Origin of the sequence: Saccharopolyspora aridisoli (assembly GCF_004348445.1) — a bacterium.
Lineage (GTDB): Bacteria > Actinomycetota > Actinomycetes > Mycobacteriales > Pseudonocardiaceae > Saccharopolyspora > Saccharopolyspora aridisoli.
Genome location: NZ_SMKV01000009.1, coordinates 111124 through 167745, shown reverse-complemented (window position 1 = coordinate 167745; position 56622 = coordinate 111124). Strand labels below are relative to the sequence as shown.

General features: G+C 68.5%; 54 protein-coding genes and 1 tRNA gene (2 of these 55 cut by a window edge). 31 read left to right on the top strand and 24 right to left on the bottom strand.

Going from position 1 to position 56622, the window contains the following annotated elements:
* The 5 genes from E1161_RS10090 to E1161_RS10070 all read right to left on the bottom strand — a co-directional run.
* Positions 1 to 1258, bottom strand: the 5' portion of a protein-coding gene (locus E1161_RS10090) for a phosphoenolpyruvate carboxykinase (GTP) (protein WP_132621932.1). Its footprint begins 557 nt before the window's first position; 1258 of the gene's 1815 nt are visible here — the first part of the coding sequence; it begins with the start codon at positions 1256 to 1258; the stop codon falls past the left edge of the window.
* Between the two features lie 434 nt (positions 1259 to 1692).
* A complete protein-coding gene (locus tag E1161_RS10085; RefSeq protein WP_207920163.1) occupies positions 1693 to 2421 on the bottom strand; it encodes a DUF6802 family protein in 729 nt (242 codons plus the stop codon).
* A 467-nt stretch (positions 2422 to 2888) separates the two neighbouring features.
* A complete protein-coding gene (locus E1161_RS10080; protein ID WP_132621930.1) occupies positions 2889 to 4742 on the bottom strand; it encodes a dynamin family protein in 1854 nt (617 codons plus the stop codon).
* An 82-nt stretch (positions 4743 to 4824) separates the two neighbouring features.
* On the bottom strand, positions 4825 to 5283 hold the full coding sequence (locus E1161_RS10075) for a nucleotide exchange factor GrpE (RefSeq protein ID WP_132621928.1): 459 nt from the start codon (positions 5281 to 5283) through the stop codon (positions 4825 to 4827).
* Positions 5284 to 5288: 5 nt separating this feature from the next.
* Positions 5289 to 6812 carry a dynamin family protein gene (locus E1161_RS10070; RefSeq protein ID WP_132621926.1) on the bottom strand — a complete coding sequence of 508 codons (1524 nt, stop codon included), beginning with the start codon at positions 6810 to 6812 and terminating at the stop codon, positions 5289 to 5291.
* A gap of 12 nt (positions 6813 to 6824) precedes the next feature.
* Here E1161_RS10070 and E1161_RS10065 point away from each other — a divergent pair, with 12 nt between their 5' ends.
* From E1161_RS10065 to E1161_RS10050, 4 genes are all read left to right on the top strand, one after another.
* Positions 6825 to 7022 carry a hypothetical protein gene (locus tag E1161_RS10065; protein WP_132621924.1) on the top strand — a complete coding sequence of 66 codons (198 nt, stop codon included), beginning with the start codon at positions 6825 to 6827 and terminating at the stop codon, positions 7020 to 7022.
* Positions 7019 to 7816, top strand: coding sequence for an HAD hydrolase family protein (locus E1161_RS10060; RefSeq protein WP_132621922.1), 798 nt, complete (start codon positions 7019 to 7021; stop codon positions 7814 to 7816). The genes E1161_RS10065 and E1161_RS10060 overlap by 4 nt, the downstream gene beginning before the upstream one ends.
* Before the next feature lie 183 nt (positions 7817 to 7999).
* Complete coding sequence (locus E1161_RS10055; protein WP_132621920.1) at positions 8000 to 8944, top strand: ABC transporter ATP-binding protein; 945 nt, start codon at positions 8000 to 8002, stop codon at positions 8942 to 8944.
* Positions 8941 to 9666 carry a hypothetical protein gene (locus tag E1161_RS10050; protein ID WP_132621918.1) on the top strand — a complete coding sequence of 242 codons (726 nt, stop codon included), beginning with the start codon at positions 8941 to 8943 and terminating at the stop codon, positions 9664 to 9666. Before E1161_RS10055 ends, E1161_RS10050 begins: the two co-directional genes overlap by 4 nt.
* Before the next feature lie 552 nt (positions 9667 to 10218).
* Here the strand turns inward: E1161_RS10050 and E1161_RS10045 are convergent.
* Positions 10219 to 10662, bottom strand: coding sequence for a universal stress protein (locus tag E1161_RS10045; protein ID WP_132621916.1), 444 nt, complete (start codon positions 10660 to 10662; stop codon positions 10219 to 10221).
* A gap of 256 nt (positions 10663 to 10918) precedes the next feature.
* Here E1161_RS10045 and E1161_RS10040 point away from each other — a divergent pair, with 256 nt between their 5' ends.
* The 4 genes from E1161_RS10040 (at position 10919) to E1161_RS10025 (ending at position 15461) form a co-directional block, all read left to right on the top strand.
* Positions 10919 to 11512 carry a hypothetical protein gene (locus tag E1161_RS10040; protein ID WP_235874911.1) on the top strand — a complete coding sequence of 198 codons (594 nt, stop codon included), beginning with the start codon at positions 10919 to 10921 and terminating at the stop codon, positions 11510 to 11512.
* Between the two features lie 128 nt (positions 11513 to 11640).
* Positions 11641 to 12285, top strand: a complete 645-nt coding sequence (gene trmB, locus E1161_RS10035) for a tRNA (guanosine(46)-N7)-methyltransferase TrmB (RefSeq protein WP_408011973.1) — start codon at positions 11641 to 11643, stop codon at positions 12283 to 12285.
* A 186-nt stretch (positions 12286 to 12471) separates the two neighbouring features.
* Entirely contained in the window at positions 12472 to 13680 is a 1209-nt protein-coding gene (locus E1161_RS10030; RefSeq protein WP_132621912.1) for a nitric oxide synthase oxygenase, read from the top strand.
* Between the two features lie 449 nt (positions 13681 to 14129).
* Positions 14130 to 15461: an amidohydrolase family protein gene (locus tag E1161_RS10025; protein ID WP_132621910.1), complete on the top strand. Its 1332-nt coding sequence runs from the start codon at positions 14130 to 14132 to the stop codon at positions 15459 to 15461.
* A gap of 48 nt (positions 15462 to 15509) precedes the next feature.
* Here E1161_RS10025 and E1161_RS10020 read toward each other — a convergent pair whose 3' ends face one another.
* Positions 15510 to 16202 carry an SDR family oxidoreductase gene (locus E1161_RS10020; protein ID WP_132621908.1) on the bottom strand — a complete coding sequence of 231 codons (693 nt, stop codon included), beginning with the start codon at positions 16200 to 16202 and terminating at the stop codon, positions 15510 to 15512.
* Between the two features lie 131 nt (positions 16203 to 16333).
* Here E1161_RS10020 and E1161_RS10015 point away from each other — a divergent pair, with 131 nt between their 5' ends.
* Positions 16334 to 17635, top strand: a complete 1302-nt coding sequence (locus E1161_RS10015; RefSeq protein WP_207920168.1) for an MFS transporter — start codon at positions 16334 to 16336, stop codon at positions 17633 to 17635.
* A 176-nt stretch (positions 17636 to 17811) separates the two neighbouring features.
* Here the strand turns inward: E1161_RS10015 and E1161_RS10010 are convergent, their stop codons facing one another.
* The gene (locus E1161_RS10010; RefSeq protein WP_207920162.1) at positions 17812 to 19872 is read right to left on the bottom strand and encodes a PhoX family protein; all 2061 of its coding nucleotides are present in this window, start codon (positions 19870 to 19872) and stop codon (positions 17812 to 17814) included.
* 517 nt (positions 19873 to 20389) lie between these two features.
* Here E1161_RS10010 and E1161_RS10005 point away from each other — a divergent pair.
* The gene (locus E1161_RS10005; RefSeq protein WP_132621904.1) at positions 20390 to 21121 is read left to right on the top strand and encodes a ribosomal RNA small subunit methyltransferase A; all 732 of its coding nucleotides are present in this window, start codon (positions 20390 to 20392) and stop codon (positions 21119 to 21121) included.
* A 128-nt stretch (positions 21122 to 21249) separates the two neighbouring features.
* On the opposite strand, the gene E1161_RS10000 is transcribed toward E1161_RS10005, so the two are convergent.
* From E1161_RS10000 to E1161_RS09965, 8 genes are all read right to left on the bottom strand, one after another.
* The gene (locus tag E1161_RS10000) at positions 21250 to 23205 is read right to left on the bottom strand and encodes a PhoX family protein (RefSeq protein ID WP_235874910.1); all 1956 of its coding nucleotides are present in this window, start codon (positions 23203 to 23205) and stop codon (positions 21250 to 21252) included.
* Positions 23206 to 23342: 137 nt separating this feature from the next.
* Positions 23343 to 24566, bottom strand: coding sequence for an MFS transporter (locus E1161_RS09995; protein WP_132621900.1), 1224 nt, complete (start codon positions 24564 to 24566; stop codon positions 23343 to 23345).
* Positions 24567 to 24689: 123 nt separating this feature from the next.
* Positions 24690 to 26441 (bottom strand): hypothetical protein, encoded by a 1752-nt coding sequence (locus E1161_RS09990; RefSeq protein ID WP_132621898.1) that lies wholly within the window; start codon positions 26439 to 26441, stop codon positions 24690 to 24692.
* A gap of 130 nt (positions 26442 to 26571) precedes the next feature.
* Positions 26572 to 26946 (bottom strand): fluoride efflux transporter CrcB, encoded by a 375-nt coding sequence (gene crcB / locus E1161_RS09985; protein WP_132621896.1) that lies wholly within the window; start codon positions 26944 to 26946, stop codon positions 26572 to 26574.
* Positions 26943 to 27389 carry a fluoride efflux transporter FluC gene (locus E1161_RS09980; RefSeq protein ID WP_132621894.1) on the bottom strand — a complete coding sequence of 149 codons (447 nt, stop codon included), beginning with the start codon at positions 27387 to 27389 and terminating at the stop codon, positions 26943 to 26945. The genes crcB and E1161_RS09980 overlap by 4 nt, the downstream gene beginning before the upstream one ends.
* Positions 27390 to 27525: 136 nt before the next feature.
* On the bottom strand, positions 27526 to 28080 hold the full coding sequence (locus E1161_RS09975) for an OmpA family protein (protein ID WP_132621892.1): 555 nt from the start codon (positions 28078 to 28080) through the stop codon (positions 27526 to 27528).
* Between the two features lie 177 nt (positions 28081 to 28257).
* A complete protein-coding gene (locus E1161_RS09970; RefSeq protein WP_132621890.1) occupies positions 28258 to 29058 on the bottom strand; it encodes an ABC transporter permease in 801 nt (266 codons plus the stop codon).
* Positions 29055 to 30005 (bottom strand): ATP-binding cassette domain-containing protein, encoded by a 951-nt coding sequence (locus E1161_RS09965; protein ID WP_132621888.1) that lies wholly within the window; start codon positions 30003 to 30005, stop codon positions 29055 to 29057. Before E1161_RS09965 ends, E1161_RS09970 begins: the two co-directional genes overlap by 4 nt.
* A 239-nt stretch (positions 30006 to 30244) precedes the next feature.
* Between E1161_RS09965 and E1161_RS09960 the strand changes: the two genes are divergently transcribed.
* Positions 30245 to 32086: an acyl-CoA dehydrogenase gene (locus E1161_RS09960; protein WP_132621886.1), complete on the top strand. Its 1842-nt coding sequence runs from the start codon at positions 30245 to 30247 to the stop codon at positions 32084 to 32086.
* Between the two features lie 65 nt (positions 32087 to 32151).
* On the opposite strand, the gene E1161_RS09955 is transcribed toward E1161_RS09960, so the two are convergent.
* Together E1161_RS09955 and E1161_RS09950 are read right to left on the bottom strand one after the other, a co-directional pair.
* A complete protein-coding gene (locus E1161_RS09955; RefSeq protein ID WP_328591238.1) occupies positions 32152 to 33426 on the bottom strand; it encodes a glycosyltransferase family 87 protein in 1275 nt (424 codons plus the stop codon).
* A gap of 100 nt (positions 33427 to 33526) precedes the next feature.
* Entirely contained in the window at positions 33527 to 34294 is a 768-nt protein-coding gene (locus E1161_RS09950; RefSeq protein WP_132621882.1) for a deoxyribonuclease IV, read from the bottom strand.
* A gap of 177 nt (positions 34295 to 34471) precedes the next feature.
* Here E1161_RS09950 and E1161_RS09945 point away from each other — a divergent pair, with 177 nt between their 5' ends.
* From E1161_RS09945 to dnaB, 6 genes are all read left to right on the top strand, one after another.
* Positions 34472 to 35410 carry a hypothetical protein gene (locus tag E1161_RS09945; protein WP_132621880.1) on the top strand — a complete coding sequence of 313 codons (939 nt, stop codon included), beginning with the start codon at positions 34472 to 34474 and terminating at the stop codon, positions 35408 to 35410.
* A gap of 331 nt (positions 35411 to 35741) precedes the next feature.
* The gene (rpsF, locus tag E1161_RS09940) at positions 35742 to 36092 is read left to right on the top strand and encodes a 30S ribosomal protein S6 (RefSeq protein WP_235874909.1); all 351 of its coding nucleotides are present in this window, start codon (positions 35742 to 35744) and stop codon (positions 36090 to 36092) included.
* Between the two features lie 44 nt (positions 36093 to 36136).
* On the top strand, positions 36137 to 36625 hold the full coding sequence (locus E1161_RS09935) for a single-stranded DNA-binding protein (protein WP_132621876.1): 489 nt from the start codon (positions 36137 to 36139) through the stop codon (positions 36623 to 36625).
* A 50-nt stretch (positions 36626 to 36675) separates the two neighbouring features.
* Positions 36676 to 36912 (top strand): 30S ribosomal protein S18, encoded by a 237-nt coding sequence (gene rpsR, locus E1161_RS09930; protein WP_093419808.1) that lies wholly within the window; start codon positions 36676 to 36678, stop codon positions 36910 to 36912.
* 20 nt (positions 36913 to 36932) lie between these two features.
* The gene (gene rplI, locus E1161_RS09925; protein WP_132621874.1) at positions 36933 to 37385 is read left to right on the top strand and encodes a 50S ribosomal protein L9; all 453 of its coding nucleotides are present in this window, start codon (positions 36933 to 36935) and stop codon (positions 37383 to 37385) included.
* Between the two features lie 498 nt (positions 37386 to 37883).
* Positions 37884 to 39284 carry a replicative DNA helicase gene (dnaB, locus tag E1161_RS09920; protein ID WP_132621872.1) on the top strand — a complete coding sequence of 467 codons (1401 nt, stop codon included), beginning with the start codon at positions 37884 to 37886 and terminating at the stop codon, positions 39282 to 39284.
* 207 nt (positions 39285 to 39491) lie between these two features.
* Here the strand turns inward: dnaB and E1161_RS09915 are convergent, their stop codons facing one another.
* Positions 39492 to 40085, bottom strand: a complete 594-nt coding sequence (locus tag E1161_RS09915) for a DinB family protein (RefSeq protein ID WP_132621870.1) — start codon at positions 40083 to 40085, stop codon at positions 39492 to 39494.
* 381 nt (positions 40086 to 40466) lie between these two features.
* Between E1161_RS09915 and E1161_RS09905 the strand changes: the two genes are divergently transcribed.
* Positions 40467 to 41207 carry an SDR family oxidoreductase gene (locus E1161_RS09905; RefSeq protein WP_132621868.1) on the top strand — a complete coding sequence of 247 codons (741 nt, stop codon included), beginning with the start codon at positions 40467 to 40469 and terminating at the stop codon, positions 41205 to 41207.
* A 314-nt stretch (positions 41208 to 41521) separates the two neighbouring features.
* A complete protein-coding gene (locus tag E1161_RS09900) occupies positions 41522 to 41917 on the top strand; it encodes an SSI family serine proteinase inhibitor (protein WP_132621866.1) in 396 nt (131 codons plus the stop codon).
* Between the two features lie 44 nt (positions 41918 to 41961).
* Here the strand turns inward: E1161_RS09900 and E1161_RS09895 are convergent, their stop codons facing one another.
* Positions 41962 to 42618: a class I SAM-dependent methyltransferase gene (locus E1161_RS09895; protein WP_132621864.1), complete on the bottom strand. Its 657-nt coding sequence runs from the start codon at positions 42616 to 42618 to the stop codon at positions 41962 to 41964.
* 100 nt (positions 42619 to 42718) lie between these two features.
* On the opposite strand from E1161_RS09895, the gene E1161_RS09890 reads away from it, so the two are divergent.
* Positions 42719 to 43222 (top strand): nitroreductase family deazaflavin-dependent oxidoreductase, encoded by a 504-nt coding sequence (locus tag E1161_RS09890; RefSeq protein ID WP_132621862.1) that lies wholly within the window; start codon positions 42719 to 42721, stop codon positions 43220 to 43222.
* Positions 43223 to 43362: 140 nt separating this feature from the next.
* The gene (locus E1161_RS09885; RefSeq protein WP_132621860.1) at positions 43363 to 43863 is read left to right on the top strand and encodes an alpha/beta hydrolase; all 501 of its coding nucleotides are present in this window, start codon (positions 43363 to 43365) and stop codon (positions 43861 to 43863) included.
* A gap of 2 nt (positions 43864 to 43865) precedes the next feature.
* Here the strand turns inward: E1161_RS09885 and E1161_RS09880 are convergent, their stop codons facing one another.
* Positions 43866 to 44339: an OsmC family protein gene (locus tag E1161_RS09880; protein ID WP_132621858.1), complete on the bottom strand. Its 474-nt coding sequence runs from the start codon at positions 44337 to 44339 to the stop codon at positions 43866 to 43868.
* A gap of 491 nt (positions 44340 to 44830) precedes the next feature.
* On the opposite strand from E1161_RS09880, the gene E1161_RS09875 reads away from it, so the two are divergent.
* Positions 44831 to 45274 (top strand): hypothetical protein, encoded by a 444-nt coding sequence (locus E1161_RS09875; RefSeq protein ID WP_132621856.1) that lies wholly within the window; start codon positions 44831 to 44833, stop codon positions 45272 to 45274.
* A gap of 449 nt (positions 45275 to 45723) precedes the next feature.
* Here the strand turns inward: E1161_RS09875 and E1161_RS09870 are convergent.
* Positions 45724 to 45797, bottom strand: a tRNA-Gly gene (locus E1161_RS09870).
* A gap of 104 nt (positions 45798 to 45901) precedes the next feature.
* Between E1161_RS09870 and dcd the strand changes: the two genes are divergently transcribed.
* Positions 45902 to 46483, top strand: coding sequence for a dCTP deaminase (dcd, locus tag E1161_RS09865; protein WP_132621854.1), 582 nt, complete (start codon positions 45902 to 45904; stop codon positions 46481 to 46483).
* Between the two features lie 349 nt (positions 46484 to 46832).
* Positions 46833 to 48239, top strand: coding sequence for a sugar porter family MFS transporter (locus E1161_RS09860; protein WP_132621852.1), 1407 nt, complete (start codon positions 46833 to 46835; stop codon positions 48237 to 48239).
* A gap of 66 nt (positions 48240 to 48305) precedes the next feature.
* Here the strand turns inward: E1161_RS09860 and E1161_RS09855 are convergent, their stop codons facing one another.
* Positions 48306 to 48515, bottom strand: coding sequence for a hypothetical protein (locus E1161_RS09855; RefSeq protein WP_132621850.1), 210 nt, complete (start codon positions 48513 to 48515; stop codon positions 48306 to 48308).
* Positions 48516 to 48594: 79 nt separating this feature from the next.
* Between E1161_RS09855 and E1161_RS09850 the strand changes: the two genes are divergently transcribed.
* Together E1161_RS09850 and E1161_RS09845 are read left to right on the top strand one after the other, a co-directional pair.
* Complete coding sequence (locus tag E1161_RS09850) at positions 48595 to 49446, top strand: DUF5753 domain-containing protein (RefSeq protein WP_132621848.1); 852 nt, start codon at positions 48595 to 48597, stop codon at positions 49444 to 49446.
* Positions 49418 to 49606 (top strand): DUF397 domain-containing protein, encoded by a 189-nt coding sequence (locus E1161_RS09845; protein ID WP_132621846.1) that lies wholly within the window; start codon positions 49418 to 49420, stop codon positions 49604 to 49606. Before E1161_RS09850 ends, E1161_RS09845 begins: the two co-directional genes overlap by 29 nt.
* Positions 49607 to 49657: 51 nt before the next feature.
* On the opposite strand, the gene E1161_RS09840 is transcribed toward E1161_RS09845, so the two are convergent.
* On the bottom strand, positions 49658 to 51886 hold the full coding sequence (locus tag E1161_RS09840) for a (Fe-S)-binding protein (RefSeq protein WP_132621844.1): 2229 nt from the start codon (positions 51884 to 51886) through the stop codon (positions 49658 to 49660).
* 376 nt (positions 51887 to 52262) lie between these two features.
* Here E1161_RS09840 and E1161_RS09835 point away from each other — a divergent pair, with 376 nt between their 5' ends.
* The 5 genes from E1161_RS09835 to grpE all read left to right on the top strand — a co-directional run.
* Positions 52263 to 52670: a DUF1707 SHOCT-like domain-containing protein gene (locus E1161_RS09835; RefSeq protein ID WP_132621842.1), complete on the top strand. Its 408-nt coding sequence runs from the start codon at positions 52263 to 52265 to the stop codon at positions 52668 to 52670.
* A 78-nt stretch (positions 52671 to 52748) separates the two neighbouring features.
* Positions 52749 to 53072 (top strand): DMT family transporter, encoded by a 324-nt coding sequence (locus E1161_RS09830; protein WP_132621840.1) that lies wholly within the window; start codon positions 52749 to 52751, stop codon positions 53070 to 53072.
* A gap of 5 nt (positions 53073 to 53077) precedes the next feature.
* Positions 53078 to 53662 carry a TetR/AcrR family transcriptional regulator gene (locus tag E1161_RS09825; RefSeq protein WP_235874921.1) on the top strand — a complete coding sequence of 195 codons (585 nt, stop codon included), beginning with the start codon at positions 53078 to 53080 and terminating at the stop codon, positions 53660 to 53662.
* A 378-nt stretch (positions 53663 to 54040) separates the two neighbouring features.
* Positions 54041 to 55909, top strand: coding sequence for a molecular chaperone DnaK (gene dnaK, locus E1161_RS09820; protein ID WP_132621836.1), 1869 nt, complete (start codon positions 54041 to 54043; stop codon positions 55907 to 55909).
* A gap of 17 nt (positions 55910 to 55926) precedes the next feature.
* Positions 55927 to 56622, top strand: partial view of a nucleotide exchange factor GrpE gene (gene grpE / locus E1161_RS09815; RefSeq protein WP_132621984.1) — the 5' portion only. 9 nt of this gene lie beyond the right edge of the window; only the first 696 of its 705 coding nucleotides appear in the window; it begins with the start codon at positions 55927 to 55929; its stop codon lies beyond the right edge, outside the window.

Here is a 56622-nt window from a genome sequence, read left to right as displayed (position 1 = left end):
TCTTGCGGCGGCCGCCGAACAGGATCGCCGAGATCGGCACGCCGTTCGGGTCGTCCCACTCGGGCGCGAGGATCGGGCACTGCGACATCGGCGTGCAGTAGCGCGAGTTCGGGTGCGCGGCCTTGACCTCCGAGTCCGGGGTCCAGTCGTTGCCGTGCCAGTCGGTGAGGTGCTGGGGGTCCCCCTCCATGTCCTCCCACCAGACGTCGCCGTCGTCGGTCAGCGCGACGTTGGTGAACAGCGAGTTTCCCTGCTCGATGGTGCGCATCGCGTTCGGGTTGGTCTTCCAGTTGGTGCCCGGGGCGACGCCGAAGAAGCCGGCTTCCGGGTTCACCGCGTAGAGGCGGCCGTCCTCGCCGAAGCGCATCCAGGCGATGTCGTCACCCAGGGTCTCGACCTTCCAGCCCGGAATGGTCGGCTCGAGCATCGCCAGGTTGGTCTTGCCGCAGGCCGATGGGAACGCCGCCGCGACGTAGTGGACCTTGTCCTCCGGCGAGATCAGCTTGAGGATCAGCATGTGCTCGGCGAGCCAGCCCTCGTCGCGCGCCATCGCCGAGGCGATGCGCAGCGAGTAGCACTTCTTGCCCAGCAGCGCGTTGCCGCCGTAACCGGAGCCGTAGCTCCAGATCAGCCGCTCCTCCGGGAAGTGGGTGATGTACTTGGTGTCGTTGCAGGGCCACGGGACGTCTTCCTGGCCGGGCTCCAGCGGCGCACCCACCGAGTGCAGCGCGGGTACGAACTCGGCGTCGGTGCCCAGGCGCTCCAACACCTTCGAGCCCATCCGAGTCATGATGTGCATCGAGACCACGACGTACTCGGAGTCGGTGATCTCCACGCCCAGCCGCGGCGGGTCGGCGTCGAGCGGACCCATGCAGAACGGGATGACGTACATCGTGCGACCACGCATGGAGCCCCGGTAGAGCTCGGTCATGGTGGCCTTCATCTTGGCCGGGTCCATCCAGTTGTTGGTGACCCCGGAGTCCTTCTCGTCGACCGAGCAGATGAAGGTCCGCTCCTCGACGCGCGCCACGTCGGACGGGTCGGATGCCGCGTAGAACGAGTTCGGCTTCTTGTCGAGGCGCTTGAAGGTGCCGGCCTCCACGAGGCGGTCGGTCATCCGCGTCCATTCGTCCTGCGAACCGTCACACCACACCACACGATCGGGTGTGGTCAGCTCCGCGACCTCACGCACCCACGACAACAGGCGCTCGTGCTTGGTCGGGGACTGGTCGAGACCGGGGATGGTCACTGCGGTCATCGCGACGTGTCTCCTGACTGGGCGCCACAGCCCGGATTGTTCGCCGACGAGCTCACCCGCCGACGTTTGCAGGGAAAGCTTCGCCCGGCCCGGAGAGCCGGGCGAAGTGGAAAAGGGATGCAACGAGGCTAACGGGGATAACGGCGCGCGATGAAGATCGGGGTTGTCGGTTCTCTCACAGGAACGATAAGGGAATCGATTCAGTTCGCATTTACTTCCGGGCGCTCCCGGAAATCTCATCGCTGGTGTCGCCTTGGGTCCCAGATTTTCCGGCGAAGCGGACATGAGTGCGAACGACCGGTGAACCGGGGATAGCCGCCGAATGGCGGTTGCCGACTGCAGAGTCCGGAGATGAAAACCCGCTCGATGGCCTGAAAATGAGGCCACGGGCGGGTGGTGGAATCACATTCCGTCGCAAATTGTGCGACGCCGCGTCACACCCACGAGTCGTCTTTCGCGGGGCGCGACGGTTCGCCCTCGCACATCGCCGGAAGACCGGGGTCCGCGACCGGGGCTTTCGGCTGGGGCTTGGGCTCGTCGAAGGTCCAGGTCGCGTCGTCGGTCGCGGAGGCGATCTCGTTCGGGGCGTACTGCCCGTTGTCGCCGATCTGGCCCTGCTCGACGACCGTCCACTCACCGTTGCCGGTGTGGTGCGAGATGGTCACGTCGCCGGTCTGGGTGATCTCGACGACCTGGTCGGCGGACCCGTCGCCGTCGACGTCGGTGACCAGCACGGTGTTGCCGTTGTCGGACTGCACGACCGCCGTGTCGGCGATGCCGTCGGAGTTGGTGTCCTCGGTCACCGGCCCGACCTGGACGTCGCCCTGCGGGGTGCCCATGACCATCGGCTTGCCGTCGTCCGGACGTCCGTCACCGGCGCCGCCCGGGTGCTGGTGCGGGGCTTCGGCGGTCCACTCGCCGGTGTCGGCGTGGAACCGTGCCTGGTCGAGGACCTGGCCGTCGTTGCTGAGCGACTGCATCAGGTCCGCTCGGCCGTCGGCGTTCTCGTCGATGTAGGCGACGTGGCCGTCGTCGGTCATCACAGCGACCGTCTCGTCCAAGCCGTCGCCGTCGAGGTCGTAGTTGGCCTCGGCGGTGTACTCCTCACCGTCGACGGTGACCTTGATGTCCCCGTCCCCAGCGCCGGTCTCCTCGATGTACACGTCGGCACCCTCCGCCGCCTTCACCTGCAAGCCGTTGGACGCAGCGTAGAGCCCCGGGGTTCCCCCCAGGAACCACCCGGGTGAGGAAACTGGGGCCCTGGGCGGTGGAACAGGGTTCCAATGGGAGTTCGGCGTCCGGAAATGCCTTGAAATCCGCGCACCGAACTCTTCTTGCATCTCGGAGAACCGGCCGGTGCTGCGATGTCAGGGGAAAGGCCGGGTTTTCGGGCGCGGGACCGGTGGGCTTGCCTCGGGACGATCGGGCGGGGGTGAGATCCGGATCCTGTGGGAGGCCTCGCAGATCTGCGTCAACCCGGGCTTCCGCCACGAGGCGCCGCCGCCCTGACCACCGGAGACCGCACGTCGTGCCCGGGGTGCCGGAACACGTCCGCAAACCGTCGACGGAGAACTCCGCACTCAGGTGGCGGGATGCGGACGTGATCCGCGGCCCGGGTGACCTGGGCGGGTCAGGACACCGCGTCGCGGAGGTTCCTGATGCCGGCGAGGAGGTGTTCGGCCCTCCCCCGGCCGGTGGTGGATTCGGTGAGACGGCGGTCGACGGTCTGCAGGCGGCGGCTGCGCTCGGCCGCGTCCATCTTCAAGGCCTTGTCGACGTCGCGGAGTTCGCCTTCGATCGCCTCGATCCGCCTGGTCAGCGCGTCGTCGAGGGCCAGCGAGAGCTGTTGCTCGGCTTCGATGAGCTGCTCGGCGACGAGCTGGTCGAGGGCCGACCGGGCGTCGGCGATGGCGTCGGTGAGCCACTGCTTGAGGTGCTGCTTGTCGGCCGCGTGCTTGCGGGTGCGGGCCATCCACCAGCCCGCGCCCAGCCCGAGCACGATCGTCACCGGCAGCACCACCGGGTTCAGCGCCGCGACCCCGAGCCCGGCGAGCGGCATCGCCGCCGCGCGGCCCACGCCCAGCCCGCCGGAGACGCCCATGAACACCAGCAACTTGTCCTCGGCGGTGGGCGGGCGCTTGTCCGGCGGGCGCAGCGCGATCGGAGCCTGCGCCCCTCGCGCGAACTGGGAGCGGATCACGTCCAGCTCCTCGGCCGAGAACAGGTCGTTGAGCGCCTGCTCGGCCACGGCCGCGAGCCTGGTCGAGAGCATGGTGGCGATGCGGGTGGAGGCCATCTGCAACGCGATGTCGACTTGTCGAGGCAGGTCGTTGATGTCCTCGCGCCCGGCGTTGTCGATGGACCGGCGGAACCAGTTCTGCACGTCGCGCACCTGGCGGCTGACCTCGTGGCTGGTCTCCAGCCGGGTGCGCTGGATCTCGCCGCGAAGCTTGACCTGCCAGCCCCGGGTCGACGAGCGGCGGGCGGTGCTCAGCTCGTCGCGCCGGGCGCGCAGCGACTCGGCCTCGTCCTCGCCCACGGTCAGCGCGCGCTTCTCGGCCTCCAGGTTCGCGGTGAGCTCGCCCAGCACGCTGGACAGGGCGCGCATCGTGTTGGCCTCGCCGAGCATCGCCGACCGGCCGGCGATGAGCCGTTCGAGCTCGTCGCGCAGTTCGACCACGCCGGACTTCTCGCGCAGCAGCGCCGCGTTGGCGGATTCGGGTGATCGCGCGGCGCGCAGGTGCATGCGGGCCGAGACCGGGAAGATCGGCGCCTCGGCGAACCGGGGCGCGTGCTCGGCCAGCAGCTCGCGGTCCTCGGCCAGCACCTGCCGCCAGCCGCGGTGCTGATCGGTCTTGGCCAGCGCGAACAGAACCGTTTCCACGCGTTCGCCGACCTGCTGCAAGAACTCCAACTCGCCGCGGGTGAACGGGGAGGACGCGTCGACGACGAACAGCAGCGCGGTCGCGGACACGGCCGCCTCGCGAGCGAGCTCGCCGTGCAGCTCCTCCAGCCCGCCGACGCCGGGTGTGTCGACCACGGTCAGCTCGGCGAGCGCGTCCAGGGGCGCGGTGACGCGCACGAAGCGCGGTGGCAGCTGTCCCTCGGGCAGCTCGCGGCCCGCGCTGGTCCAGTTCGGCAGCTCGTCGAGCTCGAAGCGCACGGGATCCTGCTGCCCGGGGTAGCAGGCCTGCGCCGTCCACTGCTCGTCGTGCTCGAACTGCAGGTAGGTGGCAGTGGCGACGTCGGCGTCCACCGGCGAGAGCCCCGGATGCTCCAACAGCGCGTTGACCAGGGAGCTCTTGCCCCGGTTGGTCTCGCCGACGACCACCACGCTGGGCGTGGCGGGGCGACTGCGGCGGACTTGCTCGACCCATTCCCACGCTGCGGGGTCGGCCTCGTGCAGGAACCCCATGAGCTTGTCGCGGGTCTGCTTGACCTGCTGGGGAAGCGCAGCGGCGACCGCAACGCCTGGTGCCGTCATGCGCGTCCTTCCCGTTCTCGCAGGTCGAACCTCCCAGGTGGAGCAGCCGGTCGCGGCACCACGAGCGTCGAAGGTACCCGGATCAGGTGCGGAGTTGGTAGACGGTGACGACCGGGGCTCGCAGGACGCGGTCGTGGTCGGCGAAGCCGAGGAGCTCGGTTTCGGCTATGACGCCGTCGAGAGCGGGGTCATCGGTGGGAACGGTGCCGCCGGCCTCGTGGGAGGCGGGGTCGAAGCGCTGCCCGTCGGGCCGCAGCGGGGCCACGCCGATGCTCGTGAGCCCGTCGGTGAGCCGTTCTGCGACTCCCGCGCTGCGGGCGCGATCGACCGCGTACACGCACAGCTGGATGAGCGCGGCGCGGTCGGTCAGCGCCTGCTCCAGCGGATAGATGACGGTTTCGCTGGTCACGGCGGTCCTGTCTGTCCCCTGATCGGCGTCGGCGTCGGGAACCGGGTCACCGGCTTCTGGGAGAGCAGACGAACCCGGATGGTGCTCGGTTCCGATTACGGATGACTTCTTCGATCGTCGCCAGCTCCGCACGGTGATCACCTGGTTCGCAGCTGCTGCCAGATCAGGAAGTAGGCCCGGTGCACCACGTGCGCGACCCGGCTCTGCGCGGGCGTGGCACCGAAGGAGGAGAAGGACCGCCACCAGTTGGCGCGCTCCAGCGCGAGCTCGGTCAGCTCGGCCTGCGGCAGTTCCGGCCGGCCGAGCTGCTCGCCTGGGTCGGTGCTGCCGCCCACCTGCATGACCTCTTCGGCCAGGTCCGGCGGCATCTCCACCGACCCGGCCGCGACCAGCGTCAACGCCTCCAGCACGCGCAGCTGGTGGGCCTCAGGCCTGGTCAGCAGCCCTTCGATCGCGTCGTGCACCTTCTGGCGCTCGTCGCGGTCACCGGAGGACTGCGCGAGCGCGGTGATCGACGCCAGCGCGGCCGCGGCCTTGATGCCGTCGGCGCGGGCCCGGAACACCGAGTCCAGCCGACCCAGCACCGACGCCAGCCCGGACGCGTCGCGGATCCGCCGCCGCAGCTCACCGGCGGTGATGTCGGGCTGGGCTTCCAGCGCGTCGAGGGCGCAGCGCACGCCGTGCAGGTCCATCCGCTCCAAGAGGTGCGTGCGGGTGCCTGCCGGGACGTCGCACTCCCAGCTGGTGAACAGGTCCGCCGACAGCAGCAGGGTCTCCCGCGTCGACTCGTCGAGCTTGGCCAGCGATCGCAGCGCCTCGGCGTCCGGGGCGGTGAAGCCACCGGTCTCGGAGGTCTCGGCGAGCAGCCCGATCACCGGCAGCACGTCGGCGACCTTGGGTTTGAGCAGTTCCGACTGCTTGGCGGCCAGGATCTCGGCGGCCTTCCACACGTCGTCGTCGGCGCCCTCGACGGTGTCTGCCTCGATCGTGTCAGCCTTGTTGAGCAGCGCGATCGCGTTGACCGGACCGGCTTCGCGGCTCGCGGTCGCGGCGGTGAAGGCGGCCAGCGCCTGCTCGTCGTCGGCGCGAACGCCCTGGGTGACGACGTAGAGCACGGCCTCCGCGCCGATCACGGCGTCGCGGGAGACCGGGTCGAGCTGCTGGGTGCCCAGCGCCTGCTCGGTGCGCGCGACCGAGGCCGAGTCCAACGATCCCAGACCCGGGGTGTCGATCACGGTCAGGTCCCGCAGCACCGCGTTGGTCAGGTACGCCTCCAGGTGGGAGACCTCGTCGAAGTCCACGCCCAGGTCGGCGGGGATGCCGCCGCCGGGGTCGAACGGGATCACTTGCTTGCGGCCGTCGTGGAACACGACCTCGACGCGGTCGACCGTGCCGTACTGGAAGCGGGTCACCAGCCGCGTGCACTCGCCGACGTCGGTGGGTGCGACCCGCCGTCCGATCATGGCGTTGACCAGGGTGGACTTGCCGGACTTGATCCGGCCGGCGACGGCGACCTGCAGCGGGGCGCCGAGCCTGCTCAGCACCTCGCCGAACCCTTCGGCGGTCTTGTCGGACAGCTGCGTTCGCAGCCCCGCGCACAGCCGGGCGACGGCGGCCGACAACGGACCTGCCCAGCTCTGCTGCTCGGGTGCCGTGTTCAAGGTGCCCTCTCGATGGAGTCAGACATCCCGGACGTGCCGGGAATCCGCCGCACCATCCTGCCACGTCCCGCCACCCCTCCGGCCGCAGTCCACGAAGGACGATCGACGACGGGTTCGTCGTGCGGCCAGGAGCTCTTCCCCTCCGGGGTCTCCGCCACTGGCACCACCGAGCAGAGCAACTCCTCAGCAAGCCCTAGCCTGCAGGCGTGAGCGTTGACCACAAGCCCGACCTCGTCGCCCTCGACATCGACGGAACCCTGCTGAACCCGGACACCGACACGATCTCCGACGCCGTCAAGGCCGCCGTGCGCCGCGCGGTGGACTCCGGCGCGCAGCTGGTCCTGGCCACCGGGCGCACCTTCCTCGGCACCGCACCCGTTCTCGACGAGCTCAGCCTGACCAGCGGGTTCGCGCTGTGCTCCAACGGTTCGGTGCTGGTGGACGTGGCCCGGCGCGAGCCGGTCTCGGTGGCCTCGTTCGACGCGACGCCGGTGCTGCGGGCGCTGCAGGAGCACCTTCCCGGTGCGATCTTCGCCGCCGAGGACGTGGGGGTCGGCAACCTCGTCTCCGCCCCGTTCGACCCGGACAAGCTGCACGGCCCGCAGCGGATCACCCCGGTCGACGAGCTGACCGCACACCCGGTGCCCCGGCTGATCGCGGAGTGGACCGCGCACGACCCGGCCGAGCTGGCCGAAACGCTTGCCGGCGTGGAGCTGCCGAACTGCACGATCTCCGTCGACACCTACGAACCGTGGGTCACCGTGGTCCCGGAGGGGCTGTCCAAGGGGGCGGCGCTGGAGAAGCTGCGCACCGAACTCGGCATCGCCGCTGATCGCACGTTCGCCGCGGGCGACGGCACCAACGACTTCGAGATGCTGAGCTGGGCGGCTCGCGGCGTCGCGATGGGCCAGGCACCCCTGGACCTGCGCGCCACGGCCGACGACACGATCGGCACGGTCGCCGAGGACGGTCTCGCCGTCGAGCTCAACCGCTTCTTCGCCTGAGCGCCTGTTCTCGCAGCTCGCGGCTGCGCCGTTCGCAGCCGGTCCGCGAACCGCCTTGGAGGTCCACGTGGATCGGGAAGTCCCGGACCGGGGTGCTGCTCCGGGAGGTCCCCGAGGTGCGTCATCCTCGGAGTCGATTCACTACTACCGGCACGGCTCCGCGTCCCAGCAACAGGAGTGATCATGATCGAGGCGAGTGGCCTCACCAAGCGCTACGGCCAGAAGGTGGCGGTGGACGACCTGTCGTTCACGGTCGAACCCGGCCACGTCACCGGGTTCCTCGGCCCCAACGGCGCGGGCAAGTCCACCACGATGCGGATGATGCTCGGGCTGGACAACCCCACTTCCGGTCAAGTGCGCATCAACGGCAAGCGCTACGGCGAGCTCCGCAACCCGCTGCGCACCGTCGGCGCGCTGCTGGACGCCAAGTGGGTGCACCCCAACCGCTCGGCCCGCGCGCACCTTCGGTGGATGGCGCGCTCCAACGGGATCGCGATGCAGCGCGTCGACGAGGTCCTGGAGCAGGTCGGCCTCACCGACGTCGCGCGGCGCAACGCCGGAGGGTTCTCGCTGGGCATGTCGCAGCGCCTGGGACTCGCGACCGCGCTGCTCGGCGACCCCGAGGTGCTGCTGTTCGACGAGCCCGTCAACGGCCTCGACCCGGAAGGCATCCACTGGATCCGCCGGTTCATGCAGGGCCTGGCCGCCGAAGGGCGCACCGTCTTCGTCTCCAGCCACCTGCTGTCGGAAATGGCGCTGACGGCCGAAGAACTCGTCGTCATCGGCCGCGGCAAGCTGATCGCGCAGTGCAGCACCGCCGAGTTCGTCGACAACGCGGGCAGCAGCTCGGTCCTGGTGCGGTCGCCGGAAGCCTCGCAGCTGCAGCGGCTGCTCGGTGACGAGCAGATCACCGTCCGCTCCTCGGAGTCCGACCGGCTGGTGATCGACGGCGCGACCACCGAGCAGATCGGTGAGCTGGCCGCGCAGCACCGGATCGTGTTGCACGAGCTCACCGCGCAGCGCGGTTCGCTGGAAGACGCGTTCATGCAGATGACCAGCGACTCCGTGGAATACCAGACCACGCTCGGCGAGGCGACCGAGCTGACCGCCCAGGGGGTGGCCCGATGACGTTGCTCGCCGTCGAGCGCATGAAGCTCTTCTCCACCCGTTCCCCGTGGTGGTGCATGTTCCTCGCCCTCGCGCTGCCGATCGGGTTCACCTCTTCGATCGCCGCCGTCTCCGACGGGATGTCGCTGAGCACGACGCAGTTCGGCTACCAGTTCGGCCTGATGGTCACGCTGGTGCTGGCCGCGCTGGCGATCACCACCGAGTACCGGTTCGGCACCATCCGCGCGACCTTCCAAGCCGTGCCGAACCGAACCGCTGTGCTGCTGGCCAAGACCGCGGTCGTGGCGGTGCTGGCACTGATCATCGGCGAGATCGGCGCGTTCGGCTCGTGGGCGATCTCCACGGTGCTGCAGCCCAGCTCGGACCTCGCGATCACCACTGCGGAGCAGTGGCGCGAGATCGCCGGTGTCGGACCGGTGTTCGCGTTCTCCGCGGTCCTGGCGGTCGGCGTCGGGATGCTGGTGCGGCAGACCGCGGGTGCGGTGACCATCCTGCTGCTGTGGTCGCTCCTCGTTGAGAGCCTCATCGCGCTGGTGCCCGAGGCCGGGCAGGACATCCAGCAGTGGATGCCCTTCGTGATGGCCGACCACTTCCTCAAGGGCGGCGGGAGCATGGCCGTCGACATGCCGCTGGGACCGTGGGGAGCGCTCGCGTACTTCGCGGCGGTCACGGTGGGTGTCTGGTTGATCGGTCTGGTCGTGACGCATCGCCGCGATGCCTGACCAGCGGATTTGATCTTGATCCCGAAAGGCCTTGAGCAAATCGGGATTCCGCAGCTGGGCCCGGGATAGCAAAACGTTACCGAGCCCGGCCGAGAGTCTGATCACGCCGACCGATAGGATCGACTCGCAAGATAGAGCGGTCGCCATCGGCCCGCCGACCGCACCGGGTCACATTGGACGCGGTGCGTCAGCGGTGGATCACCCGGTGATTCGAGAACGCTGGAGCACAACCAAAGACGACCGACTGCAGTAGCGCTCGGGGGCGCCGGCGGTCGGGACGGGGGAGGGCCCCGGGCTGTCATTCGGGGGATGGCCCGGGGCCCTGTGCTTCCCACGTCCAGCGCGACCCAGTCCGCTCAGCATTCCTAGGTGGACTGTTGAGGTCTCGCCTTGCTCGGCGGTGCGGGTAGCCGAAGCTCAGACGCCGCCTGGGACCGGGCGGCATCCGATGTATGTCAACCACGCGGCATCCCGGACGACGTCTGAGGACCCGCGGCGGTGCGAGCTGAGTCCCGCACTCGGACAGGGCGGGCACGGCCGCAACCGGCGTCGCTAGACCATCGGGCGCACGACCAGGACCGGGCAGGCCGCGTGGCGGACGCACTGCTCGGCGACGGATCCGAGCATCAGCCCGGAGAAACCGCCTCGACCCCGGTGCCCGACGACCAAGAGGTCCGCGCCTCTGGACGCCGAGAGCAGGGCCTGCGGCGAGGGCGAGTGCGCCACGTGGATCTCCACGGGGACCTTCGGCGGGTCGCCGAGCTTGTCCGCGACGAGCTTCGCCGTTTCCCGCTCCACTTCCCGCTGGAACGCTTCGGTGCTGGGGATGGCGTTGGGCGGGCAGTCGGCGGGGCGCGGTGCCGTGCGCATGCTCCAGGCGCGCACGACGTGCAGCACGGCGTTGCGGCGCTCGGCCTCCTCCGCGGCCACGGTGAGGGCTCGCAACGACGACGCCGAGGTGTCGAGGCCCACGACGACTCCGCTGTCGATCTCCACGCGATGGAACGTCTGATCCGGCACGCCTCTACTCCAACTGCCACGGCTCCCGTTGTCGAGCCAGCGCCCATTAGGTCAACCGAACGAGTTTTACCTGTGATTGCAATCACATTCTACACGCTCGTCCCACTCGCCGGTGTGGCTGTGGTAAGGCATAAGTAGAGGTGTCCCGCAACCAGCGTCGCTTGGGGGCATGCGCTGGCCGTGGGCGAGTACTTCAGCTCGCGTCTATCTCCACCACAAGAGGAGTGGGCAAATGCTGTTTTCACAGGAGCGCACACCGTCTTCACAAGAGCGTGCACTGATCGACGCACCGAGCGGCGGCGCTCGCGCCAAGCGCATCGGCGATGACGTCCAGCTGGAGCCGGTTCCGCGGCTGGAGTGGTCGCTGGCCACCGAAGCCCACCAGCCGGCCACCGAAGCCGCGACACCCGCATCGCTTCGGCGCAGCTGGATCCACAGCGCTCCCGAGCGGCAGGTACTGGGGCTCTTCCGCAAGCTCAACGGCGCCAAGCGGCGTCTTCCCGCGCCGTGGTGGCTGCGCGCGCTCGACCGCGGCGAACTCGCCTCCCGCGCCGAGGCGTTCCAGATCGAGGACGAGGTGCACGCCGTGCTCTCAGCCCGACCCGGCTGGGTCTTCGTCCCCTGGGTCGGCATCAGCGAAGCCGGGTACTGGGAGTACGCCCCGTCCGACCGCGGCTCGGTGAAGATGCCCACCACCGTCGTCCTGACCGACGAGCACGAGGGCTGGCTGAACGTCGTCCCCGCATACGGGGACGAGGAAGCGCTTCCCGTGCCGACCAGCACGACCAAGCTGCTCTCCCTGCTCCCGCAGGTCGAGATGTGGTGAGCCGGTAGCCGACCACGCGGTGGTCGGGGGTCGCCGCCGGTTTGCGATAATTCTTCCTCGTGAATTCCTCTGACCAGCAGGTTCCGTTCCGCCGCACCGTTGTCAGCTACGTCCAGCGAGGCGAGCGGATGACCGTGGGGCAGCAGCGGGCCTGGGATCGCCACTGGGCGGAGCTCGGCTCCGAGATCACCGAGCTGCCCGAGGGCCCGTTGGACGTGGAGTCCTGGTTCGGCCGTTCCGCGCCGGTGGTGCTGGAGATCGGCTCGGGCATGGGCGAGACGACCGCGCAGCTCGTCGCGGCACAACCGGACGTCAACTACCTGGCGGTCGAGGTCTACAAACCCGGTCTGGCCCAGTTGATGCTGCGCGCGGAGAAGCTGGAGGTCTCCAACCTCCGCCTGCTGCGCGGCGACGCGATCGTGCTCCTGCGCGAGCACGTCGAGCCGGGATCGCTGGATGAGGTGCGGATCTACTTCCCGGACCCGTGGCCGAAGAAGCGCCACCACAAGCGCCGCCTGGTCCAGCCTGGGTCGGTCGAGCTGATCACGTCGCGGCTGCGTCCCGGCGGCGTGCTGCACCTGGCCACCGACTGGGAGAACTACGCCGAGCAGATGCGGGCGGTTTGCGAGGCCGAGTCGCAGCTGAGCAACCGCTACGCCGACGAGCCCGGCGGCTGGGCTCCGCGTCCCGACTGGCGTCCGGTGACGAAGTTCGAGAACCGTGCGCACGACGAGGGCCGCGAGATCCACGACCTCATCTACGAGCGGGTCTGACTCCTGGTGGGCGATCCTTGAGCGGCCGAGATGTTCACTCGGATGGTCGATCAAGGATTCCGTCAATCGCGTCGAAACTAGTTACATCGCGTCAACGCACCCCTGTTCGTGGCGGCTGAAGATCACCGGAAAGAGAACGGCTCTGAGTCGCCCAGGCAGCAGGTCTCGCGACTACGTTCGCACGGCGTGACGGCTATTCGCGAGGAACTCATCCCGAGCCAGACGAGCCCGTCGGAAAGCGCCGCCGAGGACTTCCTGCGCTCCTTCCACTCCGCCCACCCCCAAGCCGGTTCCCTGCGCGAACGGCTCGCCGAAGTGCGGCGCAGCATCGCCGAGACCGGCACCTACCGGCACACCACCGCGGAACTCTCCTACGGAGCCCGCGTCGCGCTCCGCGACAGCGGCTGGTGCACCAGCGGCCTGCCCTGGCGACGGCTCGAGGTGCGCGACCTGCGCGGCCTGCGCAACGCCTCGGCCATCGCGAGCGAGTGCTTCGAGCACCTGCGGCTGGCCACCAACGCGGGTCGCATCCAGCCGTTGATCACCGTCTTCGCCCCGGACTCCCCCGACGCCTCCGGGCCTCGGATCTGGAACGAGCAGGTCGTCCGCTACGCCGGGTACTCGCTGGCCGACGGCGGTGTCCTCGGCGACGCCCGGTACCAGGGCTTCACTGCGAAAGCGCAGAGCCTCGGGTGGAAACCCCCGGCCGTGCGAAGCCGTTTCGACCACTTGCCGCTGGTCGTCGAGACCGAGCACGAGGGCGTCACGCTCGCCGCGCTGCCCCGCGACGTCGTCCAGGAAGTCCCGCTGGAACATCCCGACCACCGCTGGTTCGGTGAACTCGGGCTGCGCTGGCACAGCGTCCCGCTGATCAGCAACATGCAGCTGCTCATCGGCGGTATCCGCTACCCGGCCGCGCCGTTCAACACCTGGTTCGTGGGCACCGAGATCGGCACCCGCGGTCTGGCCGACGACCACGCCTACGGCCTGACCCGGCAGGTCGCCGAACGGCTGGGCATGGACACCTCCACGGAACGCAGCCTGTGGCGGGACCGGGCGATCGTCGAGATCAACCGCGCCGTGCTGCACTCCTTCGACGCCGCTCGAGTCACCATCGCCGATCACCACAGCGAAGCGCTGCACCGGATCGAACGGCTGCGCTCGGGACGCCTTCCCGGCGGGTCCGCACCGGCGTTCACGGTCAGCAAGGCCGCGGCCCGCCGAGCCCGAACCGGATCGGACGATCCACCAGCGCCGGAGGCGCGGGTAACCGGCCGCCGGGAACCGGCCGCAGCTGAGCGGGACGCGTCTCCAGGAGGGCGAGATCGTCCCCGCTACGACGTTCTTGCCCGGATGAGCCGCCGTTGTCTGGGCACGGACCTGCCCCAGGGTTGAAGCGGCCCTCGCGGTGCTTGCGCTCTCCACCGCCGTAGCTCTCCAGCAGGTCCTGCAGCACGGAGCTCACCGCCATCAGCAGCAGCGCGATCATCGCGATGGCGGCGGCGATGGCGGTCATCGTGGTCTCGAACATGGTGAACCTCCCCGACTCGGGTTCGTCGCTCCCAGCGTGGCTGTTGCGATGCTTCGCGCGGATCGGCCAGCTGGGGATGTTTTCCCTGATCATTCGGTTGGCCCATCAGGGGTCTGCCCCTCAGGGCGGGACCTCGGTGAGGCCTGGTCCCAGACTCGGGCACCGGCGCGAGAACCGGTATCGGCCTGCAGGCCAGCGTTCGACCCGCTCAGATCGGCCGATCGGCCAGGGGGTGTTGACCTTTCGGCCAAGTCGCGCCGCTCGGGGGAACGAGGTCGTCCGGTCGCGGACCGCGGTGCGGCAGAATGCGGTCATGCCGACCGCACTCCGCCTGCACGCACCGATGGCCCTGCCCTGCGACGCGACCTGCGCGGTCGTCCGGGACGCTGTCGTGGACGTCGACGACACCGGCCGCATCAGCTATTGCGGTCCTCGCCGGGGCGCACCGGAACGGTCCAACGACGTGGTCGTCCGCGAATGCGGCGGAATCCTGCTGCCCGGCCTCATCAACGCCCACGCCCACAGCCCGATGACCCTGCTGCGCGGCATGGGCGCGGACCTGCCACTGCTGCGCTGGCTCAACGAGGTGATCTTCCCGGCCGAGGCCAGGCTCCGCCCGTCCGACGTGCGCGCGGGCATGGAGCTGGGATGCGTGGAGATGCTCCGCGCGGGCATCACCACCAGCGCGGAGATGTACTTCATAGCCGAGTCGATGGTCGAGGCGACGCTGGCGGTCGGTTCTCGCGCGGTGCTGGCGTCCGCCGTGATCGACACCCCGGCGCTGGAAGCGCTCGGTGGCTGGCGCGGCGCGGTCGAGGGCGTCGATCGCTGGATCGACGCCGACGGCCTGCGCTTCGGCCCCGGCGAGCGCATCGAACTGGCCTACGGCCCGCACTCGGCCTACCTGCTGCCGCCGGAAGCCCTGCAGGCGATCGGTGAGTCCGCGCAGCAGCGCAACGCCCTGGTCCACACCCACGTCGCGGAAACCCTCGCCGAGGACACCGCCCAGCGTGAGGAGTACGGCTCGGTACCGGCGCTGCTGGACAAGCTCGGCGTGCTCGAAGGCCGAGTCGTCGCGGCGCACGGAGTGCACCTCAGCGACGAGGACATCGTGCTGTTCGCGCGGCGCGGTGTCGGTGTCGCGCACTGCCCCGGATCCAACGCCAAGCTCGCCTCGGGCACCGCTCGGTTGGTCGAGCTGCTGGCGGCCGGCGTCCCGGTGGGACTGGGCACCGACGGGCCGTCCAGCAACGATGACCTCGACCTGTGGGAAGAGGTGCAGCTCGCGGGCCTGTTCGCGCGCACGGTCACCGGCGACGCGACGGCGCTGAGCGCTCGGGCCGCGCTGCTGGCCGCGACCCGGGGTGGTGCCGAGGCGCTGCACCGCGACGACATCGGTGCGCTGGAACCGGGCCGCTGGGCCGACATCGTGCACCTCGACGTCGACAACCCCGCTTTCGCGACGGGCCTGGACGCACCCGACGAGCAGGTGCTGTCGAACGTGGTGTGGGCAGCGGGTTCGCGCAGCGTGCGCGACGTGTGGGTGGCGGGCGAGGAGGTCCTCAACGACCGCGAACCCACCCGGGTCGACCGCCGCACGGTCCAGGCCGCGGCCCGCACCGCCGCCCTGCACGTGCGGGGCTGAACACGAGGGAGCCCCGGACCGCGCAGGTCCGGGGCTCGAGGTGAGGGATCAAGCAGCCGCGGGGCGCACGATGATCTCGGTGAGGTGCGAGTCCGGGGTGGCGTTGACGGCCGAGATGATCGGCTTGGCCACGGACTCGGGGCGCAGGTAGCGGTCGGCCTCGAAGGTTCCGCCTTCCTGCTCGCGGACGGAACGCTGCATGTCGGTCGCGGTCCGGCCGGGGAACACCGAGGTCACGCGCACGCTGTTGGCGGCTTCCTCGGCGCGCAGCACGTCGGCGAACGCGCGCAGCGCGAACTTGCTGGCCGCGTAGGCACCCCAGTTCGGCTTGGCGCTCAGGCCGGCGCCCGAGTTGACCAGCACGACGTGGCCCCGCGCGGCGCGGAGCTGGGGCAGCAGCAGGCGGGTGAGTTCGGTGACGGCGAAGAGGTTGACCTCGAAGGTGCGCCGCCAGGAATCGCCGGTGGCGTCGGCGATGTGGCCGAGCTCGACGAGTCCGGCGCAGTGCACCAGGACGTCGACTCGCTCGATGGCGGTCGCGGCGTCGGCCAGAGCGGCGTGGTCGGTGAGTTCCACCGGCCACTCGCGGGCGGCGCCGGGCAGTTCGTCGATCAGGGTCTGGATGGCGTCGGTGTCGCGGCCGCCCAACAACAGGTCGTGAGTGTTGGACAGCTCACGCGCGACCGCGGCACCGATACCTCGTGAGGCGCCGGTGACCAGGGCAATCGGGCGTTCGGGCATGTCTGTAACGCTACAGGTGGCAGGTCTCACCGGGGTTACCGGCCGTCCCACCCTCCGGTCAGGTCTTGACCTTGTGGGCGGGCTGCGCGTATGCCCATCCGGTGAGCAGCGCCAACGTAGCTTCTGCGGAGATGCAGAACCGGATCCTGCGCAAGGTCGCGGTCCGGTTGATGCCCTTCCTGTGCCTCCTGTACTTCGTCAACTACCTGGACCGGGTGAACATCGGTTTCGCCGGCCCGAACGGGATGAACGACGAACTGGGCATGACCGCAACGGTCTTCGGGTTCGCCTCGGGCATCTTCTTCCTCGGCTACCTGGTGCTGGAGGTGCCGAGCAACCTCGCCCTGCACCGCTTCGGCGCCCGCAAGTGGCTGGCCCGGATCATGATCACCTGGGGCGTCGTCGCGACCGTGATGGCCTTCGTGCCGAACGCGACGACGCTGGTGGTGCTGCGGTTCCTGCTGGGCGTCGCCGAGGCCGGGTTCTTCCCGGGCATCATCCTGTACCTGACGTACTGGTTCCCGGCGGTGCAGCGGGCCAAGGCGGTCGCGCTGTTCATGGCCGCGGTCCCGGTCTCCAGCGCCATCGGCGCGACGGTGTCGAGCGCGCTGATCAGCGGCGGGCACGGCGTTCTCGGCTTGTCCGGCTGGCGGTTCATGTTCCTGGTGGAGGGCGTGCCGGCGATGCTGCTGGCGGTGGCGACCTGGTTCTACCTGACCGACCGGCCGGAGCAGGCCCAGTGGCTCGAGGACGAGGAACGGGAGTGGCTGTCCGGTCAGCTGGAGGCCGAGCGCGCCGAGACCGAGTCAACGCACTCCTGGCCGCTGCGCAAGGCGCTGACGCATCCGAGGATCCTGGCGCTGGCGTTCGTCTACTTCGGCATCGCCTACGGCCTGTACGCGCTGGGCTTCTTCCTGCCCACGATCGTCAAGGGCTTCGAGCAGCAGTACGGCACGGAGCTGTCCACGATGGAATCCGGCCTGGTGACGGCGGTTCCGTACGTGATCGGCGCGGTGGCGATGGTGATCTGGGCCGCGCACGGCGACCGCACCCGCGAGCGGGTCTGGCACGTGGCGCTGCCGATGCTGATCGGCGGTGCGTCGATCCCGATCGCGCTGTACCTGGGCAACCCGTTCATGGCGATGGTCGCGGTGACGATCTGCGCGGTCGGCGTCTGCGCCGCCCTGCCGACGTTCTGGGCGCTTCCCAGCAACTTCCTCGCCGGCGCCGCAGCAGCGGGCGGCATCGCGCTGATCAACTCGCTCGGCAACATCAGCGGCTTCGCGGCCCCCTACATCACCGGGGTCCTGGCCGACATCACGGGCTCCCAGCGTTCCGGCCTCTGGGTCGTCGGCGTGGTCATGATCGCCGCGGCCTTCACAGTGATCGCCCTCCGCGCAGCTCCCGAGGAGTCTCCCACCTCCCAGAGCTGATCCCGCCTTGTCGACCGGATTTCAATGGAACTCCGGTCCCCGATTCCAGTGGGAGTCGGGTCCCTGATCTCAGTGGAAATCCGGTCAGGTGAGGTGACCACCTCCTGGGCCGGGGTGAGAGCGCAACGAGGGTCCCCGGCCTTTCGGCCGGGGACCCCCGCGCTCGCAAGGTGGGATCAGCCGCGGCCGATCTCACCGCCGTCTTCACGCCAGATCGCCACGACCGACGGGCGCGGCTGCGAGGTCCCGCCGTCCGGCCAGTGCGATGCCGGGTTGCCCGCGTCGTGGCCGTCGATCTCGCCCGGGTGCTGCACGGACACGGTCACCAGCTTGTCGCGCACCACGGGACCGCAGGTCTCGGCGCCCTTGGGCACGGTCAGGAACTGCTTGACGAAGCCGCGCTCCGGTCCCTCGACGGGCACCGCGAAGAGGCCGTCGTTGGAGTCCAGGGCGTTGCCGTCGGTGGAGATCCACAGGTTGCCGTGGCGGTCGAAGGCCACGTTGTCCGGGCATGAGATCGGGCTGACCTTGCTCTTGTCGAACCCGCCGAAGTAGGTGCCCGCGTCGTTCGGGTCGCCGCACACCAGCAGCAGGTTCCAGCCGAAGCGGGTGCCCGTGGTGTCGTCGTCGATCTCCAGCACGTGACCGTGCTTGTTGCCCACGCGCGGGTTGGCCTCGTCCGGAGCCGCGTTGCCCTCGCTGCCGCGGTTGCTGTTGTTGGTCAGCGCGCAGTAGACCTTGCCGTTGACCGGGTTGGGCTGGATGTCCTCCGGCCGGTCCATCTTGGTGGCGCCGACCTTGTCGGCGGCCAGGCGCGTGAAGACGTAGACCTCCTCGGCGGTGAAGCCGGGGACCAAGGACTCCTTGCCACTGGCCAGCGGGATCCACTCGCCGATGCCGTCGAACTTGCCGTCGGCGGGCAGCTCCCCGGTTCCGTCGATCTCGCCGGCCGGGCTGTTGCCGGTGAACTTCGCGACGTAGAGCGTGCCGTCGTCGAGCAGGGTCATGTTGTGCCGGCGGGCCAGGGCACTGGTTCCCTGCTTGACCTTGCCGTTGGAGACGAACTTGTAGATGTAGTCGAAGCGCTCGTCGTCACCGGTGTAGGCCACGACGCGGCCGTCGTCGGCGATCTGGACAGCGGCGCCCTCGTGCTTGCAGCGGCCGAGCGCGGTGTGCTTGACCGGGGTCGAGGACGGGTCGTTCGGGTCGATCTCGACGATCCAGCCGAAGCGGTTGGCCTCGTTGGGCTCCTGCGCGAGGTCCCAGCGCTTGTCGAAGCGCTCCCACTTGCGGGTGCTGGCGGTGCCTTCGAAGCCGTAGCGGCCGAGGCGTTCCTTGGCGACCGGGTCGGTGACGGTGTCGGCGTTGGCGAAGTACTGGTTGAAGTTCTCCTCGCCGGACAGGATCGTGCCCCACGGGGTGAGGCTGCCCGCGCAGTTGTTCTGCGTGCCGAAGGCGGTCGTGCCGGTCGGGTCGACCGAGGTCTTCAGCAGGTCGCTGCCCGCTGCGGGTCCGCGCAGCTCGAACGGGGTGTTGAGGGTGATGCGCCGGTTGTAGCGGCTCGGCGCCGGCTTGAGGCTGCCGTCCTCCTGGCGCTTGACGAGCACCACCGACAGACCGTGGGCAGCCCAGGCGATGCGAGCTTGCTCCTCGGTGGGGTTGTTCTCGTCGTAGCCGAGGAACATGTGCTCTTCGCTGGTGTACTCGTGGTTGCACACCAGGAGGCTCTCGGCCCCGGTCCGGTCGAGCGCGATGAGCTCGGCGAAGTCGTTGTTGTAGCCGAACTGCTTCTCCTGGGCGGCGGCGCTCTGGTTGGCGAAGTCGAACTTGGGCGCGCCTTCGACGACGGGGTCCCCCCAGCGGATCACCACGCTCTGCTGGTAGCCGTCGGCGACGACCACGGCGTCCTGGCTGTTCGGCGCGACGGGCGCGAAGTCGGTGCCGGGCACGGCGCCTCGCGCCGATCCGGGCTGCGGCGCGGCGGCCGCGGTGCCGCTGCTGAGCGCGGCGGCGCCACCCACGGTCAGGGCGAGGGCGCCGGTGGCCTTGAGCGCGCCACGACGGCTGAGCACGGCCTCGACGATGTCACCGAAGTAGGCGTTGCCGGAGGTGTTCGGCGCCTCGTGCTGGCAGGCGTTGCCGCAGCGGTACTTGCAGGTGATCGAGGAACGGCTCGCGCTGTGGTGGGATGCGAGCGGGAGCGGGATGACCCGCCCGCTGTCCGGTCGGGAAGACAAGCGGACCTCCAGGGATTACGTCGGAACACTCGAACGTTAGACAGATTGGGCGATCTCCCCGGTACATCCGGGTGAACAAGAACCGAACAAGCAACGCAGAGTGGCCAAAACCAGCTGTGCTGGTCTCCTGACGCGTGCCGTGCGTCACCACCGGGCAGTTCTTCGCCAGTCTCCCATGATCGAGTCCCCTCCGGTCAGTTCTGGGTGAAGCTGCCGCGCTCGAGGTCTCGCTGCTGAGGGGTGCGGGAAAACCGGCTTCGGTGCGTGGGTGGCGGCTTGTAGCTTTGTCGACATGGGGCTTTGTTCTGCTGCTTTCTTCATCCGGCTGCGTTCCGCCTAGGCGGCGCGGCTGGGTCGCGTCGCCGTTCGCGTCCGGGTTCTCGTCCTGACGCGCGGTTGATGCTGCGTTGACCTCCTGCGCTGGGCTTCAGGGCTGAACGCCTGCGCAGATCCGCCGCTGCCCTGCGTGCTCGAGACCCGGTCCCCCTTCCGGCTCGCGAGTGCAGGAGCAGTCCCCATGTCCTGTCGCCGCAGGTCGGCGCGCGATCGCGCGCGCCGCGAACTCGGCCAGAACTTCTTGAGCAACCGGTCGACGACCCGTCGCATCGCCCGGGCGCTGAAACCGTCCCCGCACCCGGTGGTCGAACTCGGCGCGGGACGCGGTGCGCTGACCCGAGAGCTCGTGGAGCTCGACCGCCCGGTGATCGCGGTGGAGCTCGACGCGCGCTGGGCGCAGCGCCTGGCCGCCGAACTCCCGCAGGTCCGCCTCCACCGCTGCGACATGCGCGAGTTCAGGGTCCCGCCGTGGCCGCACGCGGTGGTCGGCAACCTGCCGTTCGGCATCACCACGTCGATGACCCGAAGCCTGCTGAGCAGTCCGAACTGGACCGAAGCGGTGCTGCTGGTCCAGCACGAGGTGGCCCGCAAGCGCGCCCGCGGAGGCAGTCAGCTCAACGCCCAGTGGTCGCCGTGGTTCGAGTTCCGGCTGCTCGGCGAGGTCCCGGCCCACCACTTCCGCCCGATCCCGGCGTGCAGCGGCGGAATCCTCCACATCACCAGGCGCCAACTCCTCCCGGCGGCGAGCAGGTCCAGCTACCAGGACTTCGTCCAGGCCGTCTACCAGGCGAGAGGGCGGTCACTGGCGGAGAAGGTCCGCAACGTCACGGGCCACCGCCTCCACGACCTACCGCCCCTGCCCAGAGACCTGGCGCCACACGCCTGGGCACGTCTCTACCGCCGGGTCGCGTAGGGCAGGCACGCCTTCCACGCCGATGCGAAGCTCGCAGCTACGGATGACGTGGTACTTCACGCCGCGAGCGAGGAGTTGAACACCAGGACTTCATCGGGGCCGTGGAGGACGGGACGTTCAAGCGCTGATCAACGCCCGACGGCGACCACCGAGGGCCGGGGCTGGGTGGCGCCTCCGTCGGGCCAGTGGCTGGCGGGGTTGTCGGCGTTGGCGCCGTCCACCTCACCCGGGTGCTGGGCCGAGACGAGGACGAGGTCGTCCTCGATGACCGGCCCGCAGGCTTCGGCACCGCGCGGGACGCTGAGGAACGCTGTGACGTGGCCGCGTTCCGATCCTTCCAACGGGACCGCGTAGAGGCCGTCGTTGAAGCCGAGCGCACCGCTGGAATCGGTGGTGATCCACAGGTTGCCGCGGCTGTCGAAGGCGACGTTGTCCGGGCAGGTGATCGGGCTGACCTGCGACTTGTCGTACCCGGCGAAGTAGGTCGCCGGGTCGTCGGGGTCACCGCAGACCAGCAGCAGCCGCCAGGTGAACCGGACCCCGGCCGGGTCGTCGTCGATTTCCACGACCTGGCCGTGCTTGTTGGTGTTGCGCGGGTTCGCCTCGTCGGCGGGTGCCTTGCCCGCGGTGCCGCGATCGGAGTTGTTGGTCAGCGCTGCGTAGACGCGCCCGGTCTTGGGGTGCGGCTGGACGTCCTCGGGTCGGTCCATCTTGGTGGCGCCCGACTTGTCGGCGGCCTGGCGGGTGAAGACGTAGACCTCGTCGGCGCTCATGCCGTCGACGAAGCTGGTGTCGTTGTGCGCCAGCGGAATCCACTCGCCGACGCCGTCGAACTCGCCGTCGGAGGGCGGTGTCCCGGTTCCGTCGATCTCGGTGGGGTTGTCGCCGGTGAACTTCGCGACGTAGAGCGTGCCGGAGTCCAGCAGCGATGTGTTGTGCCTGCGAGCGAGCCCGCTGCTGCCCGGTTTCACCTTGCCGTCGGAGACGAACCGGTACATGTACTCGAACTTCTCGTCATCGCCCATGTAGGCGGCGACGCGGCCGTCGTCGAGGACGCGGATGTTGGCGCCTTCGTGCTTGAGCCGGCCGAGCGCGGTGTGCTTGACCGGCGTGGAGGACGGGTCGTGCGGGTCGACCTCGATGATCCAGCCGAACCGGTTGGATTCGTTGACCTGCTGGGCGAGGTCCCAGCGCGAGTCGAAGCGCTCCCACTTGCGGTCGGTCGCACCGCCGGAGACCCCGTAGCGCGCCAGGCGTTCCGCGGCCACCGGGTCGGTGACGTCGGCGGCGTTGGCGAAGTACTGGTGGAAGTTCTCCTCGCCCGAGAGGATCGTGCCCCACGGCGTGACGCCGCCGGAGCAGTTGTTCATGGTGCCCAGCGAGCGCGTACCCGTCGGATCGGCGGGGGTTTTCAGCCACTCGCTGCCCGCGGCGGGGCCCCGCAGTTCGAAGGGGGTGGTGAGGGTGATGCGCCGGTTCAGCGGGTCGATCACCGGTTTTCTGTCCTCCAGCACCACGACCGAAAGTCCGTGCGCGGCCCAGGAGATCCGGGCCTGCTGCTCGGTGGGGTTCTCCGGGTCGTAGCCGCGGAAGACGAACTCCTCGGTGACGTACTCGTGGTTGTTGACCATCAGCCTGCGCCCGTCGGGCAGCGACAGAAGCGCGCAGAAGTCGTTGTTGTATCCGAACTGGCCTTCTTGCGCCTCGGGTGACTGGGCGTCGAAGTCGAACTCCGGTGCGCCGGGCAGGATCGGGTCTCCCCAGCGGATCACGATCTGCTGCTGGAAGCCCTCGGGGACCACCACCGCGTCTTCGGTGTTGGGCCGGATCGGCACGAAGTCCAGACCGGGCGCGGCGCCCGCTTCGCGGGAGGCGAGTGCGGGGACCGCGAGCGCGGCGGAGGCCACCGCACCGGCCTTGAGCAGGCCGCGACGGCTGAGCACCTGTTCCAGGACCTGCCCGAAGTAGGCGTTGTCCGAGGTGTTCGGCGGGTGTTGGGAGCACTGGTCGCCGCATCGGTAGCGGCAGGTGACGCGGGCACGTCCGCCGGTGAGCAGCGGCAGGAGTCGACGTTCGGGAGTCACGGGGACCTCCAAGCTGTTCGAGAACGGTTGGAGCGCAAGCGAACGTCAACATCGCGCAAGCTCTTGGCGAACATTGGGCGACAACATGGAGGGGCGCGCGGATCTCGATCCGCGCGCCCCCTCATGTTGTTGTTCGATCAGAGCTCTTCGCCGACCACCGCCGCCTCGGCCGGCACCTGCTGAGCGTCGGCCTTGCTGCGCACGTCGGTGACCAGCAGCAGCGCGGCGATCACGCACAGGCCCGCGCCGACGGCGAACGGCGCGTGGTTCGAGCCGAACCAGGTGGCGACGTGGCCGACCAGCGTGGCGGCAGCAGCGCCGCCGAGCCAGCGGCAGAAGTTGTAGCCGGCGCTGGCCACCGGGCGCGGTGCGTCGCTGGTGCTCATCGCCGAACCGGTGAACAGCGTGTTGAGCAGGCCCGAGGCCAGTCCGCTGAGGATCACGCCGACGACCACGACCGGCTTCGAGCCGAACGCCATGATGCCAAGGAGTGCCGCGTAGATCAGGACCGCGATGATCGTGCCGCCGACCTCGCCGAAGCGGGCCGCCAGCTTCGGCGCCAGCGTCACCCCGGCGACCGCGACGCACAGCCCCCAGCCGAAGAACACCAGGCCGACTGCGATCGCGCCGAACTCCAGCACGAACGGCGACCAGGCCAGCACGATGAAGAAGCTCGCGGTGTAGAACGCCGAGCCCAGCGAGGTGCGGAGCAGGCCGCCGTGCTTGAGCGCCTTGATCGGGTCGAGGACGCCGATCTTGGTGCGGGCCGAGCGGTCCCCGTCCTCGGGCAGGAAACCGGCGACGAGGACCAGCGCGACGGCCATCAGCGCTGCGGTGCCGGCGAACGGGCCCCGCCAGGAGATGTTGCCGAGCAGGGCGCCGAGCAGCGGCCCGGTGGACAGGCCGATGCCCAGCGCCGCTTCGTACAGCAGGATCGCGGCCTGCTGTCCGCCGGAGGCGGCGCCGACGATCACCGACAGCGCGGTGGCGATGAAGAACGCGTTGCCCAGGCCCCACACCGCGCGCAGCGCGACGAGCTGGCCGATGGAGCTCGCCAGCGCGCACGCGATGGTCGCCAGCACGATCAGGACGAGGCCGGTGACCACGGTGCGCTTGGGCCCGAAGCGGGCGCTGAACGCACCGGTGATCAGCATCGCCACGACCTGAACGCCCAGGTAGGACGAGAACAGCAGGGTGACCTGCTCCGGTCCGGCGTTCATCGCCTCGGCGATGGACAGCAGGATCGGGTCGACCAGGCCGATCCCCATGAAGGCGATGACCGCCGCGAACGCGGTGATCCACACCGTCTTCGGTTGTCCCTCGAAGACGTCGAGCAACCGAACTTCGTGCCCGGCGCTCATCGCCCGCCACCCCTCATCACCGCGTTGGCAGCTGCGGTTGCGGCTGCCGTGAAGTCAAACCGTTCGCAATGCTAAACGAAACTCGTTAGCAGAACAAACGGAGATGAGGAGCGTCACCGAGGATCAGACGTCCAAGGCGCTGCGCGCGGCCGCCGCGACCTCCTCGTCCTCGTGGTGCTCGGCCAGCGCCGCCAGCAGCGCGCGGGCGTGCGAATGCCCGCTGCCTGCCAACTCGCCCACCAGCTGCAACTGCTCGTCCTCCGGCTGCTCGGCGACATCACCGACGAACAGGTCCACGTCGGTCTCCAGCGTCACCGCCATCGCGTCCACGCTGAACAGCAGGTGATCACCCTCGCGCGCCACCTGCTCGTCGGTGGCGGCCTGCAGCCACATCCGCACCGCCGCGCCGCACACCGGATCGTCGACCAGCACGCGGGCCGCGGTCACGCCCTCCTCGCCGGTCGCCTCCAGCAGCGCCAGCGCGGGCATCCGGACCACCGGGTCGTCCACCAGCTCCAACAGCCCGGTCAGCTCGTCCGCGGCCTGCTTCGGCCCCCGGTCCTCGACCCAGCTCGCCGCCAGCGCTCGCTGGACCGGTGCCGGGGCGGCGGCGAACAGCAGCGCCACCAGCTCCGCCGGGGCCAGGCGCAGCGCATCGGTCGTCGGCACGTGGAAACCGAACGCCCGCAACGACTCCCTCGCGGCCCACACGCCCGCGGGAAGCAGCTCCACGAACGTCTCGACGGGCAGCGCGGTGCGGTCCTCCTCGGTCGCGGGCCGGGTGCGCAGCGCACCCATCGCCTCCCACTGCTCGACGATCCGCTTCACCAGGGCCAGCACCGGGCTCGGGTCCTCGGCGCCCGACACGTCGGCGGCGGTGAACGCCACGACCTCCAGCGGCACCTCCTCGCCGGCCGCGTAGAGCACGCTCAACACCGACTGGACCAGCTCGGGCAGCTCGTCCTCGTCGTCGTCCGAGTCGGCGGCGATGTCCTCGAGCCCGTCGCGGAAGACGTCGTCGAGCAGCACGAAGCTCTGCCACAGCTTCGTCCACAACAGCTCCGGCTCGGCCAGCAGCGGAGCGGCGATCAGCGTCGGGACGACCCGCTCGCCGGAGACGCGCAGCAGGCCCGCGCGCTGCGCCCACTCCAGCAGCAGACCCGCGGTGGCGGTGTCGCTGCCCAGGCTCGCGGCCAGCTTGTCGACGTCGCCGTCACCCGCGTGCTCCACGACCGCGCGGATGCGCTCCATGATCGGTGCACCGGCCGCGATCTCGCGGTGCGGTTCCGACCCGGTCAGCTCCACCGGGCTCAGCCACAGCTTCGGCTGCTGCTCGGGCTCGGTGGCCTCGCGCGCGGTGATCTCGTCGGCGGTGTCCTGGTCGACGTCGATCTCACCGGCGTCCACCGCGTCGTGGAACTCCTCCACCGCAGCGTCGTCTGAGTCGTCGACTCCCAGCTCCCGCATGGTGGTCGTCCAGAATTTCTCCGAACTCCACTCCGTCGGATCGGCCATGGCGCTCAGGTAGGCGGGCGTGGCCGCGTCCACCGCGTCGTGCAGCGCGGAAACCGGATCGGTCGAGGTCAGGAGCTGTCCCTCGGCCAGGAAGTCGAGCCACCGGTGCAGCAGGTCCGGCGTCGCCGACCACTCGCGGGTCAGCACCGCCCGGCGCGGCACGACCTCGGTCAGGACGCGCACGAGGTCCTCCTCGCTCCAGTGCGCGAGCATGCCGTCGGCGAGGAACTTGTCGTCGAGCAGCAGCTCGACCAGCTCCGCTGCGTCGAGCTCGGGGTGGCGGCGGGTGAAGCGGTCGATCAGTTCGGCGCTGGCCTCGTCGAAACGTTCCTGCTCGCCGTGGATGAAGACGGTGCGCATGGTGACCCCATTCGCTCACGTGTGCGGATCTCGTGCCCAAAGGTTAGAGACAACCCGAACCGAATCCGGGGAGCGTTAGCGGGGTCGTGCACTCGTGTCGTGACCCCCCGTCCAGGTGAGGTTCGTCTGGTCAGTGCCAGATCGAGGCGGCCAGCACGACGCCGAGCACGCCCGAACCCAGTCCCACCAGCACCGACCCGACCACGTTGAGCAGGCCGAAGAGCCGCTGGCCGCCGGTCAGCAGACGCACGCTCTCGTAACCGAAGGTGCTGAACGTCGTCAGCGCGCCGCACAGACCGATGCCCAGCGCGGTCTGCAGCACCGGCACGGACGCGCCGAACAGCGCGGCCCCGGCGAGGAAGCCGAGGACCAGCGAACCGACCGCGTTGACCACCAGCGTTCCCCACGGGAACCCGGTGTCGTGCCGGGCCTGGACCCAGCGGTCGGTGAGGAAGCGCAGGCTCGCCCCGGTGGCGCCGCCGAGCGCGACGAGCAGGAGCGTCACGCGACCTCCCGTCGCAGTCCCCGCGACAGCGCCCGGGTCGTGGTGATGCCGACGAACACCGCGAGCACGCAGCACAGCACGGTGGCCAGCAGGTAGCCCAGCGCCGCCAGCGGTGCGGACAGAGCCAGCCGCAGCGCGTCGGTGACGTAGGTGGAGAACGTGGTGAACCCGCCGAGCACGCCCACGCCCAGGAACGGTCGCAGCAGGCGGTGCGGGTTGACCAGCTCGGTGATCACGCACATGAGCACGCCGATGGCCAGGCAGCCCAGCACGTTGACCAGGAACGTCGAAACCGGACCCGGCCACACCAGGCTCGTCGACCAGCGCAGGACCGACCCGATCGCGCCGCCGCCGGCGACCGCGGCCAGCACGTCCCAAGGGGTTGCGGAGGCGGCCTTGCCCGCGGGCTCGCGGACCGTCCGCGCCTCGGCGGGAGAAGCCATCGACACCTCCGTGACTGCTCCCGCCGAGAGTACCGGGCCGGTTGTCCTGACCAGCACCGATCGCGACCGAGGTCTCACGGCCACGCGCATGAGCAGCGGGGCGGCCGATGTCCGGCCGCTCCGCTGCTGGAACTGCTCACTGGACCCTGATCTCGACCTTGCGGGACGCGGCCGGGTCGCCGCCCGCGTCGCCCTCGCCGGTGGCCTGCAGGCGCTCGGCCGGGACCCCGTCCTGCGCCAGCTGGTCGACGACCGCCTGGGCGCGAGCCTGCGAAAGCTCCTTGCTGTCCTGGCTGGAGCTCGTCCCGGACGCGGTGAAGCCTGCGACCTGGAACATCACCCCCTGCGGAGCGGACTTGAGCATGTCGGCGGCCTTGGTGACCGTCTCCTTGCCCTGGTCGGTGAGCTCGCTGCTGTCCGGGTCGAAGGTGATCGGCGTGCTCTGGTTGAGCTGGTCGAGCATCCCCTGGAGCTGAGCCTTGGCCTGGTCGCCGCCCTGGTCACCGGCGCCCATCCCGCCCGGCTGCTCGCCACCGGGCGGAGGCTGCTGCTCACCGCCGGGCTGGGGCTGGCCCGGCTGCGGAGCCCCGGGCGGTTGTTGCCCGCCCTCCGGGGCACCACCGCACCCGGCGAGCAGTGCCGACGTACAAGCGATCACTGCAGCGGCGTAGTTGACGTTCGTTCGGCGCATGACCCACCTCGCGGTCCGTGGTTCGCAACTCGGATACGGGCAGATAGTGCGGCTTGATCGACCCGAAGGCGCTCAACCACCGCGCGAGTCCGGTGCCGTTCACGCCACGGAGGTAACTCCAAAGCGCGGTCTTGGCTGTTCCTGCACCGCGCTGGCGGCGTCCCTTGCGGGGACCGCTCACCGGCTCGCCACGCGACGGTAGCGAGCCACCGCGAGCGGGATGAAGATCGCCAAGATCACCAGCGCCGACACCACCGAGTACAGCAGCGCGTGCTGCGCCGGCCAGCTGTCCGGAGGCGGACCGGTCACCCGGAGCGGGTTCCCGTAGAGCTGGCGCAACGCGTCCGAGTAGACCGTGATCGGATTCCACTCCGCGAACGTCCGCAGTGGACCGGGCATCGATTCCGCGGGCACGAAGGCCGAGGACACGAAGGTCACCGGGAACATCCACAGCAGACCCGCGCTCTGCGCGACCTCGACGCTGCGCGCCACCAGGCCGATGAACGCCCCCACCCACGACATCGCGAACGAGAACAGCAGCAGGAGTCCGAAGGCGAGCAGCGCGTCGAGCACGCTGCCCCGGATCCGCCAGCCGACGATCAGCCCGCACAACGACATGATCACCACGGTCAGCACGCTGACCAGCAGGTCGGACGTGGTGCGCCCGAGCAGCACGGCCACACGCGACATCGGCAGCGACCGGAACCGGTCCATCATGCCCTTCTGCAGGTCGTTGGCCAGGCCGATCACGGTGAAGGCGCTGTTGAACGCCACCGTCTGCACGAAGATCCCGGCGATCAGGAACTCCCGGTAGGCCTCGCCGCCGAGGCTGCCGCCGAAGACGTAGGCGAACATCAGCACGAACATGATCGGCTGCGCCGTGCTGGCCAGCAGCAGGTCGGGGTTGCGCTTGATGTTCACCAGGTTCCGCCACGCCACGACGTTGCTGTCGCGGAGGCTCACCGCCAGCGCGTTCATCCCTGTTCCTCCTCGGCGTGCCGTCCGGTCAGACCCAGGAACACGTCGTCCAGCGTCGGGCGGTGCAGCCCGACGTCGTTGACCGCGACGCTGTCGGCGTCGAGCCGCCGCAACGCCTCGATCAGCGCCTTCGGCCCGGTCTCCACGGCGACGGTGACCCGCCGCAGCGCCACCTCCACCTGCGGTTCGGCCACGCCGACCTCGCGCAGCACCCGGGCCACGGCGGGCAGGTCGGCGGCGTCCTGCGCGATCAGCTGCAGGCGCTCGCCGCCGACGCGGGACTTGAGCTGGTCGGCTGTGCCGCTGGCGATGACCTCGCCGTGGTCGATGACCGCGATGGAGTCGGCCAGCTGGTCGGCCTCCTCCAGGTACTGGGTGGTCAGCAGGACCGTGGTCCCGTCGGCGACGAGCTCGCCGATGACCTCCCAGGTGTCCATCCGTCCGCGCGGGTCGAGGCCGGTGGTGGGCTCGTCGAGGACCACCACGGGTGGCGCGGCGACCAGCGCCCCGGCGAGGTCCAGCCGTCGGCGCATGCCGCCGGAGTAGCCCTTGGAGGGCCGGTCGGCCGCGTCGTCGAGCTTGAAGCGGTCGATGAGCTGACGGGCTCGTGCGGAGGCGTTCGTGCGGGACATCCCGTAGAGGCGGCCGACCATGTGGAGGTTCTCGTAGCCGGTCAGGTTCTCGTCGACCGCGGCGTACTGCCCGGACAGGCCGATCGAGCGGCGCACGGCGTGCGGGTCGGCGAGCACGTCGTGCCCGGCTACGAACGCGCGGCCCGAGTCGGGCCGCAACAGCGTGGTCAGGATGCGGACCGTGGTCGTCTTGCCCGCTCCGTTGGGGCCCAGCAGCCCGAGCACCTCGCCGCGGGGCACTTCGAGGTCGATCCCGTTCAGAGCGCGGGTGGAACCGAAGCTCTTGACCAGTGCCTCCGCGCGTACGGCGGTCATCTGCACCCCCAGAGTGATGTCCGGCTCGCCCACTGTAGGGCGCAGGGGCGACAGGGCGCCTTCACATTTCCCCGGTACGGGAGCGCTGCGGAGGGGAACGCGGGTCAGCAGGGGTGCGAGGGGAGGGTGGTGCAGGTCGCCTCGACAGAAGTTACTGCCAGGTAATACCCTTCTTGTTACCGACGAGTAAGGGCTCGTAGCCGGGCCCACCCGCAGCAGCGTGCAAGAGGGAGCCTTCGATGGGCCACTACAAGAGCAACGTCCGAGACCTCGAGTTCAACCTCTTCGAGGTCCTCAAGGTGCAGGACCGACTGGGCAAGGGCGCCTTCGAGCAGGCCGATCAGGACACCGTTCGCGGCGTGCTCACCGAACTCAACGACCTGGCCACCGGGCCGCTCGCCGAGTCCTTCGTCGAAGGCGACCGCACCCCCGCGCACTTCGACCCGGCGACCCACTCGGTAACCCTGCCGGAGTCCTTCAAGAAGTCCTACCAGCAGGTCATGGACGGTGAGTGGTGGCGGCTCGGGCTGCCGGACGAGCTGGGCGGTTACGGAATCCCCCCGACCGTCACCTGGTCGGCCGCCGAACTGATCCTGGGCGCCAACCCGCCGGTCTACATGTACATGGCCGGCCCGAACTTCGCGACGATCCTCTGGAAGAACGGCACCGAGGAGCAGAAGAAGTGGGCCAACCTCATGATCGAGCGCGGCTGGGGCGCCACCATGGTCCTCACCGAGCCCGACGCCGGTTCTGACGTCGGCGCCGGTCGCACCAAGGCCGTGCTGCAGGAAGACGGCAGCTGGCACCTCGACGGCGTCAAGCGCTTCATCACCTCCGCCGACCAGGACATGACCGAGAACATCATGCACCTGGTGCTCGCCCGCCCCGAGGGACCCGGCATCGAGGCCAAGCCCGGCACCAAGGGCCTGAGCCTGTTCCTGGTGCCCAAGTTCCACTTCGACGGTGAGACCGGTGCGCCGGGCGACCGCAACGGCGCCTTCGTCACCAACGTCGAGCACAAGATGGGCCTCAACGCCTCCGCCACCTGCGAGGTCACCTTCGGCCAGCACGGCACCCCGGCCAAGGGCTGGCTGCTCGGCGAGGTCCACGACGGCATCGCGCAGATGTTCCAGGTCATCGAGTACGCGCGGATGATGGTCGGCACCAAGGCCATCGCCACCCTGTCGACCGGCTACCTCAACGCCCTCGACTACGCCAAGGAGCGCGTCCAGGGCGCGGACCTCACGCGCAGCACCGACAAGACCGCCCCGCGCGTGACCATCACCAACCACCCCGACGTGCGCCGCGCCCTGATGCTGCAGAAGGCCTACGCCGAGGGCCTGCGCGCCATCTACCTCTACACGGCCGACTACCAGGACCAGATCACCCAGGGCAAGCACGAGGGCAGCGACGTCACCCTCGCCGAGGCCGTGAACGACCTGCTCCTGCCCATCGTCAAGGGCGTCGGCTCCGAGCGGGCCTACGAGATGCTCACGCACTCGCTGCAGACCCTCGGTGGCTCCGGCTACCTGCAGGACTACCCGATCGAGCAGTACATCCGCGACGCCAAGATCGACAGCCTCTACGAGGGCACCACCGCGATCCAGGCGCAGGACTTCTTCTTCCGCAAGATCGTCCGCAACAAGGGCGCAGCCATCGGCCACGTCGCGGCTGAGATCCAGAAGACGTTGGAGGCCGCCGACGCCGACGAGCGCCTCAAGGAGGAGCGCGAGCTGCTGACCCGCGCCCTCGGTGACGTCCAGGGCCAGCTCGGCACGCTGTTCGAGTTCCTGACCTCCGCCCAGGAGGACATCAAGAACATCTACAAGGTCGGCCAGCACGCCGTGTCGTTCCTGATGTCGGTCGGCGACCTGCTCATCGGTTGGAAGCTGCTGCAGCAGGCCGAGATCGCGCTCGCCGCGCTCGACGCCGGTGCCGGCAAGGACGAGTCGTTCTACCAGGGCAAGGTCGCGGTCGCCCGCTTCTTCGCCAAGAACGTCCTGCCCGAGCTCACCGGTCGCCGCAAGATCATCGAGGCCGCCGACAACTCCCTCATGGAGCTCGACGAGTCCGTCTTCTGATCGGGCCCCTCAGAGGGAAGGGACCCGCGGCGCGCAGCCGCGGGTCCCTTCCTCGTCTTCCGGTCTCAGCCGAGGTTCCTGATGCGGTACCGCGAGGTCTCAGCGGACTCCTCGCGACCCGACGTTCGCTCCTCGATCGTCGTGCGGGCAGACAGGAAAGCCACGAACAGCCCCACCAGCAGCGCGGCCCGGCCCCAGACCCCGATCATCAGCGCCTGCGCCGTGAAACCGTCGTGCACACCGCTCGGCATCCCCTCGTTGTTCAGGTACAGCCAGCGGAAGATGCCCGTGCACATCGCGAAATCCGCCACGAGGTAGGCCGCGATCCACCCCCAGCGCACGTGCACCAGCACGAAGAACGGCAACAACCACAACGCGTACTGCGGTGAGTGAACCTTGTGCAGCAGCAGGAACCCGCACAGCATCGCCGCTGAAACCTGCACCCACGGGTAGGTCCCGGTCCTCTCGAACCGCAACCAGCCGACCCAGCACGCCAACGCGAACGACACCAGCATCAGGCCCGGCGAGACGATGCCCATCGCGGCCTGGAAGCCGTCGTCCCCGGTCCAGTCACGAAAACCCCAGTACCACACCGAATTCGTGCTCAAGTCCACTCGACGCCGCGACTGGAACTCGAACGACGCCGCCCAGCCCTGGAAACCCGCCAGCGCGAAAGGAACGTTGACCAGCAGGCCCGTTCCCGCGGCCGAACCGGCCACCCGCAACGCGCCCCGCCAGTCCCGGCCACCCTCGGTGAACACGTACAGCATCAACGGCAGCACGAAGATCGCCGGGTACAGCTTCAACGCGAAGCCCAGCCCCAGAAGCACCGCGGCCACAGTGGAACGACGCGCCAACGACGCGTGCCACCGGTGCATCACGAACACCGCTGCCACCGCGCTCGCCACCACCGGCAGGTCCCAGTTGTGATCCGCGTAGAGGACCAACGGCGGCCCGATCGCCCACAGCAACGCCCGCCAGCGGCTCAACCGCCCGAGCCACCACGCGACCGCGAGCCCGAACGGCGCCATCAGCAGCGCCGACGACAGCAGGAAACCGGCATCGGTGTTCACGAACAACGCGCCGGCCCAGATCAGCACCCCGGTCAGAACCGGGTACTCCACGACACCGCCCCACAACGAGCCGTCCTCGTCGATGCCCCCGCTGACGTACGGGAAGACGTGCCGGTCGATGTCCCGGCCCACCCACAGGTTCTGGATGTCCGAGTAGCAGACGTCCCGGTAGGACCGCACCTGGTAGTCCGGCACCGAGCGGCCCCACTCGTTGAACTCCGGACCCGTGCAACGCGCCTTGTTCGCGTACCCCAGCGCCAACGTCACGGCCGTCAGCAGGCACAACACCGCTAACGCCGACACCGTCAAGCCCCGCGCGACTTTGATACCGGGCTCCTCTCACCCGGTCCAGCCGGGAAACAGCCGTTCAGCTCGCCTTCGAGCGGAGGAATTCGATGTCGGCGGCCTGCCCCTCACCAGGGGTCTCGACCACCACCGGAGCACCGGCCCTCGACACCACGCCCACCAGGAGCTCAGGGTCGATGTTGCCCGAACCGATGTTGGCGTGCCGGTCCCTCGAGGAACCGAACTCGTCCCGCGAGTCGTTGAGGTGCACCAGATCGATTCGGCCGGTGATCGCCTTGACCCGGTCCACCACGTCGAGCAGCTCCTCACCCGCCGCGTGCGCGTGGCAGGTGTCCAGGCAGAACCCCGCACCGAACTCGCCCACCGCGTCCCACAACCGGGCCAGCACGTCGAACCGCCGGGCCATCGCGTTCGCGCCGCCCGCGGTGTTCTCGATCAGGATCGGTACCTCGAAACCGCCCTCGTCGGCCTGCCGCTCGAACAGCTTGCGCCAGTTCGCGATGCCCTCGGCCGGGTCTTCGTCCTTCGTGACGTGCCCGCCGTGCACGATCAAGCCCTGCGCGCCGACCTCCGCAGCGGCCTTCGCCTGCTGCACGACCGACTTCCGCGACGGGATGCGGATCCTGTTGTTCAACGAAGCCACGTTGATCACATAAGGTGCGTGGATGAAAACGGCGACGTCGCTGTCCCGCAGCTGTTCTGCATGCGGATGCGGCTTCGGTGCCTTCCACCCCTGCGGGTCGGACAGGAAGAACTGCACCACCTCCGCGCCGCGCTCAGCGGCTGCGGTCAACGGATCGTCATCGCGAACATGGGCGCCGATACGCATGGCACGCAGTCTATTCGTCCACACCGTCCGAACCGGGGAACCGGGGCGCACCGGGGTGTTCCACTTCGTGGAACATCAACGGATTTGCCGGATGGCCGCAACCAACGGCGGTACTCGCGCGTTAGGAGCTTTGAGACAGTGACTGTCGATTCGGAGCCGTTCGCGGGGAGGCGAGCCATGGGTGCTTGGGGAAACCCCAACCCACTGATCAAACCGAACGCGCTCCGCCGCACCGTCTCGGCTGGTGCCGCGGGTTTGGTGATCCTGGCGGGAAGCTGCCTCGGCGTGGGAACGGCCGGTGCCGCCGAGCCGCTGGTCGTCGACCAGCCCATCGCCATCGTCTCCGGTGAGGTCGGCCAACCGATCTCCGTGCTGCCCAAGACGCTGGATCTCAAGCTCAACCAGGCCGTCCTGCTGGCCATGCCGCTGGCCTTCGGCCCCGCCTCCGATGCCTCCGAGCAGTTCGCCTCGGGCAGCCCCATCGCGCTGGGCACCGCCGAACCCGGCGCCAACTCCTTCTCCGGCCGCGAGATCGCCGAGGCCGCGACACCGCGCCTGAGCGAACTGGGCCTGCCGGAGGACAAGGTGGCGGCCGTCCGCTTCCACTTCACCAACCTCGTCGGCCTCGGGAACTCGATCATCGTCAACGCCCCGGAGCCCGAGGAGGACCCCCCTCCGCCGCCGTCCTCGCAGGAACCGCCGCCCGAGCAGCCGTCGGAGGACCCACCCTCGTCGGAGACCCCGGCCCCCGCGCCCGTCGGGCCACCGCCGTCCGCGCCGTCCAGCAGCCCGGTGCCGCGCATGCCCAGCGCCAACGGTGCTCCGGCTGCGGTCAGCATGCTGCCGCCGAGCCTGCGCGGCGCTTCGCTGCCGTGGGCCCAGGCCCGCTACGGCCAGGTGCCGGGCACGGCCCCCAACGTCGGTGACCTGGCCCGACAGGCTCAGGAGCGGCAGCGCGTCCAGGACGAGCAGGACGAGATCCGCGCGGCCGGCCAGGCCGAAGCGCTCCCGACCGAGGTCTCCGAACGAGTCGCGCTCCCGGTCCTCATCGCCGCTGCCTCCCTCGCGGTGGTGACCGCCGCGCTGGTCCGCGCCTGGGTCGTCCGACGTCACTGACCTGGTCTTCTGGATGTCGTGGTCGTCTTGCATGGCGGTGCGGGTGGCGGAACCTGACACGCATTCTGGCTCCGGGATCCGGGACTGGTGTGTGCCAATGCACGGGGGCTGCGGCTGTTCTCCCCAGAAGACGTGTCAGAACCCGCGGCGGTGCCAGTTGATCAGGTGGGGTTACTGAGGAAGACCTCCGGTGCTCGCCCGACGGTGGCGGGTACCGCCGAGCGGGCCAATCGCAGCAGTGTCAGGGGCCCTTGCTACCGTTGCCTGGTTCGTTGACGCGAACGACCCTCCTGCCACGGAAAGTCCGTGGCCGTGAGTCCACAGGAGGTGAATGGTCTTCATGCGTCACTATGAGCTCATGGTCATCCTGGACCCGAGCCTGGACGAGCGCACCGTCGCTCCGTCCTTGGAGAACTTCCTCAACGTCGTCCGCAACGACGGTGGCACCGTCGAGAAGGTCGATGTCTGGGGCCGTCGTCGGCTGTCCTTCGAGATCAACAAGAACTCCGAGGGCATCTACGTCGTCCTGGACCTCAACGGCGAGCCGGCCACCATCAAGGAGCTGGACCGTCAGCTGAACCTCAACGAGTCGATCCTGCGGACCAAGGTCCAGCGGAAGATCGTTGAGCCCCGCAAGGTCGCGCGTGCTGCCAAGGCCCGTGCCGCCAAGGCGTCTGCCTGATCCAGGCCCGTACCCGCTAACGACCAGACTGGAGTCCCCAGGTCATGGCTGGTGAAACGGTAATCACGGTGGTCGGCAACCTGACCGCCGATCCGGAGCTGCGCTTCACCCCGTCCGGTGCTGCGGTCGCGAACTTCACCGTCGCGTCCACTCCGCGGACCTTCGACCGCCAGAGCGGCGAGTGGAAGGACGGCGAGGCGCTGTTCCTGCGCTGCAACATCTGGCGGCAGGCTGCCGAGAACGTGGCCGAGACGCTGACCCGGGGCATGCGGGTGGTCGTGCAGGGCCGGCTGCGCCAGCGGTCCTTCGAGACCAAGGAAGGCGAGAAGCGCACGGTCGTCGAGCTCGAGGTCGATGAGATCGGTCCGTCGCTGCGCTACGCCACCGCCAAGGTCAACAAGGTCAGCCGTGGTGGCGGTGGTTTCGGCGGTGGCGGTGGAAGCGCCCCGGCCGGTCCGCCGGCCGACGACCCGTGGGGTTCGGCCCCGCCGGCAGGTTCCGGCGGCGGCTTCAGCGACGAGCCGCCGTTCTGACGCTCGCCGCAGCTAACGCTTAGGAAGTTTTTCGTTCAGGAGGAAGACCAATGGCCAAGGCGCCTGTGCGCAAGCCGAAGAAGAAGGTCTGCGTGTTCTGCAAGGACAAGGCCACGCTGATCGACTACAAGGACACGACGCTGCTTCGGAAGTACATCTCCGACCGCGGCAAGATCCGTGCCCGCCGGGTCACCGGCAACTGCAGCCAGCACCAGCGCGACGTCGCCATCGCGGTGAAGAACGCGCGTGAGATGGCCCTGCTGCCCTACACCTCGACCGCTCGCTGATCTGAGAAAGGAGTCACGTCATGAAGATCATCCTCACCGCTGACGTGTCCGGCCTCGGCGAGTCCGGCGACATCGTCGAGGTCAAGGACGGTTACGCGCGGAACTACCTGCTGCCCCGCAACCTGGCCATCGTGGCGACCAAGGGTGCGCAGAAGCAGGTCGAGACGATCCGCCGCGTCCAGGAGAACCGCCGCGTGCGGAACCTGGAGCACGCCCACGAGCTCAAGCAGCAGCTGCAGAACTTGGACGCGGTCACGCTGACCGCCAAGGTCTCCTCGCAGGGCAAGCTGTTCGGCTCGATCACCAGTGGCGACGTCGTCGCCGCGGTTCGCAAGGCCGGTGGCCCGAACCTCGACAAGCGTTCGGTCTCGCTGCGCGGCCACATCAAGTCGCTGGGCAAGCACGTCGTCGACGTGCAGCTGCACCCCGACGTGACGGTCAACGTCAACGTCCAGGTGACCGGCGAGCAGTGACCCGGTAGTACCGGACTCTTCGAACGGCATCGTCCACTCCGGCATTCGTGTGACGGGGTGGACGATGCCGTGTCCCGGCCGTGCACTGGCGGTCACGATGATCTCTTCGCGATCACCCACCGCTGTTGAGTGCGACACGCCGATGGTGGCGACACGCCAGGAGTTTTCCACGGATTTCTTCCACAGCCCGTACGCAGGCTTTGAACTGGGGTTTTTCGTCGATCAAGGCTACTTGTCCCCAAGTTGTCCCCAGCAGCGCGGAACGCTGTCCGGAGTTATCCCCAACTCGTTTCAATCTATCCACAGGTTGTCCCGAGGTTTGTCCACAACTTGAGTTGCCTGCTCTATGCGGGCGATCTAGCTTCGCGCGCGTGCGCTTGCGCCTACGGTCCGTCTCGGTGTCCCGATGACGGCGTGGTTGCGCGCGTGCGAGAGGCTTCAGGTCGCCGTGGTGTGCACGGACGACAGGCTGCTGGCCGGAGGAGGTGACGGGGTCCGGTGACGGTTCCCGACGATCGGGACGACGACCCGTACTTCGCGGACAACGGTGGGGGTGCACCCGGCGGCGCCAGCACGTTCGAGCGCCAGCCTCCGCAGGACCTCGCGGCCGAGCAGTCCGTGCTCGGCGGCATGATGCTGAGCAAGGACGCGATCGCCGACGTCGTCGAGGCGCTGAGCCCGAACGACTTCTACCGGCCCGCGCACCAGGCCATCTACGACTGCATCCTGGACCTCTACGGCCGCGGTGAACCGGCGGACGCGATCACGGTCTCCGCGGAGCTGGAGCGCCGCCAGGAACTGGTCAAGGTCGGCGGTGCCCCGTACCTGCACACGCTGATCGCCACGGTCCCCACGGCCGCGAACGCCGGCTACTACGCGGAGATCGTCTCGGAGAAGGCGATCCTGCGCCGCCTCGTGGAGGCGGGCACCCGCATCGTGCAGCTGGGTTACCACGGCTCGGAGGGCGCGGCGATCGAGGAGGTCGTGGACCGCGCCCAGGCATCGATCTACGACGTCACCGAGCGCAAGGCCAGCGAGGACTACCACGCCCTGGAAGAACTCCTCCAGCCCACGATGGACGAGATCGACGCGATCGCGTCCCGAGGCGGGGAGTCCCAGGGCATCCCCACCGGCTTCGCAGACCTCGACGCCCTGACCAACGGCCTCCACGCAGGCCAGATGATCATCGTCGCGGCGCGACCCGGCGTGGGAAAGTCGACGTTGGGACTGGATTTTGCCAGGTCAGCATCGGTGAAGCACGGTTTGGCGAGCGTCATCTTCTCGCTGGAGATGGGGCGCACCGAGATCGTGATGCGAATGCTCTCCGCCGAGGCGCGCATCCGCCTGGGCGACATGCGCGGTGGCCGCATGACCGACGACGACTGGACCCGGCTGGCCCGGCGGATGAGCGAGATCAGCGAAGCGCCGATCTTCGTCGACGACTCGCCCAACCTCACGATGATGGAGATCCGCGCCAAGGCGCGTCGCCTCAAGCAACGCCACGACATCCAGCTCATCGTCGTGGACTACATGCAGCTGATGACCTCGGGCAAGCGCGTCGAGTCCCGTCAGCAGGAGGTCTCGGAGTTCTCCCGGAACCTCAAGCTGCTGGCGAAGGAGCTCGAAGTCCCGCTGATCGCGATCTCCCAGCTCAACCGTGGTCCGGAGCAGCGAACGGACAAGAAGCCGCAGCTGTCGGACCTCCGTGAGTCGGGCTCCCTGGAGCAGGACGCGGACATGGTCATCCTGATCCACCGCCCCGACGCCTTCGAGCGAGACGACCCCCGCATGGGCGAAGCGGACCTCATGGTCGCCAAGCACCGTGCAGGTCCCACCGCAACGATCACCGTCGCCCACCAGCTCCACTACAGCCGCTTCGTCGACATGGCCCAGGAGTAACCGCAGCTCGCGGAGGAGCCTGGGACTTCGTCCCGCGCACCACCGGCGAGCACCTCGACGCCAGCTGGAACCGCAGCACGACCCTGGAGTCCGGCTGGCTCCGGGCACCCCCACCGAGAACCGGCCCAGGAGCCTGCGAAGTCACGAGGGCCGACACGCGCCGACCCCCTGTCCATTCCCCGCGCATGGGCAACCCCGCCCACACACCTATTGACCTCGGATCCGTCGAGACGACGTGCTCTGGCTGTGGGTGTAGAGGTCTCGGATGAGGCAGACCTCGGAGAGGTGGTGGATGAGTTCGCGGTTGATGTGCAGGACCAGTTCTGCCATGGGTGCGGTCGGGTAGAGCTCCTTGTGGCCGACGGGTTCGCGGAGCTGGGCTTCGGTGAGGCGGTGCAGTCCGGTGAGCCAGACGTCGAGCTGGGTTTCGAGCTGGCCGAGCGCGGTGGCCGCATCCCCCGCGTACTCCCAGGATTCGTAGCTCGCCTCGGGCGCGCCGAAGTGCGCGGCGCTGCGGGCGGCGAGCACGCCGACGATGACGTGGCCGAGCCGCCAGGCGATCGTGGTGAACGGTGCTGGATCCGGCGCGGGGAAGCCGTAGTCGATCGTGAAGATCCCGGCGCCGACCTGGATCTGCGCGTTCGAGGCGCCGCGGGGCCGGACGCTCCAGGCGTTGGGGACCGGCGACCAGAAGTACTCGTCGTCGGTCAGGCCTTCGAGGCGCGGCCGGACCAGGTTGGTCCAATGCCACTCCCACTGCTCCCGGAGCGCCTGGGGCCAGTCGAAGTCTTTCGCAAGCATGCCGTCAGCCTGGCACCGATGCTCGGCAGCGGCAGCTCGGTCGCGGGGGTTTGACTTCAACTTTGGTCGAAGTTCGGGGCTGGTGGCATGACTGTGGAGAACATCCGAGCGGCGATCGAGCGGGTCGTTGCGGAGGTCCAGCGGACGCAGCGCGCCAAGGACGCCGAGGGAATGCTCGCGGCCCGACGTCGCCGCGGTGAAGGTCTGGCAGAACTACCACTCGGAGCGCGCACCGAACTACGTTGGCGATCCGATGGCCGCTGGCTGGTGCGCGTCGGCAGAACACCCCGGCGGCCGCGTGGTCGGCGGCGGTCCGACGACGTGGGGGGTCGGGCTACGGTGTGAACCGTCGTGACGGTTCGGCCTGGAGGAGACCCCGGCATGTTCTCGCTCGTCGGCAGGAAAGCGCTCGTCACGGGTTCGACGCGTGGTCTGGGGCTGGAGATGGCGCGCGGGTTGGCCCGGTCAGGCGCGCACGTGGTGCTCAACGGCAGGGACCCCGACGTGTTGGGCGCCTCTGCGGAGGAGCTGCGCGGCGAAGGGCTTTCGGTCGAGGCGGCGGTCTTCGACGTCACCGATCCCGGGGCGCCGGACCTGGTGCGCGGTCTGGAGCCGGACGTGCTGGTCAACAACGTCGGTCAGCGGGATCGGCGAGGCGTCGCTGAGCTCACGCCCGCGGACCTGGCCCGGTTGTTGGAGGACCACCCCATCACCGCGTACGCGTTGTCGCAGGTGGTCGCGGAAGGGTTGGTCGCGCGGGGTGAGCCGGGGCGGATCATCAACATCTCGTCGGTGATCGCGCAGTTGGGGCGTGTCGGCGATGTCGGTTATCCGGCGGCGAAGGCGGGTCTGGAAGGGCTGACGCGCGCGTTGGCGGCTGATCTCGGGCCGTCGGGGATCACGGTCAACGCGGTGGCTCCGGGAACGTTCGCCACAGAGGTCAACGCTACTTTTGCCGAGGACCCGAGCTGGTCGGAGTGGCAGCGCACGCGCACGGCTCTGGGGCGGTGGGGACGTCCGGAGGAGATCGCGGGTGCGGTGGTGTTCCTGGCCAGCGATGAGGCGTCGTTCATCACCGGTCAGACGCTGGCCGTCGACGGCGGTCTCACGTCGAAGTTCTGAAAACCAGCGCACCGCGCGCTAGAGTTCTGGGCGTTCCACCGGACGATTCCAAAGGAAGCGGAACCCCGATTCATCATTTGGGATCGCCGAGGAACAATTGTCCTCAGTAGACGTGTGACTACTCGTGCGTAATGACCCAGTATGTCGCTGAATTGGGTGACTTTGGATTACGGCGAGTAATGCAGTAGCGTGTGGCGCACCCGGTGTGGCGGGTTCGCCAGCCATCAATTCAGACTCGCGGGAAGCGTTGGCGCGCAGTTGGTTTCCCGCGCAACAGCTGAACCGAAATCCTGCAACAGGAAAGTTGAGGAACGGTGTTTGCGAAACTGACTCGCCGAGTGCTTCTCGCCTCGGCCCTCATCGCCGGAACCGCAGTCATCCCCGGAATCGCCCACGCGGCGCCGGCTGACAGCACGATGCGCCTGACCGTTCAGAGTCGCGACATCACCGCGAACAAGTTCGGTGAGCTCAAGTGCCACCCGTCGGGTGGCACGCACAAGCACGCGGCCAAGGCGTGCGAGGAGCTGAGGAAGGTCAACGGCGACTTCACCGCGATGGAGGCCAACGTCTCGAAGGTCTGCACGATGCAGTACCAGCCCGTCACGGCGAAGATCGAAGGCAAGTGGCGCGGCAAGGAGATCAGCTACACCCAGACCTTCTCCAACAGCTGCACGCTGCAGGTCAAGACCGGCGTCGTCTTCGATCTGTGAGGTCGCTGCTCGGCGGGTTCGGCTTCGAGCCCGCCGAGCACGGCTCAGCGCCTGAACAGCGCCCGCCAGGAGGGCATGTCCGGGTTCGCCGGCAGCGGCGCCTGCTCGATCCGCTCCACCCGCAGGTCGCCGGTGGCGAAAGCCTCGATCTCGCTGCGGGTCAGCGGCCACGGTGGACCGTCCACATCGGTGCCTTCGGCTCGCACCCCGGAGATCACCAGCAGCTCGCCGCCCGGCGCGACCATCGCCGCGACCCGTTCGGTGGCCGCCGCGCGCAGCGACAGCGGCATCGACTGCACGGTGATCGACTCCAACACGAAGTCGAACCCGCCGATCCACTCCGCGGGCGGGTCGAGCAGGTCAGCGGTCACGTACTCGACCGCGGACCCGGCATGTCGCGCGCGGGCGTCGCGGATCGCGGTCGCGGAGATGTCGAAAGCCGTGGTCCGAAATCCGAGCGAGGCCACGAATTCGGCGTCCCGCCCGTACCCGCAGCCGACCACCAGCGCCGACCGGTTGGAACCGTCCACGTCGCGCCCCCATTCGGGCAGCAGTCCGTGCGGTGCCTCCAAGTCCCACGGCACCACGGCCTCACCATCGGAAGCCGCGGCGTAGAGCGGCTCGAACCAGCCCGTCGGTCGTCCTTGCGACAACGCTTCTCCGGCGAACCGGCTCGCGTCGGCGTCCCTCGGATCCACCATTCCCCCAAGCACTAGGAAGTTTTCGAGATCTCGGACATCTTCTCAGCCGCGTCCACCGAATTGCCGGGTCACGGGGCGGGTTCTGTGCTCTGCTGGTCGGATGACGGATGACCGACGGTCCTCGCGGGTCGCGGACCTGACCGCGAGGCTGCTGCGCACCAGGTGGCTGGTCCGGGCGCCGATCTGGATCTTCCGCGCGGGTCTGGGCAGGGTGTTCGGGCAACGCCTGCTCATGCTCGAACACCTCGGCCGGAAGTCCCAACAGCCCAGGTACGTGGTCCTGGAGGTCGTCGACCGAACGGAATCCGGCTACGTCCTGGCCGCTGGTTTCGGCGAGCGAACTCAGTGGCTGCGCAACCTCGACGCCCACCCCCGCGCCCACGTCTCCATCGGCGCCCGTACGCGAATTCCGGTGGAGGCCAGGAGGCTCACGCCTGCCGAGGCGGCGGAGACCCTCCGGCGCTACGCCGCCAGGAATCCCCGCGCCTGGGCCAAGCTGCGCCCGGTCTTCGAGCGGACGTTGGGCGCCCCCATCTCGGAGTTCGGCACGACCTTGCCGTTGGTCGAGCTGATCGAGACGCCTCCGGACCAGTGCGGCGGGTGACCGTGCTCGGCAGCTGCGCGGCCTTCCCGGAACCCGGTTGCGTGCAGCGGGTTCGCGGTGGAGTGGAACGGGCATCACCTGGTCGTTCTCGGCTACGCGATCCTGCCGAGGCTGTTCGACCACTGGCCTGACGGCACGGTTTGTTCCAGGTTCCACGGCGGTCCGCGCTGCCGTTCGTCGACGGCGAGCGCATCGGGGTGGCGGGCCATTCGATCGGCGGCGCCAGCGCGCTGACCCTCCAACGGCGCGACCCGCGGATCGATGCCGCGGCCAACCTCGACGGCACCATCCCCCGGCCGGAATCCGTGGCCGGTCTCGACCGCCCGGTGCTGCTGGTGCGCAACGCCCAAGCCTGGGAGGGCGACCAAGATCCGACGTGGGGTCAGGCGTGGCCGGGTATCCACGGCTGGAAGCGATGGCTTGCGATCCGGGGCACGGACCACGCCTCGTTCACCGACATCTGGTTGATCATCGACCAGCTCACCGGCCAGGGCCCACCGCTGGATCCGGCCCGAGCCATCGACGTCACCCGCACCTACCTCACGGCGTTCTTCGACCATCACCTCAAGCACGAACCACGACCGGTGCTGGACGCGCCGTCATCGCAGTTCCCCGAGGTGGTGTTCGTCGAAACCGGCTGATGTCAGAGGACGTGGGCCTGGGGCTGGTGGTGTATGGGGAAGTTGACCGAGCGGGCGATGAAGCAAACCTCGTTGATCTTGCCGTGCAGCGAGTTGGCCTCGTCGATCATCGATTCCTCGGCGACGGTCACCTGGGGCCGCAGCGTCACCTCGGTGAGCTGGCCGCCGCCTCCGCGCTCGTCTATCGTCATGACGCCGTGCGCGTCGTCGGAGTAGTCGACGACGACCACTCCGGCGTTCGCGCACAGGTGCAGGAACCAGAGCATGTGGCACTGGGCGACCGTGGCGACCAGCAGTTCTTCCGGGTTCCAGCGGGCCGGATCGCCCCGGAACGCGGGATCAGCCGACGCCGCGATCGGATCTTTGCCCTGCGCGAGGACCTCGTGCGCGCGGCTGAAAGCCCGGTAGCCATTCGTGCCGGTTCCGAGGTTCCCGGTCCATTCGACCGAGACGTCGTAACCATGCGCATTCGCCATGCGGCGAGTGTAGGCAGCGGATGGTGAAAAGCCGCGGGAAATAGAAGGACCCAGGGAAGCGCTGGGCTCCTGACCTGGGCCTTCGCGTTTGGAGCGGATGACGGGAATCGAACCCGCGTTCTCAGCTTGGGAATCAGACGGACAAGCCAGGTCAGCGGCCATGACCTGCGATGCGAGCGTGCTCGTGATGTCCGGTGTTGGCCCCTGTTGACCGCACACGTTGTTGGGATGTTGTTGGCTCGGCCGAGCGCAGCTACCTCGCTCAGTTCCATGCCGGGTCCACGCTGGCATCGCCTGGTTGGAGACGCGTGACCGTTAGCCCAGTAGTCATCCGGCTGGGGCCTTATTGTGCTGGCGTAGATCAAACCGTGGCTAGCCGAAACCAGGTGACGGTCGCGGGACCTTCGGCCCGTGTGGGCGTGCGGCCCGTTGCCGTTCACTGCTGACCAGAACCCGACCGATCCGGTTGGGGCGTCACGGGAGTCGGGGTCATGGCTCAACGGCACATTGTCCGGTGGGTATGGGTCGCGAATGCGGTCGGTCTGCTCATCGCGGCCGTGATCTTCACGGCCCTGGCTTCCTCCGACCAGGACTCCGCCACAAGCTCCACCACCGCAGGCTCCACCAGCAGCGAGCCATATCCGTCTCCGGCGCAGCAATGCGCGGCAACCGCACGGCTGGCGCTGGACAGACTGATCGATCAGGGATATGACCCGACGGTGATCTGGAGTACCTACCAGGTCGGCAGCATGGGGCAGGCGGAATACCACGCTTACAGGGCCGGGGCTTTGGCGCTCGCGATGCAAGCCCAGCTTCGCCCCGGCTCAGACGGGGGCGAACTCTGGGATGCCTACATGAACGGTGCCTACGGCATAGTGCAAGAGCAGTACACGCCGGGGGTGAATGCCACGTGCGTCGAGTATTACGGCGACTAGCTAGGCGTCCATGTGGTTGCCGTCCTACCCGGCAAGACGACTACTCACAGAGAAACCCACCGGTCCACGCCGTGAGTCCCGAGCGGTTAACTACTCGCTTGACAGGGCGGGTGCCTTCATGCCGCCGTTGAAGATGCCGTCAACGAGGACAAGATACTTGCTAAGAACCCATGCAGGGTGCGGGGTGTCGACAAGAAGACCCCTGTGGAACGCCCCGTCTTGTCCGTTGCGCAGATCTTCGAGTTGGGCGACCGCATCGAACCGAAGCGCTTCGTGCCCCGTATTGCTCACAGCCTTCGCCTCGCTGTCACCGGGATGAAAGGCAACACCCTTCGGAGGCCGAACTCCAACAAAACATGAGGCGTGAGTGCCGCATGTTGTTGAGATGCCTTCAACGCGACGAAGGCCCAGGCGGAGCGAATCAAGCTCCTGACCTGGGCCTTCGCGTTTGGAGCGGATGACGGGAATCGAACCCGCGTTCTCAGCTTGGGAAGCTGATGTTCTACCATTGAACTACATCCGCATTCGTCTCGGCGGTCGCTGTTGGAAGTCGACTGCCGTTCGACGCTGCGTAGATTAGCACGGTGGGTGGGGTAGATCGACATCGGCTCCCGATACCCTGGTCGTGTGCTGCTGAGTGATCGGGACCTGCGTAAAGAGCTGGACGAGGGACGTCTCGAACTGGATCCGTTCGACGCGTCGATGATCCAGCCGTCGAGCATCGACGTGAGGCTGGACCGGTACTTCCGGGTCTTCGACAACACCCGGTACACCCACATCGATCCGTCGAAGCAGCAGGACGAGCTGACTTCGCTGGTCGAGACCCACGAGGACGAGCCGTTCGTGCTGCATCCGGGCGAGTTCGTGCTGGGTTCGACGTTCGAGTCGGTGAAGCTTCCCGACGACCTCGCCAGCCGGTTGGAGGGCAAGTCCTCGCTGGGGCGGCTGGGTCTGCTGACGCATTCCACGGCCGGGTTCATCGATCCCGGTTTCAGCGGCCACATCACGCTGGAGCTGTCGAACGTGGCGAACCTGCCGATCACGTTGTGGCCCGGCATGAAGATCGGACAGCTCTGCCTGCTGAGGCTGTCCAGCCCCGCCGACTTCCCGTACGGGTCGAAGGAAGCGGGTTCGCGGTACCAGGGTCAGCGCGGCCCGACGTCCTCTCGCGCGTACCTCAACTTCAACGTCACCGATACCCGCCGCTGAGCCGTGGGCGGCTGGGGCGGCCTGCGGCGGTCCCGGTCCGAACCGTCCATGTTCGAAGTCGGTTCCGCCCGGACGGCTCTGACCGAGAGCACCACCTGGCAACCGCCGCCGTCGCCGGGCTCGGTGTGGACCACTGCGATGCGAAGCCAGGCGGTGACCCTTCGCGTTCCCAGTGGATGTGACGTTTTGCCAGGTAAGCCCTGTTTCCTGGTGATTTGGTGGTGGTGAAACAAATCACCCTGAATCGAGCAAGGCAAGTGCGGGGTTCAGAACTTAGTATCCCTCCGCCCGACGCTCTGGAACGATCCCGCAACGGGGCGGATCGGCGTGTGGGTAAGCGGGAGAATCGATGTCCGCATTGCAGTCGCGTGCCTCGGGCGGAACCGCCAAGCTCGGGCACGTGGTGATGATCGCCGGGGCTGCGGCTCTCGGCGGCTTCTTGTTCGGCTACGACACCTCGGTGATCAACGGCGGTGTCGACGCGATCCAGGAGCACTTCGGCGTCGGCTCGGCCCTGACGGGCGTGACCGTGTCGTCGGCGCTGCTGGGCTCGGCGGTCGGTGCCGGTATCGCCGGTGGCCTGGCCGACCGGATCGGCCGGATCCGCGTCATGCAGCTGGCAGCTGTGCTGTTCATCATCAGCGCCGTCGGCTCGGCCGTTCCCTTCGCGATCTGGGACCTGGCGATCTGGCGCGTGGTCGGTGGTGTCGCCATCGGCATCGCCTCGGTGATCGCCCCGGCCTACATCGCCGAGGTCGCGCCCGCCGAGTACCGAGGTCGGCTGGCCTCGTTGCAGCAGTTGGCGATCGTGCTCGGCATCGCCTTGTCCCAGCTGGTCAACTACGCCCTGGCGGCGTTCGCGGGCGGAAGCGCGTCCGGGATGCTGGGGCCGATCCAGGCGTGGCAGTGGATGCTGGGCGTGGCTGCGATCCCGGCCGTGGTCTACCTCGTGGTGGCGTCCGCGATCCCGGAGTCGCCGCGCTACCTGGTCGCCGCCGGCAAGCTCGACCGGGCGCGTGAGGTGCTGAACAAGATCGAGGCGGCTGACGCCGACGCCAAGATCGCCGAGATCCAGGGTGCCCTGGGTGGCGAGCGCAAGCCGAAGCTGAGCGACCTGCGAGGCAAGCTCGGCGTGCTGCCGATCGTGTGGGTCGGCATGGCGATCGCCGCGTTGCAGCAGTTCGTCGGCATCAACGTGATCTTCTACTACTCGTCTTCGCTGTGGCACTCGGTCGGCATCAACGAGGAGAGCTCGCTGCTGCTGAGCCTGTTCACCTCGATCGTGAACATCATCGGCACGCTCGTGGCCATCGCGCTGGTCGACAAGATCGGTCGCAAGCCGCTGCTGGTGATCGGTTCGGTCGGCATGACGGTTTCGCTGGCCGTGACCGGCTGGGCGTTCAGCTTCGCCCAGGTCGTCGGCGAGGACGCCATGCTGCCCGCGCAGTGGGGTGTCGTCGCGCTGATCTCGGCGAGCGCGTTCGTGCTGTTCTTCGCCGCCTCCTGGGGCGTGGTGATGTGGGTGCTGCTGGGTGAGATGTTCCCGGCGCGCATCCGCGCTGCCGCGCTGGCCGTCGGCACGGCGACGAACTGGGTGGCGAACTGGCTGGTGACGGTGAGCTTCCCGAGCATGCGGGACTGGAACCTGCCGGTCACGTACTTCATCTACGCGGCCTTCGCGGCGCTGTCGGTGGTCTTCGTGGTCAAGTACCTGAAGGAGACCAACGGCCGCTCCCTGGAGGAGATGGGCAGCTGACCCCAGCTCCCACAGGCTCAGTCGAGGGCGTCCCCACCCGGGGGCGCCCTCAACTGCTCTTGGAGGTCAGGGGCGGTAGAGGGTGAGGTTGAAGAGGTCGCCGAAGCGGGCGTTGGCGTTCTCGGCCGTGTCGAAGACCGCGAACTGGCTCCTGCCCCGTTCCAGCCAGAACAGGACCGCTCTGGTTTCCAGCTCCATGCCCCAGATCTGAACCTTGTCGGGGTCGGGGGTTCCGTCGGTGTTCTTCTCGGCGAGGCCGAAGATCTTCGGTGTCATCGCGTTGAGGGTCCACGCGGGATCACCCGATCGGGATCCCCGCAATCGGGAATCCCGGTAACGGGTTCCCGCTGCGATCATGGAATTCGTGCGCACCAGCCCCACGTTCCGGCGGCGCCGGCTCGCGCGGCGGATACGGCGGTTGCGGGAGGGCGCCGGGTTCACCCAGGAGCAGGCCGCCGCTTCGCTGGACATGTCGACAAGTGCCCTCAGCCGCAAGGAGACCGGCGAGGTCGCCACCTCCGTCCACGAGGTGCGCTCGATGATGGACCTCTACGACGCCTACGACCCGGGTCTGGTGGATCTGGCCAGGTCGGCGAGGGCGAAGCCGTGGTGGCACGCCTACGGCATTGGTGATCGTGGCTATTACACCTTGGAAGAAGAAGCCGATTCGGTCCGTGAGTGGCAACTCGGGGTCGTACCGGGCATGTTCCAGACCGACGAATACGCGAGAGAGCTGTTCGTCGGTGGAGACTCGGTCTTACCTGAGCGGATAGCGGCGGTCACGGCTGCGCGGATGCGGCGAAAGGACCGGCTCAGCGACATGACTTTCGAAGCGATCATCGAGGAGTCCGTGCTGCGGAGGCCGATCGGCGGCGCGGGTGTCATGCGACGGCAGCTTCGGCAGCTGGAAGAACTCGCGCAGTTGGACACGGTCACGATTCGGGTGCTGCCCACCGGTTCTGGGATTTCCTTCGGCCTGGAGGGTTCCTTCGTGCTGCTCAGCTATCCGGACCCGGACGATTCCGATGTTCTCTACCTCGAGCACGCCTCGGGCTCGACGCATATCGAGAACCCCGTGAGCGTCCAGCGAGCTACGCTGACCTTCGAGCGATTGCGCGCTGCGGCGCTGAGCTGCGCGGACTCGCTCGCGCGGATCCGAGAGCTAGCGGAGGCTGAGCATGGATCTCACGGAAGCCAACTGGCGTAAGAGCAGTCGTAGCGCGGGCGGCAATGGTGCTGCATGTGTCGAGGTCGCGTTCGTCGAAGAGGACATCGCGGTGAGGGACTCCAAGAGCCCGGACGCTGGCATCCTCGCTTTCTCGCCCAAGTCTTGGCGACGGTTCTTAACGTCGCTCGACGACCGTTGAGAGCAAGAAGGGCGCCTCCCAGCGGGAAGCGCCCTTCTCAGCTCAGAACCGTCAGCTGCTGGCGGGTTCCGCCTCGGCTGCGCCGTCCTTCTGCCCGTCGCCGCGCTTGACCGCGTTGAGCAGCAGCTGGGCGACGTCGACGACCTCGACGGACTCGCTCGCGACCTTCTCGCTCTTCCGGGCCGTGACGCCGTCGGAGAGCATCACCTTGCAGAACGGGCAACCGGTGGCGATCTTCGAGGGGGCGGTGCCCAGGGCCTCGTCGACGCGCTCCTGGTTGATCCGCTTGCCGGTGCGCTCCTCCATCCACATGCGGGCACCGCCGGCGCCGCAGCACATGGCGCGGTCCGCGTGGCGCGGCATCTCGCGGAAGGTCGCACCCGCGGCACCGACCAGGTCGCGCGGCGGCGTGTAGACCTTGTTGTGCCGTCCCAGGTAGCAGGGGTCGTGGTAGGTCACGTCCTCGGCGACCGGGGCGACCGGGATCAGTCGCTTCTCGCGGACCAGCTTGTTCAGCAGCTGGGTGTGGTGCACGACCTCGTAGTCGCCGCCGAGCTCGGAGTACTCGTTGGCGAGGCTGTTGAAGCAGTGCGCGCAGGTCGCGACGATCTTGCGCTTGCCAGGCTCGCGGCCCTCGAAGACTCCGTTGAGGACCTCGACGTTCTGCTGGGCCATCATCTGGAAGATGAACTCGTTGCCAGCGCGGCGGGCCGGGTCACCGGTGCAGGTCTCCTCCGGGCCCAGCACCTTGTACTTCACGCCCGCCATGTGCAGCAGCTCGGCGACGGCCTGGGTGGTCTTCTTCGCGCGGTCCTCGAAGGCACCGGCGCAGCCGACCCAGAACAGGTACTCGTCGTCGGCGGCGAGCTCACCGTCGAAGACCGGCACCTCGAAGTCCAGGTCCTCGGTCCACGCGAGGCGGTCCTTGGCGTTCTGGCCCCACGGGTTGCCCTTGTTCTCCAAGTTCTTGAACATCCCGCCCAGCTCGGTCGGGAAGTTCGACTCGATCATGACCTGGTAGCGGCGCATGTCGACGATGTGGTCCACGTGCTCGATGTCGACCGGGCACTGCTCGACGCAGGCACCGCAGGAGGTGCAGGCCCACAGGACCTCGGGGTCGATGACGCCCATCTCCTCCGGGCCGCCGACCAGCGGGCGCTCGGCCTCGGCCAGCGCCAGCGCGTCGATCTTGGCCAACTTCTCCTCGGCGCCGTCACCGGTGATGCCGACCTCGTCGCCGGCCATGTCCTTGCTGCCACCGGCGAGCAGGTACGGCGCCTTGGCGTAGGCGTGGTCGCGCAGCTGGGTGATCATCAGCTTCGGCGACAGCGGCTTGCCGGTGTTCCAGGCGGGGCACTGCGACTGGCAGCGACCGCACTCGGTGCAGGTCGTGAAGTCCAGCCAGCCCTTCCACGAGAAGTCCTCGACCTTGCCGGCGCCGAACACGTCGGTGTCGGGATCGGCCTCCTCGAAGTCCAGCGGCTTGCCGCCCGACATCATCGGCTTGACCGCGCCCAGGGCGACGTCACCGTCGTCCTCGCGCTTGAAGTAGATGTTGAAGAACGCGCTGAACCGGTGCCACGCCACACCCATGGTCATGGTGCGGGCGACGACGATCAGCCAGACGGTGGCGCTCATCAGCTTGATGAAGGCGAACACCGAGACCAGGTTCTCGCTGGCGGGCAGCAGCATGCCGACCGGGCCGGAGACGAACTCGGCCCACAGCGGCATCTCGTGCACGCCCAGCGCGGCCTTGGCGGCGCGAACACCGAGGATGCCGATGCCCTCGATCAGCACCACGGCCTCGATGAAGTAGGCCCAGGCGAAGTTGGAGCCCTGGAAGCGCGAGACCCGTCCGGCCTTGCGCGGGTGGTTGGCCTGGCGGATCGCCATCAGCACCAGGATGCCGACGACCGTGCCGACGCCCAAGACCTCCATCAGCAGGTGGTAGATCGCCAGGTGGTCGAGGACCGGCCAGCCCCAGGTGGGGACGAAGACCTCGCCGTAGGCCTCGAACAGGGCAAGGGAGCCGAGCATGAAGCCCCACATGACCAGCCAGTGCCACACGCCGACGTTGCGGTACTTGTTCATCCGGGTGTGCGCGGCGAACTCCTTGACCAGTGTGGCCAGACGCGCCAGAGCCGGACCGTTCCGGGTGCCGTCGGGTTGCCCGAGGCGGATGATCCGCACGAATCGGGCGATGGTCATGGCGAACATGCTCCACGCGACGACGCCGAGCGCGACCGAGATCGCGCCAAGCGTGATCTGTACAGCACCCATGCTCGCGGCCTCCTGTTTCGGGGGTTGTCCGTTTGGGGAGCGTACGCCCTGTTACCCGCTGGTAACCACGGGGGCTGGGGCGTGAATTCGGGAACAGACGGTGATTCTGCGAGACCCCAGGTCGAAAAACTACTTGGGCGTTCGTCCAGTTTTCTGCTATTTTCGGTGTCGTGGCGACCAGATCGCGGTCGTCCGGGGTGCCGGTGTTCCTGGAGTTGCCGCTGTTGAACGCCCGGGGCAGGTGTGGGCAGCTGTCGCGGTCTCGCCGCCGCGGTGGTGCCGATCAAGGCAAACTGATGACTGATTGTGCGATTTTCGCCACGTGATTGATCGAGTAACCGTGGTCATCGATCAATCCGCACCTGGGGGTAGGGGCATGGTGGATCCGAACCGCGGAGGCATGCGGGCCTCCGACGCCGACCGGGAAGAGGTCGCCGCGCGGCTGCGCACCGCGCTCGACGAGGGCCGGCTGACCATCACCGAGTACGACGAGCGCCTGCAGAGCGCCTACGGCGCGACGACCTTCGGCGAGCTGGAACCGCTGACCAGGGACCTCCCGGTTCCCGAGCCCTCGGCCGAGGTCGTCGCGCGCGAGGAGCACGAGGAGAAGGTGTCCAAGGAGTGGCGGGACTGGGCAGGCGGGGCGGTCATCATGATCGCCATCTGGGGTGTGACCTCGGTTGCCTCCGGTGACCTGAAGTTCTTCTGGCCCGCCATCCCCCTCGTGATCTGGGCGGCGATCGCCGTGGCCATGACCATCGGCGGCCCCGGCAAGCGCGACTGATCCCGTTCGTTCCCGCGACCCGGGAACGCGCACGTTATAGAAGTTGGGCGATCGCCCATGTTGATTCGAGGAGGTCTCGTGGCGTACCTGCTGCTCGTGGTGGCGATCTGCAGCGAAGTGGTGGGCACGGTGTCGCTGAAGCTGTCGGAGGGATTCAGCAAGCCCGTCCCGTCGGTGGCGGTCGTGATTGGATATGCGGTCGCGTTCACCGCCATGAGCGCGGTGCTCAAGCTCGGGCTGCCCGTCGGCGTCGTCTACGCGATCTGGGCGGGAGCCGGAGTCGCGCTGGTCGCCGTCATCGGGGCGGTGTTCCTCGGTGAGTCGATCACCGCTGTGCAGGTCGCGGGCATCGCGCTCATCATCGGCGGGGTGGTGGCACTGGAACTGGGAGGCGCGCATTGACAGAGGTGACCGACGGGCGGCGGCTCAAGGGAGAACGCCGCCGTCGCGCGATCGTCGACGCGGCGCTGCGGGTCGTGGCCCGCGAGGGCGTCGGCGCGGTCAGCCACCGCAACGTCGCGCGCGAGGCAGGCGTCCCGCCCGCGTCGATCGCGTACTACTTCAACGGCATCGACGACCTGCTGGTCGCCAGTCTGCTCGACGGGTGCGAAGGGCTCGTCGAGCAGATCAACGCCGTCCGCGAGCAGGTCACCGACAACACCCAGTGGCCGCGGGCCATCGCCGAGCTGCTCGTCCGCATGATCATCGAGCAGCGCGAGCGCACCATCGGCGAGTACGAGCTCTACCTCCTCGCCGCACGCCGACCCGCCCTGCGCCCGGCCGCGCGCCGCTGGATCGAACTCGTCCGGGGCAACATCAACAACGGCGGGAGCGGCAGCGACCCGGTCATCAGCGCCTTCATCGCGGGCATCGACGGCCTGCTCATCCAGGCCCTCATCGCCGACCAACCCCCCGCGGTCGACGACCTCGAACCAGTCCTCCGCTTCCTCATGCACCCCCACGACTACCTCGGCACCTCCACCCCGACGTGACTTGGTCCCAGCGGCCGGGGTGCGGGGCGACCTGGTTCCAGTGGAAATCGGGAACCCGACTTCAGCGGAAGTTGGGGATCTGGTTCCAGTGGAGGAAGTCAGGGGCCTGGTTCCAGTGGAGGTCCGCGTCCTGATTCCCACTGGAATCGGGTTGCCGCCCGCTGGGGCGGGGTGCCTCGGTGTGTCGGGTGGGTCACCCGGTGGTGGTGTTCGGGGAACTGATCGGGCTGGTCAGGCGTTGGAGTGGCAGAAAGCTTGAGTGGCCCTTGCTCAACCCGTTGACGGTGCGCATGGGTAGTGGGTAAAACTTGAGCGAGAAAGGCTCAAGAGCCGCCAGACGGCCTTGGGCGGACTGGACTAGTACTGGAGGAACCAGCCATGGCGCGAGCGGTCGGCATCGACCTGGGGACGACCAACTCCGTCGTTTCCGTCCTGGAGGGCGGTGAACCGACGGTGATCGCCAACTCCGAGGGCTCGCGGACCACGCCGTCCATCGTGGCCTTCGCGAAGAACGGCGAGATCCTCACCGGTCAGCCTGCGAAGAACCAAGCGGTCACCAACGTTGACCGCACCATCCGGTCGGTCAAGCGCCACATGGGCGCCGACTGGAAGGTCGGCATCGACGACAAGGACTACACGCCGCAGGAGATCTCCGCGCGAGTCCTGATGAAGCTCAAGCGCGACGCCGAGGCGTACCTGGGCGAGGACGTGACCGACGCGGTCATCACCGTCCCCGCCTATTTCGAGGACGCCCAGCGCCAGGCCACCAAGGAAGCCGGTCAGATCGCCGGCCTCAACGTGCTGCGCATCGTCAACGAGCCGACCGCAGCCGCTCTGGCCTACGGCCTGGACAAGGGCGAGGCCGAGCAGACGATCCTGGTCTTCGACCTCGGTGGCGGCACCTTCGACGTCTCGCTGCTGGAGATCGGTGAGGGCGTCGTCGAGGTCCGCGCCACCTCCGGTGACAACCACCTCGGTGGTGACGACTGGGATGACCGGATCGTCGACTGGTTGGTCGAGAAGTTCAAGTCGTCCAACGGCATCGACCTGACCAAGGACCGCATGGCCATGCAGCGGATCAAGGAAGCCGCTGAGAAGGCCAAGATCGAGTTGTCCTCCTCGTCGACCGCGGGCATCAACCTGCCCTACATCACCGTCGACGGCGACAAGAACCCGCTGTTCCTGGACGAGACGCTGTCCCGCGCCGAGTTCCAGCGGATCACCTCCGACCTGCTCGAGCGCTGCCGCAAGCCGTTCGAGTCCGTCATCCGCGACGCGGGGATCAAGCTCTCCGAGATCGACCACGTCGTGCTCGTCGGTGGTTCCACCCGCATGCCGGCCGTGTCGGACCTGGTCAAGGACCTGACCGACGGTCGCGAGCCGAACAAGGGCGTCAACCCGGACGAGGTCGTCGCCGTCGGTGCCTCGCTGCAGGCCGGTGTGCTGCGCGGTGAGGTCAAGGACGTCCTGCTGCTCGACGTCACCCCGCTGTCCCTGGGCATCGAGACCAAGGGCGGCATCATGACCAAGCTGATCGAGCGCAACACCACGATCCCGACCAAGCGCTCCGAGACCTTCACGACCGCTGACGACAACCAGCCGTCGGTGCAGATCCAGGTCTTCCAGGGCGAGCGCGAGATCGCCGCGCACAACAAGAAGCTCGGCATGTTCGAGCTGACCGGCCTGCCGCCGGCGCCGCGCGGTGTCCCGCAGATCGAGGTCACCTTCGACATCGACGCCAACGGCATCGTGCACGTCTCCGCCAAGGACCTCGGCACCGGCAAGGAGCAGTCGATGACGATCACCGGCGGCTCGGCGCTGCCGAAGGAGGACATCGAGCGGATGGTCTCCGACGCCGAGGCCCACGCCGAGGAGGACAAGAAGCGTCGCGAGGAGGCCGAGGCCCGCAACCAGGCCGAGACGCTGGTCTACCAGACCGAGAAGGTCCTCAAGGAGAACGACGAGAAGCTGCCCGAGGAGACCAAGACCAAGGTCAAGGGCGCGATCGACGAGGTCAACGAGGCCCTGAAGGGCGAGGACGTCGACGCCATCTCCAGCGCCGTGGAGAAGCTGGCCACCGAGTCGCAGGCTCTCGGCCAGGCCCTCTACGCCGACGCCGGGCCCGCCGCCGCTGGCGACGCGGGTGCCGGTGACGCCACTGGTGAGGCCGGTGCCAGCTCCTCGGCCAAGGACGACGACGTGGTGGACGCCGAGATCGTCGACGACGAGGACGAGAAGAAGAAGTGACTTCGGACAGGCCCGAAATGTCGCGCAACGAAGGCGAGCAGCAGGAGCCGGTGGTCGTCCGGGATCGGCGTCGAATCGACCCCGAGACCGGCGAGCGCCGGACCCCTGCTCCGAGCGGAGACGAGGCTCAGGTGGCCGAAAGCATGTCCGGCACCCTCGACGAGAACGTGGGTCAGGCCGACGAGTCGGTCGACCAGCCCGTCGACGGTGCCTCGCCCGAGCAGGGCGGCGAGTCCACCGGCCTGCAGAAGCAGGTCGACGAGCTCACCGCCGACCTCAAGCGGGTCACCGCGGAGTACGCGAACTACCGCAAGCGGGTGGAACGCGACCGCGAATCGGTGATCGCCGCCGCGAAGGCGTCGGTGGCCGGCGACCTGCTGACCGTGCTCGACGACCTGGAGCGCGCCGAGGCGCACGGCGACCTCAACGGCGCGTTCAAGGCGGTGGCCGACAAGCTCATCGGCACGCTGAACTCCTCCGGTCTGGAGGCGTTCGGGGCCGAGGGCGACGAGTTCGACCCGTCGGTGCACGAGGCCGTCCAGCACACCACCTCGTCGGAGGTCTCCGGACCCACGGTCACGACCGTGATGCGCCGCGGTTACCGGTTCGGCGAGCGGGTGCTGCGGCCGGCGATGGTCGCGGTGACCGACTACGAGGCCGACGCGGAAACCGCGTCCGAGGCCGGTGCCGACCAGTCCGGCGAGTCCACCGAA

Coding starts and splice junctions, on each gene's coding strand:
- E1161_RS10080 (WP_132621930.1), bottom strand. CDS start 4,742: ATGACGGCACCAGGCGTTGCGGTCGCCGCTGCGCTTCCCCAGCAGGTC.
- E1161_RS10065 (WP_132621924.1), top strand. CDS start 6,825: ATGGAGTCAGACATCCCGGACGTGCCGGGAATCCGCCGCACCATCCTG.
- E1161_RS10055 (WP_132621920.1), top strand. CDS start 8,000: ATGATCGAGGCGAGTGGCCTCACCAAGCGCTACGGCCAGAAGGTGGCG.
- E1161_RS10050 (WP_132621918.1), top strand. CDS start 8,941: ATGACGTTGCTCGCCGTCGAGCGCATGAAGCTCTTCTCCACCCGTTCC.
- E1161_RS10040 (WP_235874911.1), top strand. CDS start 10,919: ATGCTGTTTTCACAGGAGCGCACACCGTCTTCACAAGAGCGTGCACTG.
- trmB (WP_408011973.1), top strand. CDS start 11,641: ATGACCGTGGGGCAGCAGCGGGCCTGGGATCGCCACTGGGCGGAGCTC.
- E1161_RS10025 (WP_132621910.1), top strand. CDS start 14,130: ATGCCGACCGCACTCCGCCTGCACGCACCGATGGCCCTGCCCTGCGAC.
- E1161_RS10020 (WP_132621908.1), bottom strand. CDS start 16,202: ATGCCCGAACGCCCGATTGCCCTGGTCACCGGCGCCTCACGAGGTATC.
- E1161_RS10015 (WP_207920168.1), top strand. CDS start 16,334: ATGCAGAACCGGATCCTGCGCAAGGTCGCGGTCCGGTTGATGCCCTTC.
- E1161_RS10005 (WP_132621904.1), top strand. CDS start 20,390: ATGTCCTGTCGCCGCAGGTCGGCGCGCGATCGCGCGCGCCGCGAACTC.
- E1161_RS09995 (WP_132621900.1), bottom strand. CDS start 24,566: ATGAGCGCCGGGCACGAAGTTCGGTTGCTCGACGTCTTCGAGGGACAA.
- E1161_RS09990 (WP_132621898.1), bottom strand. CDS start 26,441: ATGCGCACCGTCTTCATCCACGGCGAGCAGGAACGTTTCGACGAGGCC.
- E1161_RS09980 (WP_132621894.1), bottom strand. CDS start 27,389: ATGGCTTCTCCCGCCGAGGCGCGGACGGTCCGCGAGCCCGCGGGCAAG.
- E1161_RS09975 (WP_132621892.1), bottom strand. CDS start 28,080: ATGCGCCGAACGAACGTCAACTACGCCGCTGCAGTGATCGCTTGTACG.
- E1161_RS09970 (WP_132621890.1), bottom strand. CDS start 29,058: ATGAACGCGCTGGCGGTGAGCCTCCGCGACAGCAACGTCGTGGCGTGG.
- E1161_RS09965 (WP_132621888.1), bottom strand. CDS start 30,005: ATGACCGCCGTACGCGCGGAGGCACTGGTCAAGAGCTTCGGTTCCACC.
- E1161_RS09960 (WP_132621886.1), top strand. CDS start 30,245: ATGGGCCACTACAAGAGCAACGTCCGAGACCTCGAGTTCAACCTCTTC.
- E1161_RS09950 (WP_132621882.1), bottom strand. CDS start 34,294: ATGCGTATCGGCGCCCATGTTCGCGATGACGATCCGTTGACCGCAGCC.
- E1161_RS09945 (WP_132621880.1), top strand. CDS start 34,472: ATGGGTGCTTGGGGAAACCCCAACCCACTGATCAAACCGAACGCGCTC.
- rpsF (WP_235874909.1), top strand. CDS start 35,742: ATGGTCTTCATGCGTCACTATGAGCTCATGGTCATCCTGGACCCGAGC.
- E1161_RS09935 (WP_132621876.1), top strand. CDS start 36,137: ATGGCTGGTGAAACGGTAATCACGGTGGTCGGCAACCTGACCGCCGAT.
- rpsR (WP_093419808.1), top strand. CDS start 36,676: ATGGCCAAGGCGCCTGTGCGCAAGCCGAAGAAGAAGGTCTGCGTGTTC.
- rplI (WP_132621874.1), top strand. CDS start 36,933: ATGAAGATCATCCTCACCGCTGACGTGTCCGGCCTCGGCGAGTCCGGC.
- E1161_RS09915 (WP_132621870.1), bottom strand. CDS start 40,085: ATGCTTGCGAAAGACTTCGACTGGCCCCAGGCGCTCCGGGAGCAGTGG.
- E1161_RS09905 (WP_132621868.1), top strand. CDS start 40,467: ATGTTCTCGCTCGTCGGCAGGAAAGCGCTCGTCACGGGTTCGACGCGT.
- E1161_RS09895 (WP_132621864.1), bottom strand. CDS start 42,618: ATGGTGGATCCGAGGGACGCCGACGCGAGCCGGTTCGCCGGAGAAGCG.
- E1161_RS09890 (WP_132621862.1), top strand. CDS start 42,719: ATGACGGATGACCGACGGTCCTCGCGGGTCGCGGACCTGACCGCGAGG.
- E1161_RS09880 (WP_132621858.1), bottom strand. CDS start 44,339: ATGGCGAATGCGCATGGTTACGACGTCTCGGTCGAATGGACCGGGAAC.
- E1161_RS09875 (WP_132621856.1), top strand. CDS start 44,831: ATGGCTCAACGGCACATTGTCCGGTGGGTATGGGTCGCGAATGCGGTC.
- E1161_RS09860 (WP_132621852.1), top strand. CDS start 46,833: ATGTCCGCATTGCAGTCGCGTGCCTCGGGCGGAACCGCCAAGCTCGGG.
- E1161_RS09855 (WP_132621850.1), bottom strand. CDS start 48,515: ATGACACCGAAGATCTTCGGCCTCGCCGAGAAGAACACCGACGGAACC.
- E1161_RS09850 (WP_132621848.1), top strand. CDS start 48,595: ATGGAATTCGTGCGCACCAGCCCCACGTTCCGGCGGCGCCGGCTCGCG.
- E1161_RS09845 (WP_132621846.1), top strand. CDS start 49,418: ATGGATCTCACGGAAGCCAACTGGCGTAAGAGCAGTCGTAGCGCGGGC.
- E1161_RS09840 (WP_132621844.1), bottom strand. CDS start 51,886: ATGGGTGCTGTACAGATCACGCTTGGCGCGATCTCGGTCGCGCTCGGC.
- E1161_RS09835 (WP_132621842.1), top strand. CDS start 52,263: ATGGTGGATCCGAACCGCGGAGGCATGCGGGCCTCCGACGCCGACCGG.
- dnaK (WP_132621836.1), top strand. CDS start 54,041: ATGGCGCGAGCGGTCGGCATCGACCTGGGGACGACCAACTCCGTCGTT.